Source organism: Syntrophotaleaceae bacterium, assembly GCA_041390365.1.
Lineage (GTDB): Bacteria > Desulfobacterota > Desulfuromonadia > Desulfuromonadales > Syntrophotaleaceae > JAWKQB01.
The window spans coordinates 1,075,860-1,133,530 of the sequence record JAWKQB010000002.1 but is presented as its reverse complement, the minus strand read 5'-3'; the positions used below and the strand labels follow the sequence as shown (position 1 = coordinate 1,133,530).

Sequence of the window (57,671 nt, the reverse complement as noted above, 5' to 3'; positions counted from 1 at the left end):
TTCTTTCTGCAGCTCCTGCCTCTGAGGCGGTTTCTTCGGAATCAGTGATTCTGCAGCAGCCGGGCCAGGGCCGCGAACTCTTCCAGACTCAAGGTTTCCGCCCGTCTGCCCGGATCGATGCCGATGCCCTCCAAAGAATCATGCAAGATATGAGCCATGTCCCCAAAACCTCCCCCCTTGAGGGAATTGGCCAGGGTTTTTCGCCTCTGCGAAAAGGCGCTTTTGACCACTCGGCGGAAAAAGGCTTCATCCCCTATCTGAACCCGGGGCTGAGGCAAAGGATCAAAACGGAGGACCACGCTATTGACCTTGGGCGGCGGATAAAAGGCACCGGGAGCAACCTTCACGACCCGCCGGATATCGAACCGTACCTGGCAGAGCACCGAGAGGATGCCGTAATCCCTCCCTCCGGGCGCGGCACAGATCCTCTCCCCCACCTCCTGCTGAAACATGAGAACCAGACGGCTGAAAAGGGCACTATGGTCCAGAATCTTGAACAGGACCTGGCTGGAGATGTTGTAGGGGAGATTGGCTACCAGCTTGTAGGGCGGTTCCGTCAGCAGCTTGTCCCATTCCAGGCGCAGGGCATCCCCGGCATGGATTATGAGATTGGCGGCACCCCGGGCCAGAAGGGCATCGATCAGATCCCGGTCGATCTCCATGACGTGCAGGACGTCCGCCCGGGGCAGCAGGTGATCGGTGAGGGCGCCCAGGCCGGGGCCGATTTCCAGCACCCGATCGCCCCTGTCAAGCTCGGCGGCCTGCAAAATGCGTTCGATCACCTGGGCATCGCGCAGAAAATTCTGTCCGAAGCGTTTTTTGAATTGATGCTGCATGCGGAGTCAGCGTCTTTGGGGTTTGCGGGGCCACCGGGGAATCCGCCAGGATTTGACCAGGGGAACCACCTGCAGCATGAAGGAATAGGCGAACACAGCGCACAGCGAACCATAAAACAGGCTTCCCACGGTCATCGGCAGAAGCACCTCCCAGCCGAGGCTGGTAATGGCGGCGAAGCTTAATTCCCGGGGAAACCTGGCATGGTCCAGCCCCAGCAGCAACCTGCCCGATTCATATTCGAGAGCATAGATGAAAGGCGCTGTAAGGGGATTGGTGATCCAGACGCCGACGGCCGCGGCGATCTTGTTCTCCTTCAGCAGCATGGCCAGGAACACGGCCAGTATCATTTGAAAACCGAAGGTGGGCGTCATGCCGATGAAAATGCCCAGGGCAAATCCTTTGGCGATGTCCTCGGGTTCCGCACGCAGCCGGATCAACCGCAAAATATTGAGCTTGAGTTGCCTCGCCAGAGACCAGCGTCGATACATTCAAATCAACCTGTTATGAGGAGCAGGGGTTTGGCCCTTCCCCGACCTTGTCCAGGGACCAGTTGGCTAGGGCATTGAGAGACAGGTCTGAAAGAATTCCCCGTTCCAGATAGAAGTTGGCTGGAACAGCCAGCATGGCGGCGTTGTCGGCACACAGCAACGGGGCGGGAAAAAACACCTGGAGCCCTTCCCTTTCGGCAAGACTCCTCATCCCTTGGCGGAGGCCCTTGTTGCAGGCCACCCCACCGGCTACGACCACCCGTTTCAAACCCGTTTCCCGGGAGGCGGCAAGGGTCTTGCCGCACAGGACATCGACCACCGCCTGCTGAAAACTGGCCGCCACATCCTTGAGATGCTGCCCTTCGATTGGTTCGCTGTGTTTGCGGACATAGTAGAGCAATGCCGTCTTGATGCCGCTGAAGCTGAAGTCGAGGTTGTCCTTCTTCAGCAGGGGTCGGGGAAAATCGATCGCCTGCGCATCGCCTTCAGCGGCCAGGCGGTCGATGAGGGCGCCTCCCGGATAGGAAAGACCCAGCAGTTTGGCCACCTTGTCGAAGGCCTCGCCGGCGGCGTCGTCGAGTGTCCGCCCAAGGGTCCGGTAACGGCCGATTCCGTCCACCCGGTACAGATGGGTATGCCCCCCGGAAACGGCCAGGGCCAGATAGGGGAAGTCGATCGGCTGTTCCAGCAGGGGGGCCAGGATATGGCCCTCCATATGGTGCACCCCGGCCAGCGGCAACTTGCGGGCGAAGGCGATGGCCTTGGCCACGGACAGCCCGACCAGGAGGGCGCCGATCAATCCCGGACCGCGGGTGACGGCAATCCCCTCGATGTCGTTCAGCCCGACGCCGGCCTTCTGCAGGGCCTCGTCGATGACAATGCCGATCGCCTCGATATGCTGGCGGGAGGCCAGTTCGGGAACCACTCCGCCATAACGGGCATGCACCTCGACCTGGGACGCGATGATGTTGGACAGAACCTGCCGCCCGTCCCGCACCACCGCCGCCGAAGTCTCGTCACAGGATGTTTCTATTGCGAGTAAAAGCATTCAGAATCTCAAAAAATCGGGGACCAGGGGCTGGTAACACCAACAACCGAGTAGACGTTCTCGAATATCTGGTCTTTCCAAATCGAAATCGCTATCGAAATCGAAATCGGGTGTTAGCCTTTTGGTGTTAAATTCAAAGCCAAAGGCCGATTTCGATCCCGATCCCGATTTGGATAGCCGCCAAACCAGCCACCTTCACAACAGATTCGCCGCCAGTTCGGCCAACGGAGAGCGTTCGCCCTTGGTCAGGGTAACATGTCCGGCAATTTCCTGCCCCTTGAATTTTTCCACCGCATAGGTCAGGCCGTTGCTGGAAGAATCGACGTAGGGGTTGTCGATCTGGTAGGGGTCGCCGGTCAGGACGATCTTCGTGCCCTCCCCGGCCCGGGTGATGATGGTCTTGATTTCATGCGGAGTGAGGTTCTGGGCTTCGTCGATGATCATGAACTGCTTGGGTATGGACCGCCCGCGAATATAGGTCAGGGGCTCGATTTCGAGCAGCCCCATCTCTTCCAGCTCCTTGTAGCCCCGCTTGCGCTTGCCCCGCTCGTCCACCATGCCGAGCAGCAGTTCGACGTTGTCGAAGATCGGTTGCATCCAGGGTGCCAGCTTTTCCTCGACATCCCCCGGAAGAAACCCGAGATCCCGACCGAGGGGAAAGATCGGCCTGGATACGAGCAGCCGACTGTAGTCCCCCTCGTCCGCTGCCTTGTGCAGTCCGGCGGCGATGGCCAGCAAGGTCTTGCCGGTGCCGGCCTTGCCGACCAGGGTCACCAGCTGAATGTCGTCGTTGAGCAGCAGATCGAGGGCGAACTGCTGCTCACGGTTACGGGGGTGAATGCCCCAAAGTCCCTCCTTGGGAGGGCGGATCAGAGGCACGACCCGGCCGAGCGATGCCTGGTAGCGTCCGATCCCGGTATGAGAGGGGTTGGTGTCCTCCACCAGGGTGATCCCTTCGTTGGGCAGATAATCGCCTTCCAGGTCGAGATACCCCTGGCCGTAGAAACGGTCGACTTCATCCTTTTTCACCATTACTTCGGCGGTGCCGGAATAAAGTTCCTCGATGGACACCTTGTCCGATTCGTAATCGGCGGCCACCAGTCCGATGGCATCGGCCTTGATCCGCAGATTGGTGTCCTTGGTAACGAAGACAACCGGGCACCGGCACTCCTTCTTCATCTGCAGGGCGACGGCCAGAATCCGGTTGTCCCCCCGTTCGGTCTGAAGTTCGGGCGGGAGGCTCCGCAGGGTCTCTTCGGTGTACAGCATGACCTTGAGAATCCCTCCCCCTTCAAGAGGCACCCCTTCGGTCAGGTGAGCCTTCTGGCGAAAGGAATCGAGCAAACGGGAAATCTGGCGGGCGTTGCGTCCTATTTCACTGAGATCCTTCTTGAAGGTATCGATCTCCTCGATAACCGTGATCGGCACCACGACGTCGTTGTCCTCAAATTTGAGAAACGCCAGGGGATCGTGGAGAAAAACGTTCGTATCGAGAATGAAGACTTTTTTCATGGGGGACCTTTCGAAGTCAGTAAGTGCTTTCTGTCATCGGGAAGCGGGGGCGCCTGGCAAATCCGAGCCTGTCCGGGGCACAAAACTATCATCGGCAAACCGGTTTTGGCAACAGCTAAATCCCTTTTGCCAACCCGGTGTGGACCGGTACAATGAGCCCAGGGAGTCCCCGCCCTGCCGACCCCGTCCGCCGGGGCCCGATGTCCCGGCCATTTGCATCTTGACAAAACTATATATTGTGGTTTAATGCGAGCCTTACCACAGCATATTGACAAGAATATCAACCCCATTCATCGACGCCAAACCGGAAAAAGGCAGGAAACAGCATGGAAAAAATCCTCGCACCAGAACCCCGCTTATCGAAGAACGCCCAAACGGTCCTGCAGCGCCGCTACCTGAAAAAGGATGACGAAGGGCGCGTGCAGGAAAACCCGGTGGATATGTTCCGCCGCGTGGCCCGAGCTGTCGCCGGAGCGGAGAACCTGTTCGACCATGTCGATGCCGAGAGCATGGAACAGGAGTTCTACCGACTGATGACCACCCTGGAGTTCCTGCCCAACTCGCCGACCCTGATGAATGCCGGCCGGGAACTGGGACAGCTGTCCGCCTGCTTCGTGCTGCCGGTCGAAGATTCCATGGAAAGCATCTTCGAGGCGATCAAGCAGACCGCCCTGATCCACAAGAGCGGGGGCGGCACCGGTTTTTCCTTTTCCAGGATCCGGCCGGCGCAGGATGTGGTTCTGTCCACCAAGGGGATCTCTTCCGGCCCCATCTCCTTCATGAAGGTGTTCGACGCCGCCACCGAAACCATCAAGCAGGGCGGCACGCGGCGGGGCGCCAACATGGGGATTCTGCGGGTCGATCACCCCGACATCATGGACTTCATCATGTCGAAACGGGATCAAAAGGTTTTGACCAACTTCAACATCTCCGTCGGCATGACCGAAGCCTTCATGGAGGCGGTGGAAAAGGGCGTTGAATATGACATCATCAACCCGCGGACCGGCGAGGTGGTGAAAAAGATGGACGCCGCCAAGGTTTTCGACCGGATCGTGGAGATGGCCTGGACCAACGGTGAGCCGGGGATCATCTTCCTTGACCGGCTCAACCGCGACAATCCCACTCCCCAGATCGGGGAATTCGAAGCCACCAATCCCTGCGGCGAGCAGCCGCTGTTGCCCTATGAATCCTGCAATCTCGGCTCCATCAACCTGACCCGGATGGTCGATGAGAAAGGGGCGGTCGATTGGGAAAAACTCAGGAAGACGGTGCATCTGGCGGTCAGGTTTCTGGACAACGTGATCCAGATCAACAAATACCCCCTGCCCCAGATCGCCGATATGACCTATGCCAACCGCAAGATCGGTCTGGGCGTCATGGGCTGGGCCGACATGCTGGTGCTGCTCGGACTGGGATACGACGAGCCCGAGGCTGTCCACCTGGGGGAAAAGGTGATGGCCTTCATCAACCGGGAAGCCAGGACCGCCTCCCGGGCTTTGGCCGAGGAAAGGGGAGGTTTTCCCAACTTCACCGGCAGCCGCTATGATCAGCAGGGGCAGGCTCCGGTGCGTAATGCCACCTGCACCACGATTGCGCCGACGGGAACGATTTCCATCATCGCCAACACATCAAGCGGCATCGAACCGATTTTTGCGGTTTCCTACCTGCGCCAGGTCCTTGACCAGGACGTGCTCGTGGAAGTGCACCCCCTGTTCGAAGAGATCGCCAGGGACAGAGGGTTCTACTCGCCCGAGCTGATGAAGGCGATTGCCGAAAAGGGTACCATCCAGACCTTCGAGGAGATCCCTGCGGAGGTGCGCCGTCTGTTCGTCACGGCCCATGACATCACTCCTGAGGATCACATCCGGATGCAGGCGGCCTTTCAGAAGAATACCGACAATGCCGTTTCGAAAACGGTCAATTTCCCCCACACCGCCACTCAGGAACAGGTGCGGGACGTCTACCTGCTGGCCTACCGCTCGGGTTGCAAGGGGGTGACCATCTACCGGGACCGGTCCCGGGACATGCAGGTGCTGGCCGTCGCCGGAAGCACCGCGGCGGAAACCGAGGCCAAACAACAGGCACTGCCGGTGGAAAGCCAGAAAACCGGCCGCAAGCGGGAGCGTCCCCGGGCGCTGACCGGCGCCACCTATCAGATGGAAACCGGCTGCGGCCCCCTGTATGTCACCATCAACCAGGACCACAGCGGATTGTTCGAGCTCTTCACCACCATGGGCAAGGCCGGCGGCTGCGCGGCCAGCCAGTGCGAAGCCATCGGCCGGCTGGTCTCCCTGGCCTGGCGCAGCGGAGTCCAGGCCCGCCAGACGGTCAAGCAGCTGATCGGCATCACCTGCCACAAGCCGGCCGGATTCGGCCCCAACCGCATCACCTCCTGTGCCGATGCGGTGGCCAAGGCGATCCAGCTGCACATGCTCAGCGAAAGCGACGAACAGGACAAGATCCGGTTCAGCGCCAACGGCGGGGCCTGCCCGGATTGCGGAGGCCCGGTGGAACATGAAGGGGGTTGCTGTGTCTGCCACGCCTGCGGCTATTCGGAGTGCGCCTGAACAGCCTGGGGTTTTCGGGGGATAAAAGCCATGGACGACTGGGAAGCCATCTGCAACCGCTGCGGCCAGTGCTGCTTCGAGAAATGGGTTGAGGGGGACGGAGTGGTCCATGTCACCCCCATCGCCTGCCGGTATCTCGACATCGTTTCCCGCGAGTGCAAGGTCTATCACAAGCGGTTCGAAGTTGGGGAACGCTGTATGAAACTGACCCCTGAGCTGGTCAGATCCGTCAACTGGCTGCCGCCGGACTGCGCCTACGTCCTTTTTGTTACAGGAAAAGACCGTGCCGGCGGAGCTCCCCGGGAGGAATGAAATGGATCACACAGCCGACAGCCGGGAGAACAGGCCCTCCCTTCGCCAGGCCCGGTTCGGCTGGTGCATGTACGACTGGGCCAATTCGGCCTTCGCCACGGTCATTTTGGCCGCGGTGCTGCCGGTCTATTTCGCAGGACTGGTTCCCGAACAGGGGGCCCGCCTGGAACTGTTCGGCCTGTCTCGCACTGTTTCCGCTACCGCCCTCTGGGGTTACGCGGTGTCCTGTTCCATGTTCCTGGTGGCCGTGTCGGCGCCCTGGCTCGGCGCCCTGGCCGATCGACGCGGCCGCCGCCGCCATTGGCTGATCTACTTCTGCCTGAGCGGCGCCATCGCCACATCCCTGCTGTTTTTTGCCAGTGAAGGGCGCTATCTTCTGGCCGCCGGTCTTTTCATCATGGCCAATGTCAGCTTCGCCGCCAGCAACATCTTCTACAACGCCTTCCTGCCCGTGCTCGCGGACGGGCCTGAAATGGACCGTCTTTCCGCGCAGGGCTTCGCCTACGGCTATCTCGGGGGCGGCCTGGCCCTGCTGCTGGTCTTCGCCCTGATCAGCTTTCCCTCCCTTTTCGGCCTGCCCGGCAAGGGATTGGCCGCCCGCATCGGCTTTTTGCTGACGGGCCTGTGGTGGGCTCTGTTTTCCCTGCCCACCTTTCGTTATCTGCGGGACGATCTGCCCCGTCAACGCCCTCCCGCCCTCCCCTCCGGCTGGCGGGGATATCTGAGGGCCTTCGCCCGGATTCGCCAATATCCCGACCTGCTACGGTTTCTGGTGGCCTTTCTCTGCTATAACGACGGCATCCAGACCATTATCGTGGTCGCCGCGATTTTCGCCCGTGAAGAGCTCGGGCTGAGTCAGGTCAGCATACTGGGATGTTTTCTGATGATCCAGTTCGTCGCCATGCCGGGCGCCCTGCTGTTCGGTCATCTTGCCGGCCGGTTCGGCGCCCGCAAGGCGGTCTATATCAGCCTCGTGCTGTTCATTCTGGTCACCCTCTATGCCTCCCGCATGTCCCAGAACTGGCAATTCTGGGTCCTCGGGCTGGTTGTGGCGATCATCCTCGGCGGCAGTCAGTCGGTCAGCCGATCCCTTTATGGAGCTCTCATCCCTCCCGAAAAATCGGCCGAGTTTTTCGGGTTTTATGCCATTACCGGCAAATTTTCCTCGATCATCGGGCCCTTCACCTTCGCCCTCATCGCCGATCTGACCGGTTCCACCCGCCTTGCCATCCTCCTGCTGACCGCCTTTTTCGTGGTCGGCATGATCTTGCTGGCAACGGTCGACGTGGAGCGGGGGCGCCGGGACGGTCGCGCGGAGCAGGTGGACTAACATATAGCAGGGGACTTCATCCGCCACTGGCCAGCACCCCTCACCACTCACCACTCACCCCTCACCCCTCACGCCTTCTCAATCAAGAAAAATTCTTACTAGACATCTCTGACTTTCTAGGTTATATTTTACTCGATTATGAGGCTCGGGCCGGAGGGTCTGGCTCGTATTGAATCGATAACCAGGACGTGACAAGGAGAGAGACGATGCCCAAAGCAACCAGATGGCAGTGTACGATTTGCGGTTTGATCAGCGAAACCCCGGCCCCACCGAAAGTCTGCAACAAGTGCGGCAAGGATTCCTCCAAATTCATTCAAATCAAATAGACGAGGCGAAAGAACCGTAAACAGAAAAACCCCGGGCAGCAGCCTGGGGTTTTTTTGTTCCGGGACAGCAGGTGCAATCAGCTTAAACTTCTTCAGGCAGAAAAGGATCGAACTCCATCGGGATTGGGGCTTTCAGGGTCATCTCCCGTCCCTGATCCGGATGGTGAAAAGTGATCTTTTCGGCATGCAGCAGGCAGCGACCGGGATGAATCATTCCGCCCTTCACCGCCAGAGCGGTTGGTCCGTGATAGAGGCGGTCTCCCAGCAGGGGAAACCCGGCTTCGGCGAGATGCACCCGGATCTGGTGAGTACGGCCGGTGCGTGGCCGGGCTTCGACCAGAGACCATCCCTCTCCCCGGTTCAACAGGCGAAAATCGGTCCTGGCCTGCTGTCCGCCGGTTCCCGTCACCGAAACCATGCGGCCGCGTCTCCCTCTGCCCAGGCGATTGTCGATGCGGAAATTCACCGGGGCATGGCCGGCCGTGACTGCCAGATAAACCTTTTCCACGCGGTGTTCGGTAAACTGGTGTTGAAGAGAGCGGTTCCCTTCCCTGTTCAGGGCGAACAGAAGCACGCCACTGGTTTCCAGATCGAGTCGGTGCAGCAGCACCGGTGCCTCGCAGTGCCCTTCCCGCTGCAAACGGGCGGCAAGACGGCTGAGGATGTCTTCGCCCCCGGTTCCGGTGGGATGGCAGGGGATGCCGGCCGGCTTGTCGACCGCCAGCAGCCAGGAATCGCGATACAATTCCCGGAGATCATCGCCGCCCGGTTCCGAGCGGGGACAGGCAGCCAGGGTCACATGGACCACCTCCCCGCCCTGCAACCGGTAATTGGCCCGCCTTTGCACCCGACCGTCGATGAAGACCATGCCGCCATCGAGAGCGGCCTTGACCGCTTTGCGGGAGCTTCCGGGCAGAGCGCCGACCAGAAACAGATCGAGCCGCTCCCCGGTCAGTTCCTTCCCCACCAAAAGGGTTTGTTTCTGCCTGTGACTGTCGTCTCTCACGGCAGCCTCCCCTCCAGGGCTTCACCATTCCAGTTTTCGATCAGCACCGGCAAAAGCTGCCCTTCGAGATCAGCCGGGCAGGAAAAGTTGACACTCAGATAGTTCCCGGTCAAGCCCCGGCCGCGACCCCCTCTTTTCCTCCCCTCGATGACCACCTCCAACCTCTGGCCGACAAAACCCTTGGCAAAATCAGCCAGTTTTCTGTGGCCGAGATCCCGCAGGAGGGCTGCCCGCTCCCTGGCGACCGGGCCGGGCACCTGTCCGGCCATGGACGCGGCCGGGGTGCCGGGACGGCGGCTGAAGGGGAAGACATGAAGGTGGGTGACAGGCAGTTCCTCGATCAGCTGCAGGGTGTTGGTGAACTCCCGGTCCGTTTCGCCGGGGAAGCCTGTAATGACATCACAGCCGATGGCGGCCTCGGGCAGTCGCAGACGGATATCCTCCACCAGACGGCGAAATCCTTCCCTGCCGTAATTCCGGTTCATCCGCTTCAGGACGGCATCGTCTCCAGATTGCAGCGGGATGTGGACATGGGAACAGATGCGGGCCGAATCGGCCATGGCCCTGATCAGCTCCAGTGACATCTCGAGGGGCTCGATGGAGCCGAGGCGCAGGCGGGAAACCGGTGTCTTCAGGAGGATCTGGTCCACCAGTTCGAGCAGAGAAACGGGAGGCTCCAAATCCCGACCGTAGGCCCCGACATGGATGCCGGTCAAAACCACTTCGGCATATCCCCCCGCAGCCAGTCGATCGACCTGCCGAATCACGTCCTGCACGCTTACCGAGCGGGAGGGGCCTCGCGCATAGGGAATGATGCAGTAGGAGCAGAAGGCGTCACAACCGTTCTGAATCTGCAGAAAAGCCCGGCTGCGGCCGGCAAAGGAGGTCAGGGTCATGGCCGGTCCCGGGTTGGAACGGATATCCGATACCTGAATACCGGTTCGGCCTTCGGCGAGGATTTCCGGGAGACGCCGCTTTTCCTCATTGCCGATGACCACGGCAACGCCGGGCAGGGCCGCCAGAGGCCCGGGATCCACTTGTGCGTAACAGCCGGTCACGACGATTCTGCAGGCAGGATTGAGGCGCCGCGCCCGGCGAATCAGGTTGCGGGACTGGGAATCGGTGGCCGCGGTGACGGTGCAGGTATTGACGATGACCAGATCCGCCCCCTGATCAAAGGCAACCATGGTGAACCCGGCCTCGGCCAGCAGTTCCTCCATGGCCGCCGATTCGAACTGATTGGTCTTGCAGCCGAGGGTGGCTATGGCACAGGTCCTGTTCACTCGATCCACCCTCCCCCCAGAACCTCGTCACCGTCGTAAAACACCCCTGCCTGGCCGGGCGTGACACCATGCTGGGCCTGATCGAATATCACCCGCCAGCGGCCCTCGTGCAGTGGTTCAATGGTCGCCGGTGCCTCCTTGTGACGATAGCGGATGCGGCAGCGGGCACGAAAGGCCTCCTGTGGGGGGGGAGCGATCCAGTTGGTGTCGGCAACGATCATCTCGGTCACGTCAAGGTGCGGTTTTTCGCCGACCACGACCTGCCCGCAAGAGGCATCGATACTGACGACGTAGAGGGGTTCCGTCCAGGCCAGTCCCAGACCCCGCCGCTGCCCGATGGTAAAGCGGTGGGTACCGGCGTGCTCGCCGAGCACCTTGCCGGACACATGGATGATGGGCCCGGGCCCGGGTGCTCCGCCCTCTTCTTCCAGAAAGCGGATATAGTCCCCGTGGGGGATGAAGCAGATATCCTGGCTGTCGCCCTTGTCAGCGACCTGCAGCCCCAGTCGGGCGGCATAGGCCCGGACCTCCTCCTTGCTCCTGTCGCCGACGGGAAAACAGACCCGCCGGAGCTGATCCGGCGTCAGGGTAAACAGGAAATAGCTCTGGTCCTTGTGCCGGTTGGTTCCCTTGACCAGAGCGGGCCTGCCCTCCTTCTCCATCACCCGGACATAGTGTCCCGTAGCCAGCAGCTCGCCGCCGAGGCCGGAGGCTATTTCCAGCAGTCTGCGGAATTTGAAAACCTTGTTGCACAGCACGCAGGGATTGGGCGTACGCCCGCTGAAATATTCCTTCCGGAAGGGTTCCACCACCTCTGAGCGAAACTCTTGCCGAAGATCGATCAAATGATGGGGAATCTTCAGGAATTCGGCCATCTGCCGGGCATCCCGGGCCTCGTCGAACACCGGATCGCCCCGATCCCAGATCCGCATGGTCAAGCCGATCACCCGATGGCCCCGTTCCTTCAGAAGCGCCGCTGTAACGGTGGAATCGACGCCACCACTCATGGCGACGACGACGGTTTTTTTATCCATGATACTCCTGGAAATCGTCCTATAAGACCTATAGGTCTCATAGGACCTATAAAGTTTCCCTTAAACAAAAAGCCACCCGAAATCCAGGTGGCCTTCTGCCATTCTTTAAAGCATATCGGCCCGAATTCAGCCCTGGTTGTCCCGGTAGTTCCTGATGGCCTCGTGCAATGCATCGGCCGCCAGGTTGGAACAGTGCAGCTTGGGCGCGGGCAGGCCGTCCAGAGCCTCTGCCACCTGGTCGTTGGTCAGGGCCAGGGCCTCCTCGAGGGTCTTGCCGATGACCAGTTCGGTCATCATGGAAGAGGAAGCGATGGCGGCACCGCAGCCGTAGGTCTGGAACTTGATGTCGCGGATGATCCCTTCCTCGACCTTGAGAAAAACTTTCATGCGGTCACCACAGGAACTGCTGACCTTTTCGCCCACCCCGTCTGCATTCTCGATTTCCCCGACGTTGCGGGGATTGGTAAAGTGATCGATCACCTTGTCGGTATACATTGCACTGCTCCTTTACATGTTTTTTATGGAAACAACCGCGTCCTGGGAAGCGGATTGCATGGCCTGTTCCTTGCCCTTTTTCCGTTCATGGTAGAAGGGGCTCATATCCCGCAGTTTCTGCACGATTTCGGGAAGAATTTCAAGGACGTAATCGACGTCCTCGGCGGTCGTGTCGGGGCCGAGGCCGAAACGGACATTGGAATTGGCCATCATCGGGTCGATGCCCATCGCCGCGATGACATGGGACTGGCCGAAGGTGTCGGAGGTGCAGGCCGATCCGGTGGAGGCGGCGATCCCCTTCATGTCGAGAAAGAGCAGCACGGCTTCACCCTCGATATAGGCGAAACTGACATTCAGCGTATTGGGCAGGCGCAGCTCGGGGTGACCGTTGACCTGAGTGTCGGGGATTCGCTGCAGGATACCCTGCTCCAGGCGATCCCGCAAGCCGCGAACGCGGGAGGAATATTCCATCAGTTCCGCACCCACAAGTTCGCAGGCTGCGCCGAGTCCCACGATCCCCGGGACATTCAGGGTCCCCGCCCGCCGGTTCCGTTCCTGGTGACCGCCATGAATCAAGGGCAACAGGCGGACTCCCTTGCGAACGTAAAGAGTCCCCGTTCCTTTCGGCCCCCCGAACTTGTGCCCCGAAATCACCAGCAGATCGACACAGGCCGCCTGCACGTCCACCGGAATCCGTCCCACCGCCTGGACGGCGTCGGTGTGGAAGAGAACATTGTGCCGGCGGGCGATAGCCCCGATGTCCTCGATGGGAAACAGGGTTCCGGTCTCATTGTTGGCCCACATGACCGAAATCAGCACGGTCCGTTCGGTTATGGCCGCTTCCACCTGGGCCGGGTCGAGCATGCCCTGACCGTCGACGGGCAGGATGGTGATTTCAAACCCTTTTTTTTCAAGGAACTTGCAGGTCGCCAGAACCGAAGGGTGTTCGACGGCGGTGGTGATGATGTGATTTCCCTTGTCCATCAGCAGTTCGCAGACCCCTGCCAGAGCCAGGGAGTTGCCTTCGCTGCCGCAGGAGGTGAAGACGATGTCCTCAGGCTGGCCGTTAATCAACCGGGCCACCTGCTCCCGGGCCTTCTGCACCGCGGCCTCGACTGCCCGCCCGGCCCAGTGAATGCTGGCCGGGTTGCCGAACTGTTCCCGGTAGAACGGCAGCATGGCTTCGAGCACCGGCTCTCTTACCGCCGTCGTGGCGTTATTGTCCATGTAGATCTGTTTCACGAATTCCCCTCCAGATTTCCCTGTACAGACAGGGAGATATTCTTCCCGGCATCCTTGGCAAGGTCCGCCAGGGTAATCGATGACAAAAAGTTTCGGACCCGCTGGGCAAGGCCCTCCCAGATCGCATGGGTCACGCACTGCTCCCCGCAGTTGCAGCGCCCCTGCTCGTCCATGCACCCGACAGGCACCAGGGTCTGCTCGACACTCTCGATAATTTCATGGATGCGGATCTCCTGCGCCGGACGGCCGAGGACATAGCCGCCGCCGGGCCCGCGAATGCTTTCAACCAGTTGCGCGCGCCGCAGCTTGACGAAAATCTGCTCCAGAAACGCCGGGGAGATATCCTCCTTCTCGGCGATCGATTTGCTGGTTACAGGAGAGCCTGAAGAAGCGATATGCAGTCTGGCCATGGCCCGCACCGCATACTGGGCTTTGGTTGAAATTCTCATGATTCGGCCCTGTCTTTTTGCCCGGATTTGGGCATGCCCGCCTCGGCGGATTCGGACTGCGCTCCTTCCAGCTCCTGCACCCGCTTTTCCAGGGCCCGCAACTGATCGAACAGGCAGTGGATGGCCTGCTCTTCCGGGTCGGGCAGCTGGCCGTGCTCGAGGTCGGGCCGCAGATCGACCTTCCTGCCGTTGGAATAGACGACCCGGCCGGGTACGCCCACCACGGTGGAGTTTGCAGGCACTTCCTTGACCACGACCGAATTGGAACCGATTTTACTGTTGTCGCCAACCTTGAAAGGACCCAATATTTTTGCTCCGGAGCCGACCACGATATTGTTGCCCAGGGTGGGGTGGCGTTTTTCCTTGGCCCAGGAGGTCCCGCCGAGCGTAACGCCATGATAAAGGGTGCAGTCGTCGCCGATTTCAGTGGTTTCGCCGATGACCACCCCCATGCCGTGATCGATGAAGAAGCGGCGCCCGATGACCGCCCCCGGATGGATCTCGATGCCGGTGAAAAAGCGGCCCAGGTGGGAGACCGTACGGGCCAGTAAAAACATTTTGCGCTCCCATAAAAAGTGGCCCACCCGATAAAACTGCAGGGCATGAAACCCGGGATAGCAAAAAATGATTTCGAGGACACTGCGGGCGGCCGGATCCCGCTGAAAAACGGTCTGCAGATCTTCGCGCAAGGTATCAAACACGACGAATTACCTCTCGAAAATAAAAGTCTGCCCAGAAGTGCGCAAAGGGATACCATACCTGATCAAAACTGTCAACTATTTATATGGGTAAGGCGAAAGGCGTGAGGCGTGAGGGGTGAGGACTCAGGACTCAGGACTCAGGACTCGGGACGATTTGATCAGATTTCAATGCGGAATTCGGCTCCGTCCTTGACGTTGCGGGCGGACAGGGTACCGTTGAAGCGTTTTTCAACGATGATCTTGGAAATGTAGAGACCGATGCCGGTCCCGTTCTTTTTCGTGGTGAAATAGGGCTCGAAAAGTTTTTCCCGAACCGTTTCGGGAATACCACCGGCGTTGTCCCGGATGGTGATCGCCTTGCGGACCCCTTCCCGTCTCAGGCCCACCCTAATGCGGCGGTTTTCGGACCGGTTGGCGACAAGGGCGTCTCTGGCATTGTACAGGATGTTGAGCATCACGTGAGAAAATTCGTTGCCGTAACCCAGAGCAGCCATCCCTTCCGGGGCATCAAAAACAACCTCGATCTGATGAAGGCTCATATCGGCGGCACTGAACCTGAGGATTTTGCCGATGGCTTCCTTCAAATCGAAAGGCTCCCTCCTCTTGTCCGTTCGGAAGAAATCCCGAAAGTCATCAAGGGTTACGGCCATGTGCTCGACCAGATCCAGGATCTGCTGCACGGCACGGGACAGGGACTGCTCGTCCACCTTCCCCAGCTGCTGCTCAGTCTCAAGATGCTGCATGAGAAGACTGATGAGCTGCAGGGGCTGGCGCCACTGGTGAGTGATGTAGCTGATCATTTCCCCCATGGCTGCCATGCGGCTCTGCTGGAGGAGCAGCAAGTCCTTTTCCCGCAGGGCCTCGGCCATGCGCACCTGTTCGGTGATATCCTGGATGGTGCCGAAGAATTCGCTCGGCCCTCCCTGCTCATCGCAGGCCATTTCTCTCTGCTCGCGGATAACGATTTCCTGACCCTTTGGGCAGAGCAGACGATATTCGATGGCAATCGCTTTCTTTTCGACACCCAAGCGCCGGAAAGCGGCTTTTACCCGAGGGCGGTCTTCCGGGCAGATGCGGTCGATCAGTTCCGCTTCGGTCTCCGGAAAGGTTTTGGGGCTGGTACCCAGAATTCGCAGGCATTCCTGGGATGCGGAAAGAAGACGTCCGCACAGATCCCAGCTCCAGTTGCCCACTTTTGCGATACGCTGGGCTTCGATCATCCGGTGCTGGCTCTCCTGCAGAGCGGCCTCCATGGCCTTTCGCTCCCTGATGTCGTAAAAGTGGCCGATCGCCAATTCCCTGCCTTCGTACTCGAGGTAGGTGGAGGTCACTTCAACCGGCACCAGTTCTCCGGAGGCGACCCGATGCAGGGTTTCAAAACGAACCATCTCGTTTTCCTTGAGATTTTCCCGCATTTCGGGAATGCGCGCCATATCGAAGACAGGATCCCAGTCGGGAATGCGCATCTTCCGCAGGGTCTCGAGATCCCATCCGTAGTGAGCGCAGGCCGCCGGATTGGCGTAATACATGCGGAAACCTTCGGCAGGATCCAGGACGTAGACAGGGTCCTGAGCGTTCTCGACGATGAAACGGAAAAAGGCGGCTTCCTTTTCCGTTTTTTCCCGCTTCTCCACTTCCTCCATCAGCCGCAGGTTTTTCAGGCCCGTCTCCCCGATCAACCGCACCAAGCCCCGGCAGTAGGTCATGAAATTGCGAATGTATTCTCGGCTGTGCACGGGAACCTGTCGGACCGCCTTCACATACTCGGTTTGATCGAACCCGAACTGTTCTGCCTGGGCTTTGAAAAAATCGATGTCCGGGGGGTCTTCCTCATAGAAGAACTGACCGGTAAAAAAGGTGGCCAGGTGTTTGCCCTCAATGAAGATCGGCATGGCGACATCCCACAGGCCATTCCGGCACCGGTAATCGACATACCCCTCGGGACATTTCCCGAGATGAGTCTTGATATAGGCATCGCTTTTCCGACAGCGTTCGAGGGTCTCGGGATGGTGGCGGTGAAAGCGGGTACAGACCTCCTGCCACCCGATCGCGGTCAGAACATTTTCATCCACATCCAGCACAGCGGAAGCAACACCTGTGAGGTGATACAGATCTTCCAGCAGCTCCTGCAGCCGGTCGACGTCGACCAGTTTTCGAAAATGCACCTTATTCATCCATTCCGATCCTCGATGCGTTTGCCTGGACCAACACCTGAGAAGGATTATCCTATCCAATAGCAATTATTACCGATAATCGGGGAAAAGGCATCGATACCGTACACAATTTTTTCTCATTCAAATTTGATCGCTTGATTTCTAAAGCTCCTCGAAATTCCTGACCGCATGGCAGAAGACTTCGGGCAGTCGCTGTACTTTTCTCTGCCCGTAATCGAAGGCGACCAGTCCGGTCGTACCTTCGGCCGTCACTTCGCCGTTCCGCTCAATCCGGTAGGACATCACAAAGGACGAGCGCCGCAGTTCATCGATACGGACGCCTATGTCCAACTGGTCGCCGAGAAACATCTCCGCCTTGTAACGGACACCCGCTTCGGGAAGAATGATGCCGCATCCGCCGATATCCATCTCGCTGAAAGAGCCGAGTTGTTTCAGGTAGGCGATGCGGGCATCCTGGAAATAACTCAAAACCGCCGCGTTGGAGACATGCCCGCCGTAATTGATGTCGCTGATACGAACGCTATAGGGCAGGGTGAAACGGAAACCATCCATGAAAACCTCCGGTTGAAAGACCGATCGGACGGATCGGTCCGATCCTATTTTTGACAATGGGGACAGAAAAAGGTCGATCGCTGCCCAAGGGTGATCCTTTGGACAGCCCTGCCGCAGGCCGGGCAAGGCTCCCCTTCCCTGCCATAGACCATGAGCTGCAGGGCAAAATATCCGGGCCGGCCGTTCTGATCACTGAAATCCCGCAGGGTGGTGCCGCCCGCGGCAATAGCTTTCTGCAGGACCTGGCGGACGGATTCGGCCAGACGCCGGTAGCGGGCCAGAGAGATGTTCCCGGCCGCCTTTCTTGGATCGATACGGGCCCGGTACAGGGACTCGCTGGCATAGATGTTTCCCACACCCACCACAATCCGGGAATCCATCAGCAAGGCTTTGACCGCCGTGATCCGGTAACGGGAGCGGGCGTGCAGATAATCTCCGGTAAAGGCGTCGGACAGAGGTTCGGGACCCAATCCGGCCAGGAGGGGGTGCTGCAGCGGATCACCTTCGATCCACAAAAGGGCGCCGAAGCGGCGGGTATCGTTGAGACGCAGACAAAGCCCATCAAAGAATTCGATGTCGGCATGATCGTGCTTGCCGGGTTGCCGCCCGCTCTCCAGCACGCGCAGGTAGCCGCTCATGCCGAGGTGGATCAGGAGCGTCCCCGCAGCGGTGCGGAACAAAAGGTATTTCCCCCGCCTGTCCACCTCCTCGATGGTTTCCCCCTCAAGTTTTCCAGGGAGATCGGTGGGGATCGGCCAACGCAGCATCGGGGTGCGGAGGATTACCTTGCGCACAGTGTGCCCCACGACAAACGGGGCGATGCCCCGGCGGATGGTTTCGACTTCCGGAAGCTCTGGCATCAGCGAAAAACCCCCGCCTGATTCAGCAGCACGACAATCACTGCCGCGGGCGAGACGTAGCGCAGCAGAAAATGCCAGGTCTGATAGAGCCAGGACCCATGATGATCGCCGAGCAGGGCCTGTTTTTCGCTCTCGCGGGACCAGAACCAGCCGGCGTACAGGGCGACGAAAAGGCCGCCGAGGGGGAGCAGGTAGGAGGACACCAGGGTATCGAAGATGGTGAAGACATCCTGGCCGAACAGAGGCCGGACCTCAGCCCAGAGGTTGAAAGAGAGAAGTGCTGGAAGACCCATCAGGAAAGCGGAAAGTCCTGTAAAAAGGGTCGCCCTGATGCGGGACCAGGCCCGTTCGTCGATCAGATACGCGACCACCACCTCGAGCATGGAAATGGAGGACGACAGGGCGGCAAAGGCGAGGAGAACGAAAAACAGCAGTGCCAGCAGATTGCCGAAGGGCCACTGCAGCAACAGAATCGGCAGGGTCTGAAACACCAGTCCCGGCCCGGAGTCGACATTGATGCCGGCCGAGAAGGCGACGGAAAAGATAGTCAGGGCGGCCAGCAGCGCCACCAGGGTGTCGAGCAGCACGATGCGCAGGGACAGGGAATAGAGATCCGCGCCGGGATCGAGATAGGAGGCATAGGTGATCATCACCCCCGCTCCCAGGGAAAGAGTGAAGAAGGCATGCCCCAGGGCGTCGAGCAGGGCTTCAGGTGTCAACCGGTTCAGATCTGCATGGAACATGAACTTCAACGCCGGCCACCCGCCGGGAGACGACAATCCCTGCAGAAACAAGAGTATCAGCAGGGCGAACAGCGCCGGCAGCAGAATTCTGCTCCAGCGCTCGATGCCACTGCGGACGCCGCCCAGAACGATGCCGACGGTGGCCAGGACAAAAACCCCCTGCCAGAGGATCATCCGACCGGGGGAGGCCGTCAGGGCCTGGAACAATCCTTTTATGTCGTCGGGACTTCGATCACGCAGAACGCCGGTGGCCGATTTGAAGACGTAGTCAAAGCTCCACCCGGCCACCACGGCATAGTAGCTGAGCAGGATGAAGGAGGCCGCCACAGCAGCCCAGCCGACCAGGCGCCAGGGACTCCTCTTCCCTGACAGGGCGGCAAAGGAGCCGACAACATCGCGCTGCCCCTGCCGACCTATGAGCATTTCGGCCAGCATGATCGGCAGCCCCACCAGAACGATACAGCCCAGATAGACCAGGACGAAGGCTCCGCCGCCGTGAATACCGGCAATGAAGGGAAACTTCCAGATATTGCCCAGACCGATGGCGCTGCCGGCGGCCGCCAGAACGAAACCGAATCGGGTTCCCCAGAAGGAGCGGGCTGTCGGTCTCCGATTCATGACGATCCTCCCCCTAAAAAACCAAATAAATGCAAACCTTAACCACGAAGGCCACGAAGTAGAATTTTTATAGCAAACCGGTTTTCCCCTTCGTGCACCTTCGTGATCTACGAGGTCCAGGCTCTTTCATTTTAAGCATTTGTTAAAAACTGATTCCCTCCGCCAGCCGTTCCACCTCGCCGGGCTCGATCTCCTCCAGGGGTTTGTCAAAGGCGCTGCGGGGGACCTTGTGGCCGGAGTGGTAGAGCCAGACCCCGCCGACTTGCAGGAACCGGGACAATTCGATGGTTTCCAGCCTTTCCGCGCCATGCAGGACGTCGAGATAGAACAGCACCCGCGCCTCTCCTTCGGAGGGGAACTCTTCCCCCAGGACCCGGCACTGCAGGATTTCGAAGGCACCGCGCAATTCCCTGCGGGCGTAGATCAGGTATCCCCGGCGATTGGGGAAATGCCGGCGAAAGGGGGAATCCGGATGATAGCTGTCGTAGATAAAGCCGAAATCCTGTTCGGCAAAGGCGCGGCGGCGCGCCTCTACCAGAGCGGCCGGAAAGACGCCGGCAGGGCAGCTCCCGGCGTCTTCATCACCCAGGCAGCATTTTTTGAATTTTTTCCCGCTGCCGCAGGGGCATGGATCGTTGCGGCCCGTTTTCATGGCGTTTTCCTCGAAAATCGTTATCGCCGATGCTCAATCCCGAATCCGCGGATCGAGGGCGTCCCGAATCCCTTCGCCCAGCAGGTTGTACCCCAGAACGGTCACAAGAATGGCCAGGCCGGGGAAAGCCGACAGCCACCAGGCGGTGCCGAGAGTCTGCTTGCCGGCGATGAGCATATTGCCCCAGGAGGGGGTCGGCGGCTGCACGCCGATGCCGAGAAAAGACAGGGCGCTTTCGGTGAGGATGGCGCCGGCCACCCCCAGGGTCGCCGAGACCAGCACCGGAGACAGGGCATTCGGCAGCAGATGACGGAAAATGATGCGGCCGTCACGGGCCCCGCCTGCTCTGGCTGCAATCACGAATTCCCGTTCCCGCAGGGAGAGGAATTCGGCCCTGACCAGACGGGAGACTCCCATCCACCCGGTCAGACCGATAATGATCATGATGTTCCAGATGGACGGCTCGAGAAAGGCGACCACCGCCAGAATCAGAAAGAAAGTCGGAAAGCAGAGCATGATGTCGACGAAACGCATGATCAAGCCGTCGACCCAGCGTCCGTAATAACCCGCGAGCGCCCCCAACAGCACGCCGATGGTGGTAGCGATGCCCACCGCCACAAATCCGACCATCAGAGAGATCCGGGCCCCGTAGAGGATGCGGGTCAGCACATCCCGGCCGAGGTCGTCGGTGCCCATGAGGTGGTTCAAGTCCGGAGGCTGGAGCCTCCGGGAAATATCGATCTGTCCCGGATCGTCGGCCAGCAGGGGGGCGAAGATCGCCAGCAGAAACATGAGCAGCACGATGGCGGCCCCGGCCATGGCCATGCGGTTTTTTCGCAGGCGGGGCCAGAAGACATCGAACCAGAAGGATTTTTTTTCAGGGTTCATGGGCTAAAGCTCTCATCATAGGACCTATGGGACTCATAGGACTTATGGGTCGAAGGATCCAATCGAAAAGCTACCTCATCGATGCCGGATGCGCGGGTCCGCCAGGGCGTAGCTGAGGTCGGCCAGCAGATTGCCGACCAGGGTCAGGACCGCGCCGATGACCAGAATGCCCATGATTACCGGATAATCCCGCATCATGACGGCATCGTAGAACAGCTTGCCCATCCCCGGAATGGCGAAGATCGTCTCGAAGATGACGCTGCCGCCGATCAGACCGGGGACCGCCAGACCGAGAATGGTGATCACCGGCAGCAGGGCGTTGCGCAGGCCGTGATGCCAGATGACCGCCCTTTCCGACAGACCTTTGGCCCGGGCGGTGAGGATGTAGTCCTGCCGCACCACCTCCAGCATGTTACCCCTCATGTAGCGGGAAAAACCGGCCAGACCACCGAAGGCCGAAACGAAAACCGGCAAAATCAGGTGGTGCAGGATATCCACCACCTGTCTTAAAGGCCCCAGGTATTCATGACCGAGGGACTTGAGACCGGCAATCGGGAAAAGTCCAAAGCGGACGCCGAGCAGGTCCATCAGCAGCAGGGCCAGCCAGAAGGAAGGGGTAGCGAAACCGATGAAGACGAAGATGGTGGTCATCCGGTCGAAATTGGTATTGCGCCGGACGGCGGAAATGATGCCGATAGGGATCGATACGGCCAGGATCAACCCGATGGAGAGGACGTTGATCAGGATCGTGACCGGGAGCCGTTCGGCGATCTTTTCGGTGACCGGCCTCCGGTCCTGGGAAAAGGACCGGCCGAAGTCGAGCTGCGCCAGCCTCCCCAGCCATTTGCCGTACTGCACCAGGAGCGGTTTGTCCAGATCGTACTGGGCCCGGAGCCTCTCCTGGAGCTCGGTGCTGACCTCGGGATTGAGCTGGGTCTGAAGATCCGTCGGCTCCCCCGGAGCCAGATGCACCACGACAAAGGAGATGAGCGTGATGCCCAGCAGCAGGGGCACCATCAACAACAGCCGTTTTCCGATATATAGCAACATCCGGGCTACCTGATTGAGAGTTGTTTAACCGTTTTTTCTCAAAATCGAAATCGGGATCGAAATCGAAATCGGCTGTTGGCCTATGTCTTCAGCGCTGATACTTCTGTTCATCCTCAGGCACGTACCATTGAATGAAATTATGCATGATCCCCGCAGGAGCCGGTTCTATGCCTTGGACTCGACTGGCCACGGCCGGCAACGAGTCGGGCACGTACAGGAAAGTGTAAGGCTGTTCCTCGGCCAGAATCACCTGCAGGCGGTCATAAACTCTCTTCCGTTCAGCCTGGTCGAGGGACCGCCGCCCTGTTTCCAGAAGGCGATCGACCTCCTCGTTCCGGAACTGGATGAAATTCAGCTCCCTCGGACGGATCTTGCTCGAATGCCAGATTTCGTAACTGTCGGGATCGATAGGAATGGTCCAGCCCATGATGACGGCATCGAAATTCCCCGGCTCCAGGAATTCCTTCAGAAAGGAGGCCCATTCGAGAACCCGCAGCTTCACATCGATGCCCACCTCCCGGAACCGTCTCTGGATGATTTCACCGCTCTTGATCCGCTGATCGTTGCCCTGATTGGTCAGGATGGTGAAGGCGAAAGGCTTGCCGTCCTTGTCCAGAATGCCGTCGCCGTCGCTATCGGTCCAGCCGGCCTGAGCCAGCAGGGTCCTGGCCTTTTCAGGATCATAGGGATAACGGGGCACATCCGGGTTGTAGGGCCAGCTGCCGGGCTTGTAGGGTCCCGTTGCGACCTGCCCGAGCCCGAGGAGCACCCCCTCGACAAGCTCCTGTTTGTCGATGGCAAAGGACATGGCCTGGCGCACCCGTTTGTCCTGAAACAGGGGACGACGCAGGTTATAGCCGAGATAGGTGTAGGAAAAATCCGGATACCGATATTTGTTGAAACGGCGGTTGAAGGCCGGCGTGTTTGTCTGCATGGCATATTGCAGGGGGGTCAGGCCCATCAGGTCCAGACCGCCGGACTGCAGTTCCAGGAACATGGTGGAGGTATCCGGAATGACACGGTAGACCACCCGGCGCAGATAGGGCCGACCCTCATAATAATCCGGGTTGGCTTCCAGGACGATCTTCTCCCCACGGCGCCATTCCACGAACCGGTAGGGGCCCGTACCCACGGGTCGGCTGGAAAACGGGCTTTGGGTGATATCCGTTCCTTCCAGCAGATGTTTCGGATGGATGGCGAAAGCCCAGCTGATCAGGGCTGTCGCCAGCGGTTTTTTGTACGTGACGCGGAAGGTGTAGGGGTCGAGCACCTCGGCTTTGTCCACCTGCAGGTAGCGCTCGGCATAGGCGGTGGGGGTCTTCGGATCGACCAGCAGGCGGTAGGTGAAGAGGGCGTCTTCCGCGGTAAAGGGTTTTCCGTCATGCCATCGCACATCCCGCCGCAGGTGAAAGGTGATCGTCAGGTTGTCCTTTGAAATTTCCCAGCTTTCAGCCAGATCCCCCTCGACCTGCAGGTTCTTGTCGTAACGGACCAGACCGTTGTAGACCAGACCGTTGATATCGGAGGAAGCCGAGTCGGAGGCCAGCACGGGCAAAAGGTTGGAGGCATCGCCGATACTCCCCAGGATCAAGGTATCCCCGTAGGCCGGCTCGGCCTCCGCCAGCGGGACCGAATCCGGGTCCCTCTCGCTGCAGGCACCCAGCAAAAGGGCAAAACAAAGAAAAGCGATCCATTTAAGCGACATTCCCTATCCCTTCTCGATTATGGTTTCAGCCGGCGTTGTCAGGCAGCCATCGGACCTCGGTTCCTGCCGGAGGCTCCAGGACAAATCGCTCGGTCGGTATTTCTTGGTTCAGTTCCAGATCGGCATAATCCATGATCAGGCTGGCCTGTTGCAGCGGCATGGCCAGGGAAACCCTGCGGGGAAACGCGCCCGGCTGATCGTCAAACTGATCGTAGCCCACCCGCAGCAGCAGATCTCCCTGCCGATAGTATTCCACTCCGCAGAGCCGAAGCTTTCTATCGAAGGTCAGGATCTGGGCGTCCCCCCGGGCATCGGTCAGATGGAGAACGTACCGGTCCTCCTCAATGGACACCAAGCTGTCGACATAAGGAATCAGCGGGACGTCGTACAGTGCGAGACGGACCAGCTCCTCGACGCCCAGGGGCAGCAGGGTGAAGCGGGCCATGTTGCCCGCTGTGGCCGGTCCCTGCAGAAACAGCTGGTCCTTGGGAACGTGCACCGTCAGCAGGTTCCGGTGGACGGCCACGCGCAGAGCCGGCTGGTTGAAAAGACCCAGAATTTCGGTCCGCAGGTTGGCCGGTTTCTGCAGCAACACCACCTGGCGGGCATTGGTCGTTTTCCCCTCGATATCCGCACGGATGGCCGCCATCCCCCGCAGGGAATGAAAAGCCTTGCCGCTGGCGGCCGCCTGCTGCAGCAGGGTCTCTTCAGCAACCGGGGGCAGCGCCACTCGTGGAACCACCGGGCGGCAGCCGAACAGGGCCGAGCCGAGGCAGACCAGGATCAACAGAGAGATTTGCAGCCTTTTCATCTTGTGGATTCCTGTCCCTTCTTTTCTCCCCGGGAAGGGGATGTTTCATCCAGCCCCCGAAGCTTCTGTCGGGTCGCCTGGTCGTCGGGTGTCAGTTCCAGCACCTTTCGATAGATGGCCCGGGCCCGTTCATGCATCCCCAGACTTCGGTAAAGATCGCCCAGATGCCCGAGCACCACGGAATCTTCCGGCAACAGGGCGGCAGCGGTTTCCAGTTCGGGGCGGGCCTGATCCAGTCGCCCCATTTTGAAATAGACCCACCCGAGGGTATCCAGGATATGCCCTTCGTTGTTCAGGGCGGCGGCACGGCGGGCCAGATCCAGAGCCTCTTCCAGGTTCTCACCCTTTTCAGCATAGGCGTAGGCGATGAAATTGAGGGCCTCGGCATGTTTGGGATCGAGCTGGATCGTCCGTTTCATCTTCTCCAGGGCTGCGTCGCTGCTCCCCTCCCTTTCCAGCAGCAACCCGCTGTGATACAGCAGTTCAGGGTTCTCGGGGAGCGCCTGGAGCCCCTTTTTCAGCACCTCCCGCGCTTTGTCCACCTGATTTTGCTCCTCATACAGGGCGGCCAGGTAGGAATAGTGTTCCCCCCGCGGTTCCAGTCCCGGAAGGCGTTCGTTCAGGAGCCGGATGGCGTCGTCGATTTGGCCCATCCGGTGATACAGAAAAGCCAGGTGGCTGGTGGCGTCGCCAAAAAGCTCGGAATCGGCGGGGATGGCCAGAAAGACCTCGGCGGCCGGCTGCCATTTTTCCAACCGTTCCAGAGCCGTCCCAAGATAGAAACGAACCTCGTGCGATTCCGGAGCCAGCTGCAAAGCGCGGGAAAATGCCTCGGCGGCGGGCTGCCACTGGCGCTGTTCCAACTCTACCAGACCGCGAAGCCGATGGATTTCAGGATCATCCGGGCGACGGGCCAAAATTTTTTCCAATTCATCAAGAGCAGCATCGAAACGGCCGACGCTGGCCAGAAACCGGACAAAGCGAAGATGGAGCCCGTCGTTGGATGGGTTGTTCCGGAGAGCCTCCCGAAACAGGTCGACAGCTTTCTGCAGATCCCCCTGCTCCTGGTAGAGGCTGGCCAGTTCCAGATATGTGGATTCCAGTTCCGGACGCCGGGCAATGATATCCCGGAAAGTATCCTCCGCCAGGGAGGTCAAACCGATCTGGCGATAGATGCGGGCCAGGGTGAGACGGGCCAGCAGGGATTCGGGATCCCGCTCCAGCACCTTCTTCAGCACTGAGACCGCGGACTCGGCGTCTTTCGCCCTGGCGTATGCCACAGCCAGACGCAGCCAGGCGGCCTGATCGTCGGGATTCGACTCGATGATCCAGCGCAGATGAGGGATCGCCTTGTCGTCCTTTTCCAGATCAAAATAGACATTCCCCAGCAGTTCATGAATATAGGGGCTGTCGGGTTGCTGGAGCAGGGCATCTTCCGCGGCCCTGAGGGCCGGTTCGACCTGGTTCATCGAAAGGTGGAGTTCCGCTTTGAAAAGTAGCAGATAACCGGAATCGGGATCGAGCTGCAGGGCCTTTTCAAGAGCGCCAAGGGCCTTGGCGAATTCCCCATCGACAGCCAGGAGTTGGGCCCGACCATAGTGATATAGAGCCTCGCCTTCCGGCTCGACCAGCAGCGACCGGTAACGCTGGGGAGGCGTGTCCGAAGCAGGTGTTTCAGCCGGCGCCGGAGGGATTGAGTTATCTGTCGCCGCCGCCAAGCAGCCGTTCAAACACGTCAAAATCAGCAGATACAGCAGAAACCTTACCATGATTCAGGCTCCCATGGATTTCACAAAACAGTCAAAGGAATAGGCAAAAGGGCTGGGTCGCGCTGACCTGTTGCGGCAGGCACTGGGGGTTATTCGGATTCGAAAAAAAACAGAGTAAGGGTTTTGTACCACAGTCCCATCTTAGCGTCAATTTCAGCAATTGAAACAGAAATATCCATTCCGCGACACTTTACACGGCTTCCGGCTGTGATACCTTTCTCAGAGGAAAGGCTCTGCTACGGATGAACCAGGAAACTCTGCATCATGCCCTCATGAACCCGGAGACCTTCTCGAGTCCTCGAGGCCCCGTACAGTTCAAAGAAACCCACGCGTCCCGCTTGTACTTTCTCAATGGCACTGTTTACAAGGTCAAGAAACCGGTCAATTTCGGGTTTCTCGATTTCACTTCACTGGAGCAGCGCCGCTTCTACTGCCATGAGGAAGTCCGTCTCAATCGCCGGCTATGTCCGGACATCTACCTGGGAGTCGCGGACATCCGGCTGGAGGGGGGAAGAATCGTTTTGAACGGGCCCGGCACCACCATCGATTATGCAGTTGTCATGCGTCAACTGCCGGAAAACCTTCTGCTTTCCAATTTGCTTTCGGAAAATGATCCTGATCTACCCGGCAAAATGCCCCGCCTGGGTTGCAGAATCGCCGAGTTTCATTCCCGTCTCGAACCTGTGCAGGACCCCCGACAGGAAGGATCCCTCGAGACGATCCGCAGGAACTGGCAGGAGAACTTCGACCAGACCGCTCCTTTTGTCGGCCGCACCCTGCCCCCCCGGACCTTCCATCTGATGCGGTGCTGGGTGGAGCATTTTCTGGCGAGAAACCAAGACCTGCTGCGGCGTCGGGAAACGGAGGGGTTTGTCCGGGAAGGCCATGGCGATCTTCACTGCGAGCATATCTGCTTTACGGAACCGATCTGCATCTACGACTGCATCGAATTCAACCGCCGCTTCCGGGTCGCGGACGTGCTGGCCGATCTGGCCTTCCTGCTGATGGATCTTGAATTTCGCGGTCGACCCGATCTTGCCTCAGGCGTTCTCGCCAGCTATACCGAAGGCCGGCAACCGACGGATGAAACAGCCAGACTTCTGGTTTTCTACAAGGTCTATCGGGCCTGGGTCCGGGGAAAGGTGGAGTCCTTTCTTTGTGCAGATGCCGCAGCACCGGCCAGCACCCGCCGGGAAGCCGCGGCTAAAGCAGCACGATACTTCAATCTGGCTCTCGGCACCATCTGTCCCCCAGCGCTCATCGCCACCTGCGGGCTGATGGGCAGTGGAAAAACGACGTTGGCAAAGGCCCTGGCCGGTAGTCTGCGCGGCCGACTGATCCGTTCCGACTTGCTGCGCAAGGAGTTGGCAGGGATCAACAGCCGGGCAAGGCAGACCGAGGATTATTTGCAGGGCATCTACAGCCCGGATTTTTCCGATCGGACTTATGCCCTGCTGCAAACCCTCGCCCTGGATTCCGTGGAAAAGGGGAAAACGGCCCTGGCTGACGCCTCCTTCTCCCGGTATCAGAGAAGGGAGTCCCTGCGCCGGGCGGCAGAAGGACGAGGGGTTCCCTGTCTGATTCTGCATGTTGTCTGCAATCGGGACACGATGCTGCAGCGTCTCGACCGGCGGCAGCACGATTCCGCAGAAGCTTCGGATGGACGACGGGATCTTTTAGACCGCCAGGCGGCAGCTTTCGATACGCCGCAGCCGGAAGAGGATCTGCTCGAGGTCGATGGCCAGGCCCCTGTGGAGTCGACCGTCGCCGAAGTTTTGTATCAGTTGCTGGAAAAATACGGCGACAGGTCCTGACTTTCAGGAATGCCCTGCTGCGGCCTGATCTGCCAAAACCCTTCGTTTGACGGGAAAGACAGTTCTCGAACGATCACCAAACATGCTATCATTTAGCCAATGATCTGGAACCCGGCAAACATGTCCTTTCGTCGAATGGGGAATTACGCCAGGTTCTTCACACTGAAATACCGAAAAACGGCAGGGGAGAAAGTGAATGCAGACCAAAGTTGCTGAAAATAACGCGATCGTCCTGATTGAAGTCAAGGAAGAGAGACTGGATGCCCATAACAGTTCGGATCTGAAAGGCCAGATGCTGAATCTTTTCGAGGAGGGGAAGAAGGACATGGTGGTCGACCTCGGGGAGGTGCGCTTCGTCGATTCTTCCGGACTGGGTGCCCTAGTTTCGGGGTTCAAGAACGCCAGTGCCCGAAACGGCAATCTGAAACTCTGCAATCTTCAGCCGCAGGTGCAATCGATGTTCGAGCTCACCCGGCTGCATCGGGTATTCGAAATCTTTCCGGACCAGGTAAAGGCCTTCGAGAGTTTCGGGGAATAAAAACAACCGCCGGCCGGTGGCAGAATGAATGAAAAAATCGAGTTAGACATCCGGGTGCCCAACGAAACCCGCTACCTCAGCCTGATCGGCAAAATCGGCGAGTCCCTGGCGCAAACCCTGCAAAAATACCGTGGGGATCGGGAAGAGCTGGCCTATCACATCAATCTGGTTTTGACCGAAGCCGTTGCCAACGCCATTAAACATGCCCGAGCGGAATCACCTGCCGATGAAGTTCACATCAGCATCAGCATACAGGACCACCGCCTGCTGATACGGGTTTACGACCAGGGTCAGGGGTTCGATATCTGTTCCCTCCCGACTACCGAGCAGGAACTCGAGGATAAATGCCTGCAGGATCATGGCCGGGGTATCTATATCATGCGGGCATTGATGGACAGGGTCAGCTACCGGCGGATGGCCCAGGGCAATGTCCTGGAAATGGAAAAAACTCTGAAATCCCCTTGATTCCTGCAGAACCTCAAAGGACTCCCGAAGCTGGGGGAAACACCAGGTTCAACAGCTCCTCATGGTCTTCGATCCTGAAGTCCCCATCGAGGGGCTTTTTGTAGGCCGCGAAAGGGATTCCCGCCTGCCGGGCCGCCTGGAGATCCAGTTCTGAATCGCCGACGAACAGCAGCCTCTCCGGCACGATCCCCAGGCGCTGCGAGGCCAGCAGCAGCATATCCGGGCTGGGCTTGGGCTGCTTTACATCCCGGCTGGTGACGACAGTTTGGAAATAGCGGTAGAGGTCGAAATGGCCCAGCAGTTCCGCCATGCTGTTGCCCCGGTTGGTAGCGACCGCAAGAGGAATCTGTTGCGACAGCCGGGCGAGTACCTCCCGGATGCCCGGTTCAGGCACCATCAGTGATATGAACTGACGGAACCCTAGGTCCCTGGCCAGAGCCAGCGCCTCCTCCACCCTGTCGGCACCGAGCAGAACCTCGAAGACCCGGGGAGTGGCGGCGGTATGGCACAGATGGACCCTTTCCGCGTCCTCGAGCGTCACCTCCGGTTCTCCCAGTTGCCGCAGGATCGTGTTGTAATAAGCCAGGTTCGCCTGCAGGCTCTCGAACAGCACCCCGTCGCAATCGAAAATGATACCGTCCGCTGCAGTCACTGCGTCCTCCCGGAAACCCGAAGCCAGACCAGTCCCCCCACACCTGCAAGAATCATTGGAACCGAAAGCATCTGCCCCATGGTCACCCCTGCCCAGAGAAATCCGAGGTGAGGGTCGGGCTGCCGGAACAGTTCAGCCACCAGGCGGAAGACCCCATAGAACAGCAGAAAACTGAAAAAAGGTACCCCGCTGGCCACCTTGCGGCGATGGAGAAAATAGAGGATGGCGAACAGCAGAATCCCTTCGAGAAACGCTTCGTAAAGCTGACTGGGATGACGGGGCAGCGGCCCGGCCCCGGGGAAGACCATCCCCCAGGGAACATCCGTTTCCCGCCCCCACAGTTCGCCGTTGATGAAGTTTCCCAGCCGTCCGAGCCCCAGGCCGATGGTGGCGGCCGTAACCAGGATATCTCCGGTCAGCAGATAGGGCTTTTTCTTTTTCCAGCAGAAGAAACAGGCGGCCGCCACCACTCCCAGCAGCCCGCCGTGAAAACTCATTCCGCCCTGCCAGACGGCAAGAATCTCGAGGGGATGCTGCAGGAAGTAAAGTGCATCGTAGAACAGAACGTAGCCCAGCCGACCGCCCAGGATGACTCCCAGCATGGAGTAGAAAAGCAGGTCGGAAAGTTCGTCGCCGGAGAGAGGCATTTTGCGCAGTCGGGCGAGATGGCGAATAAGAAAGAAGGCGGCAACGAATCCGAGCAGATACATCAGCCCGTACCAGCGAACAGCCAGGGGACCTATCTGAAAGGCGACCGGATCGATATCTGGATAAGCTAACATCATATTTCCCGTATGGTGTTGAAGAAAGTGTTTCTGCTCGGGTTTTTGAAGACCGATTCAAGCCCCCATAAGATCAGCCCGATTCCTTTTGCAGTTCCCTGATGACCTTGAGCATGTCCGCGGGCAGGGGGGCGGTCAGCGCAAGATTCTCTCTGGTGACCGGATGAACCAGTTCCAGGCTGAGGGCATGAAGCATGTGCCTGGGGATGACGGTCTCTGCCACGCGGTCGACACCTCCGTACCTGGTATCCCCGAGCAGAGGGCAGCCTGCTTCGGAAAAATGCACCCGGATCTGATGGGACCTGCCCGTCGGGATTTCAACCTCGACCAGGGATGCACCTTCCAGTTCCTCCCTCACACGGTAGCTGGTAATCCCTTCCTTGCCTCCCCTGTCCACGCTCTTCATCAGATTCGTCCGATGCTGGCGGGCAAGAAGCGAGCGGAAGGTCCCTTCCCGGTCCGGCAGCCGTCCCCCGATCAGAGCCAGATACTTTTTCCGAACCTTGTGTTCACTGAACAGCTTGGTCAGACCTCGATGCGCAGCGGGATGGACGGAAAATAGGGCCACTCCGGAGGTGTCGCGATCGAGGCGTTGCACCATTCCGACCTGAGGTGCCTTCCTGCCCGACCCCGATCCCAGGTACCTGAGAATGGTTTCGTAGACCGTCCCCTTGTAGCGGGCATGGGTGGGTTGAAAATCGATTCCGGCCGTTTTGTTGATAGCAAGCAGATAAGGATCCCGAAAAAGAATGTCACCAGGACCGAGTTCGGCAACAATCAGAGGCATCCCATCCAGATAGACTTCAATCTGCTGCCCGGCCTTGACCGGAAAGGAGCAGCGCCCCACCCGCCTCCCATCGACATGAACCCCTCCGAAATCGATGACTTTCCGGGCCATGGCCCGGGACAGTTCTCCAATCTCATTTGCAATAAACTGATCAAGCCGCAGATCCCCGACAGGATCGACGACTTTCAATCGGTATGTTTTCCGGGACAAGACCGCTCCGATCATTTTGACCCGTCGCCTGGATATCCCATCCGATTGACAAGTCATAAATTTTTGCTAATCTCACTACAAAGGGCTTCGCGCCTGATCTCCCTCTGGGATGTGCGGGCTTTGCTTCCGTTTCATTGACCAACAGTTTGTCGTGCAGCTTATTGACCTGCGCCGTGGTGAGCCAGCCCACCCTGCAGTGGGACGCCTGAAGCGGCTGTCAAGGGCGGAAATAGTTCTGTCCGGTCATGACAAAGGACGGCACCCGGCATCCCGGAGTCGATCCCCTTGAGCCAGGGGCAAGGGAACCTCGATCCCCGCAAATAAAAAGGCCCGGTTCGCCAGAACGGGGCCTTTTTAAATGAAAATCCCTGGCACCAGGAAGGTTCCGACGCAGGATTTCCTTTTCACTGATCCAGAACATGCCCGTCCAGCACATAGCAGACAAAATTTCCTTCGAAGACAAGCCGTTCTTCGACAAAAACCTGACAACGCACAAGGCGCTTGCGCCCTTTTTCCTCTTCCAGTTGAGCCCGGGCCACCATGACCTCACCGCATCTCACCGGAGCGAGAAATCGGGTTTCCGCACCCCCAAGCACGACATTGGGATGGTTGACCGCCAGCATGGCGGCGTAATCCGCAAGCCCGAAGGTAAAACCTCCATGAACGAGCCCCCGGGGGTCGGCGCACATCTCCGCATTCGTCAGCAAACGAGCCGCAGCCATGCCGGGCGCCAGTTCCACTGGCTCACCCACATAAACCGGGGATATGGAAGGATGTGTTTGTTGATGGATCCCCATGGTGCCTTTTCCCCTAAAGGATCAACTCAATCCTGGCCGTTGACCCGTTCCCTGAGTTCCTTGCCGGTTTTGAAAAAAGCGGTTTTTTTGATGGGAATCTTGACGATTTCTCCACTTTTGGGATTCCGTGCTTCCCGGGCTTCCCGGGTACGGATGGTGAAGGACCCGAAGCCGCGAATTTCAACCCTCTCCCCCCCGACCAGTGCATTGCGGATACTGTCGAGCACGGTATTCACCACCAGTTCGGACTCTTTTTTGCTCAAAAGACCGTTTTTGAAAGAAAGCTGCTCAATCAGTTCACTCTTCGTCATATCAACCCTCCCCTTTATTTAGCAGACCAGAGAAACTCCAGGCCGACATTGTCTTCTTTGAGACTCTGCCTGACCAGCCGAGTAGTTTCCTGCACAAAATATTCCAGCAATGCAGCCTTGTCGCGCTGGGGATAGACCACCTTCGGTTCCCCCTCGATACCGGCCAGTTCCGCAGTGACACGAATAGCTTCCTGATATCCCCCCAGTTGGTCAACCAACCCCGATTCCATGGCCTGGCGCCCGGTAAAGATGCGCCCGTCGGCTATTTCACGTACCTGCTGCACTTCAAGTCGGCGGCCTTCGGCCACCGCGGTTACGAACTGCTCATGGACGTCCCCTATCAGATTCTGCAGAAGTTGACGATCCACCTCGGACATGGGCCGGAACGGGGATCCTATATCCTTGTACTGTCCGCTTTTGACCACCTGACTTTTAAGGCCAATTTTTTGAAAAAGCTCCTGCAGATTGGTGAACTCCATGATCACCCCGATGCTGCCGGTGATCGACCCGGGGTTGGCCAGAATCCGATGGGCGGGAACAGCGATATAGTATCCGCCCGATGCGGCTACAGAGGCCATCGAAACAACGACCGGCTTGGCCGCGGCCAGGGCTTTCACTTCCTGATAGATCTCCTGGGATGGACTGACGCCGCCACCAGGGGAATTGATTCTCAGCACGACCCCCTTGATGGAGTCGTCCTCCCGAAACGCGTTCAACTGCTCGACGATATCTTCGGAGGCTAGAATTGCGCCGTTAACCTCCACGAAGCCGATCTTGTCGCCCAGTGTAAAGCTGCCCGAAGGGCTTGAGATACGGCCGAGAACGAGAACCAGCAGGAAAAAGAAAACGAAAATGGCCCCAAAGGTCAGCAGGGCCATTACGAAAGGCTTTTTCTTCATCGCATATCCACAAGAAACAGGTCCCCGCGCATGACGCGGGGACCTGAACTAAATGAGAAAATTATTCGTCTTCGTCTTCGTTTTCGCCACCGGCCTTGTTCAGCGCGCCTTGCAGGATATCGCCGAAATTGGATGTAGCATTCTTCTGGGCACCGATAAAAGCGTCCACTTCGGCTTTTTCCTTCCGCTCCGCCAGGTGTTTGATCGACAGCGCGATCTTCCTCTCCGAGGTGTCGACATTCAGGACCACGGCTTCCAGCTCATCGCCGACCTTGGCGAAGTCCTTGGGAGAGTCGACCTTGTCCTTGCTGATTTCGGATACGTGGATCAGACCTTCAATCCCTTCCTCCACTTCCAGGAAGATGCCGAAATCGGTCACCGAGGTTACCCGGCCCTTGATCATGGTCCCGGGTGCGTAACGGGTGGTGATGGTCTGCCAGGGATCGGAATTGAGCTGTTTGATGCCGAGGGAGAAGCGCTCGTTATCCCGATCGATGTTGAGAACCACGGCCCGGACCAGATCACCTTTCTTGTAAAGCTCGGAAGGATGCTTGATCCGCTTGGTCCAGGAGAGGTCGGAAATGTGAACCAGACCGTCGATACCCTCATCAACTCCGACGAAAATCCCGAAATCGGTGATGTTCTTGACCTGCCCTTCGATGATGGTGCCGATGGGGAATTTCTCCCCGATGATATCCCAGGGATTGCGCTCGACCTGCTTCAGGCCGAGGGAAATCCGCCGGTTGGGAATATCGAGGGCCAGCACCACAGTTTCGATCTCGTCGCCGATATTGAGCAGCTTGTTGGGATGCTTGATCCGCTTGGTCCAGCTCATCTCCGAAACATGGACGAGACCTTCCACGCCTTCGGCGAGTTCGATGAATGCGCCGTAATCGGTCAGGCTGACGACCTTGCCGGTCACCTTGCAGCCGACAGGGTACTTCTCGGAGACATTGAGCCAGGGATCGGGGATCATCTGCTTCAGGCCGAGAGAGACGCGCTCCCGCTCCTGGTCGAACTTGAGGACCTTGACATTGATCTTGTCACCCACCGCCAGTACGTCGGAGGGATGGGCAACGCGACCCCAGGACATGTCAGTGATGTGCAGCAGGCCATCGATGCCGCCGAGGTCGATGAACGCACCGTAGTCGGTGAGGTTCTTGACCACGCCATCAACTTCCTGGCCCTCCTCGAGCGCCCGCAGGGTGTGTTTGCGCTGGCTCTCCCGCTGCTCTTCGAGGAGCACCCGCCGCGACAGCACGATATTCCCGCGACGTTTGTTGAGCTTGATGATCTTGAACTCGAAGGTTTCCCCGAGCAGTTTGTCCAGATTGCGTACGGGCCGCAGATCGACCTGCGATCCGGGCAAAAATGCCGCCACGCCGATATCGACGGAAAGGCCGCCCTTGATGCGGCTGGTAATCCGTCCTTCAACCACCGCATCTTCCTCGAGGCCGTTCCAGATTTTCTGGCGGTCGGCTTTTTCCTTGGACAGACCGATGAGACCGTTTTCGTTTTCCCGTTTCTCGAACAGAACGTCGATCTTGTCGCCAACCTCCACGTTGACCTTGCCGTTCTCATCGGCAAGCTCGCTGATCGGGATGATCCCTTCGGATTTGTAGCCGACATCAACCACGACCGAATCGGGATTGATCTGGACGATGGTCCCCTCGACCACGTCCCCCACGTTCAGTTCCCTGATGCTGTTCTCAAAAAGTTCGCTGAAACTCTGCTCACCCTCGTCGAACTCCTGCTCGTCGCCAAACAGATCTTTTTCAATGTTTTTGTTGATAGTTTCTTTGCTTTCCACCATTTAAGTAAGTTACCCCCTCACAATATTCCTGTCGCAGAACGACAGTATGACGCGAAGTCATAGGGGGCAACCTATCACGGGACGGGCAAAAAAACAAACAATTATTTTTTTTCGCCGGCGATCCCTCTGACCCTTTCGACCACCTCGTCGATGATCCACCTGGGGGTGGAAGCCCCTGCGGTTATACCTGTGATCTCCACACCGGCGAACCATTCGCCCCGGATCTGGTCGGCGGTTTCGACGTGATAGGTGCGGGCCTGAATGTCCTTGCAGATCTGCGCAAGCCGGGTTGTGTTGGCGCTGTTGAAGCCGCCGACCACCAGCATCAACTGGGACTCCCTGGCGATTTTCCGGGCTTCATCCTGGCGCACCGAGGTCGCATCGCATATGGTGTTGAAGACCCGGACCTCCTTGCACTTTTCCAGGCAGACGTCGGTCACCTGTCGAAGATTTTTGAAGGACTGGGTCGTCTGGGCGACGATGCCGATTTTGCTCCGGTTCGGCAGCCTCCCTGCCTCATGCCAGTCAGCGACGACGAAAACCTCACCCCCCCGGGTATAACTGATGATGCCCTGCACCTCCGGGTGATCCCTTTCCCCGACCAGCACCACCGAATAGCCTTCTGCGCACAACTTGGTGGCGTAGTCCTGAGCCTTTTTTACAAAGGGACAGGTCGCGTCGACGATGCTCAGATTGCGGCTGTGGATATGGTCGAGCTCCTCGGCGGTGATGCCATGGGAGCGGATGATGACCTCCCCCTCCCCGATGTCTTCGACCCTGTTCACAACCTTCACCCCCTTGTCTTCGAGGGCCTTGACCACCTGGGGCGAATGGATGATAGGGCCCAGGGAGCAGATGCTCGCATTCTTCTCCGCAGCCTCGAAGGCCAGCTGGGTAGCCCGTTTGACTCCGAAGCAGAACCCGGCACTGGCGGCCAGTATGATTTTCACCGGAAAGCACCTTTCGAATGGAGTGAAAGCTACAATTGGTCGGGCAATTCGGTTTATCGTTGCAAATCCGATTACGATTACGACAACCGTTTCGCTAACGCTTCACGACAACGAACATCAATAGACACCGATACAGGTTGCTATCTGGTCTCCCGCTCCCGAATCACCCGAACCATTTCCTGCAGAACTTCATCAATGTTCATGCGGGTGGTATCGATGGCCAGGGCATCCGTGGCCTGGATTAGGGGAGCGTGTTCCCGAACGGAGTCGGCCTCATCGCGCGCCTGAACTTCGGCCACCGTCTTCTGGAGATCCACCGGAAGCCCTTTTGCCTTCAATTCCTCGTAGCGCCGGCGGCCCCGTTCCTCGGGACTCGCCAGAAGGAAAAATTTGACATCGGCATCAGGGAAAACCACCGTACCGATATCCCGCCCTTCGAGCACCACTCCGCCATCGGCACCCATCTTCCGCTGCAGACCGACCATGGCCCGGCGAACCTCAGGCACCGCCGAATAGCGGGAGGCCAGCATGCTGGCCTCCGGGGTGCGGATCGCCTCGGAGACATCCTCGCCATCCAGAATCACCCGCTCCCCCCCATCCTTCCGCAAAAACTCGATCCGCAAGCGATCGCACATCAGGGCAAGGCCTGCCCCATCCTCGGGAGGAATCCCCGCTCGTGAAGCGGCCAAAGCTACGGACCGGTACATGGCCCCGGTATCGATATTGGTATAATTCAACGCCCTCGCCAGCAGTTTGCTGAGAGTGCTTTTCCCCGAACCGGACGGCCCGTCGATGGCGATGATCAGTTTTTTATTCACGGTAGATCCTTTTAACTGCGTGAGGTGTGAGGGGTGAGGAGTGAGGAGTAAAGCCAACAGCCAAATCATTCACTCCAGCATTCCTATCTTCCAAGACATAACTATAGCCTTCAGCCTTGCCCTGCTCCTCACTCCTCACTCCTCACTCCTCACTCCTCACTCCTTATAGCTTTCATTTCCTCACCGACCGAAGCAACTCCCAGAATCCCGGGAAGGAGGTTTCCGTGCACTCAGTATCATCGATGACTACCGGGCCATCGGCTCGCAGGGCGGCCGCGGCGGCGCTCATGGCGATGCGATGATCGCCGTGGGAACAGACGCTGCCGCCCCGCAGAGCGGGCGCTCCGGTAATGGACATGCCGTCTTCCCGGGCTTCGACCTCGCCGCCCAGCAGGGTCAGGACCTCGGTCATGGCGGCGATCCGGTCGGTCTCCTTGACCCGCAGTTCCCGGGCATCCCGGATCAGGGTGGTCCCCTCGGCGAAGCAGGCGGCAACACTGATTACAGGAAATTCGTCGATGGCGCGGGGAACCAGTTCGCCGCCGATTTCGATGCCCCGCAGGGGACTGCCGCGCACCAGCAGGTCGGCCACCGGCTCACCGGACAGTTCCCGGGCGTCCTGCAATTGGATGTCCCCACCCATTTCACGCAGGATATCGATGACGCCGCTGCGGGTGGGGTTGATGCCGACCTGGCGGATAAGCAGTTCGGAGCCGGCGGTGATCAGGGCCGCCACCAGGAAGAAGGCGGCCGAGGAGATGTCGCCCGGCACAAAGACTTCCCTTCCCTCCAGCACGGGCCCTCCGGCGATGGTCACTCCGCCGGGGAAAGGGCGGACGTCGGCACCGAAATAGGTCAGCATCCGTTCACTGTGGTCGCGGGACAGATGCGGTTCGCGGACCGTGGTTTCGCCTTCGGCATAGAGTCCGGCCAGCAGCAGGGCCGACTTGATCTGGGCGCTGGCGATGGGAGAGTCGTAGCGGGCGGCGGACAGCGGACCGCCCTGAATGGCCAAGGGTGCCAGTTCCCCCTCCTGCCGGCCCCAGATGCGTGCCCCCATGGCGGTCAACGGCCGCACCACCCGCTTCATCGGGCGCCTGCGAAGGTACTGGTCGCCGCTCAGCACGCTGAAAAAGGACTGTCCCGAAAGCAGGCCGAGCATCAAGCGCATGGTGGTGCCCGAGTTGCCGCAGTCGATAACATCGGCCGGTTCCCGCAGGCCCCGAAGCCCCCGCCCCTCGATCCGCAGCCGGCCGTCGGCCAGCTCTTCGATGGCTACCCCCATGGCGCGGAAGGCGTTCAGGGTGGCCCGGTTGTCTTCCCCCTGAAGAAAACCGTGCACGACAGTGGTCCCCTCTGCCAGGGAGCCGAGCATGATCGAGCGGTGGGAGATCGATTTGTCGCCGGGGACGGTGATTTCGCCCCTGAGGGGCGAGCCCGGTTCAATGGTTTGCCTTGTCATAGAATGCATCCGTAAATGATTGCGGAATGTTGAGAACTGCCGCGCGGCGTTCAGAGTATGGCGTCGCGGCTCTCTTTGGAACGCAGAAAGAAATTGAAAAGACTTTCCCCGTCGCCGGCGGCGATATCGCTTTTCAGTTCCTGCAGCACGGTTTCGAAATAGCTGATCACCTCCAACAACGCCTCCCGATTGGTCTGAGCGATATCGCGCCACATGGTAGGATCGGAGGAGGCGATGCGGGTAAAGTCCCTGAAGCCGCCGGCGGAATAGTGCAGGATGTTTTCACCGAAACGGTTTTCGCAGGCGACCGTGTTGACCAGGGCATAGGCCACCATGTGAGGGAGGTGGCTGACGGCGGCAAGGACCCGGTCATGACGATCCGCATCCATGATCACCACTTCGCTGCCGGCCCCCTGCCAGGCCTTTGTGACCAGGTCGAGGGCGCCGGGGTCGGTTTTTTCGGTGGGGGTCAGGATGCAGCGCCGCCCCTGATAGAGGGTGGCGAAGGCCGCCGCCGAACCGGTCCGTTCGGTACCGGCGATGGGATGCCCCGGCACGAAGTGAACCCCCGCGGGCAGAAGCGGTTCGATCTGTTCGATGACATACTGCTTGACGCTGCCCCCATCGGTCAGCACCGCGCCCCGTTTCATTCTTGGCAGGGCTTCGGCTGCCACCCGGGCCAGGGTCTGCACCGGGGTGGACAGGAAAACCAGATCGGCCCCCTCCACGCCTTCGCCCACATCATGGGTGAAGCGGTCGATGACCCCCCGCTCCACGGCCGTCTCCAGATTGGCCCGCCCGCGCCCGACGCCGACCACCTCGCCCACCAGCCCGGCCGCCTTGAGCGCCAGGGCCAGAGAACCACCGATCAGGCCTACGCCCACCACTGTAAGTTTGGGAATCAAGATCTTATCCTGCATATTTGACAACAGATCAGCGGGAACGCGGATAGGAGCCGAGCACCCTCAGCTCCTGGCAGCAAAGGCTCAGTTCGTCAACAGCCTCCCGCACCCGGGGTTCGCCGATGTGCCCTTCCATGTCGAGGAAAAAGACATATTCCCAGGCTTTGCGCTTCATCGGCCGGCTTTCGATCTTGGACAGGTTGATATTCCGTTCGCTGAAGGGCGCCAGCATCCGGTAGAGGACGCCCGGCTGATCCTTGACGCTGAACATGATGGAGGTCTTGTCCCGGCCGCTCGGCGCGGGAAGGTTGCGGCCGATGACCAGGAACCGGGTGTAATTGTTAGGATTGTCCTCGATCTTCTTCTTGATCGTTTTCAGTCCATACATAGAGGAGGCGATCTCCCCTGCAACGGCGGCCGTGGAAGGGTCCTCGGCGGCCATCTGGGCCGCCAGGGCGGTGCTGGCCACGTCGAACTGGGGAATGTCCGGCAGGTTCTCCTCCAGCCATTGCCGGCACTGGGCCAGGGCCTGGGGATGGGAGACGACCTTGCGGACATCCTCCATCCGGCCGCTCACCGACAGCAGATCGTGCTGGATCTCGAGCATGATCTCCGCGTTGATCTGCAGTTCCGAGCGCATGAACATGTCGAGGGTATGGGAAACGACCCCCTCGTTGGAGTTTTCCACCGGAACCACGCCGTAGGGGGCCCTGCCCCGCAGCACCTCGTCGAAGACTGCGGGAATGCTCTTCTGTGCCACCAGCTGCGCGGAAAATCCGAACTGCTGCAGGGCGGCCTGGTGGGTGAAAGTGGCCGGAGGTCCGAGAAACGCCACCTTCAGGGGGTGCTCCAGGGACAAGGAGGCGGAAATGATTTCCCGAAACACCCGTCGCACGCCCTCGTTGGGGAACGGACCGGGGTTGCCCTCCGTCAGACGTTCGTAGATGGCCCGCTCTCGGGCGGGGACATAGTACTCCCTTTTTTCGCCCGCCTTCAGGCGCCCGACCTCGAGCACGACTTCCGCCCGGCGATTGAGCAGACTGAGAATCTCGTCGTCGATCCCGTCGATCAGGTTTCGCAGTTCGGTCAGTTTGTTGTCCACCATTTGTTTCTTCCTCGCACCTTGTCCGGCATTAAGAATCGCCGGCTCAATCTAACGAATCCGTCCCCAAAATGCAATGACCTTGGCGCCGGAGCAGACGAAAACCTTTCTCCTTGACCGGTTTTGCTCCACCGGATACACTTCGGTCCACCCTCATGAATTCCTGGTTCAGGGCTATAAAGGAGAAACCATGACCATAGCCAACAAAATCGCCGGCTTCATCAACCGCGCCTCCTGGATCCGCAAGATGTTCGAGGAAGGCGCCCGGCTGCGGGCCATCCACGGCGAGGAAAACGTCTTCGACTTCACCATCGGCAATCCTTCCGTCGAGCCTCCCGAAATCCTCCATCGCCAGCTTCTGCAACTGGCCAGCCATCCCGTCCCCGGCATGCACCGCTACATGAGCAACGCCGGCTACGAGGAGACCCGCAAGGCGGTGGCAGAGGTCCTTTCGGAAAAATCCCCCGTCCCTGTCGCCGCCCGCCACGTTGTCATGACCTGCGGCGCCGGCGGAGCCCTGAACGTGGTGCTGAAAACCGTTCTCAATCCCGGTGAAGAGGTGATTATCCTGGCCCCGTACTTCGTCGAGTACATGTTCTATATCGACAACCACGGCGGAGCTCCAAGGACGGTCGGCACCGTGCCGCACACCTTCGAGCTGGATATCGACGCCATCGAGCGGGCCATCAACCCCAACACCCGCGCGATCATCATCAACTCGCCCAACAATCCGACCGGGGTGATCTATTCTGCGGAAAGCCTGCAGGCTCTGGGCAAGATGCTTGACCGCAAGGAGCGGGAACTGCAGCGGACCATCGTGGTGATTTCCGACGAGCCCTATGCCCGCATCTCCTACGACGGAGTCGAGGTCCCTTGCATTTTCGCCCATATTCGTAACGCGGTCATCGTCACCTCCCATTCCAAGGATCTGGCCCTGCCGGGAGAGCGGATCGGCTACCTGGCCGCCAATCCGCAGATGGAAGGGGTCGAGCAGTTCATGGAGGGCGCGATCTTCTGCAACCGGGTCCTCGGCTTCGTCAACGCTCCCGCACTGATGCAGCGTCTGGTGGCCGGTCTGCAGCACGAAAGCGTCGACATCGAGGCCTATCACGCCAAGCGCGACCTCCTCGTCGATCGCCTGACCGGGCTCGGTTTCCGCATGGTTCAGCCGAAGGGCGGGTTTTACCTCTTCCCCGAATCGCCCATCGCGGACGATATCGCCTTCACCCAACTCGCTCAAAAGCACAACATCCTGGTGGTTCCGGGGCAGGGCTTCGGAGCCCCCGGCTACTTCCGCATTGCCTACTGCATTGACATGGAGCAGATCCAGCGCAGCCTGCCCGCCTGGGAACGGCTCGCCAGGGACGCCGGGCTGGGCTAATTCCCTGCCGGCAGATTTCCGCAAAAAAGCCTCCCGATCGAAAGGAACGGGAGGCTTTTTTATGCTCCGGATGCGGCTGCCAAGACGGCTATAAATGACGAACCTCATCGGGTGACGAGGCAAAATTGTCGTTGCGACCGTCAACATAGGTGACGGGCGCATTGACCAATTCCTTGACGTCCAGGTCGTCCAGACAGGTGACATTGACCGCGTAGACCTTGCCGCCGAGATCGGGGATGATCCCCCATCCGAAGGGATGCACCCCGCAATTCCGGCAGAACAGGTGGTGGATGTTTTTGGCGCCGAACTGGTAGTCGGCGAGATCGCCCTCGCCTTCAAGCAGCCGGAAGTCTTCCGGTTTGGCCATCGACAGCCAGTTCCTCGTCTTGGTGCAGATCGAGCAGTTGCATTTGAAAGTCCCTTTGTCCAGATCGATATCGGCCTCGAAGCGGACATTGCCGCAGTGGCAGCTGCCTTTGTAGGTTTTCTTCATGTCGAATCTCCTTATTCAACCGCTTTGAATAACGGCAAATCAATCCATTTCCGAAAATCCAAATCGAAATCGAAATCGGGATCGAAATCGGCTTTTGACTTTTGGTTACCCGATTCCATTTTAAAACACCGGCCGCTCCAGCACCAGATCGGCCCGAGCCCAGGCCCGCCGGAACCGTTTTTCCGCCTCTTCGGCCTGCAACTTTTTCCCCTGAGCCTCCAGAGAACGGGCCAGGCCGAACAGCGACCAGGGGTTCTCGGCGTTCTCCAGCAGATCCCTGCGGAAAACCGCCTCCGCTTCCTGATATCGGCCGAGATCCATCAGCAAAGCCCCAAGTGATTGACGCACCGGATAATACCAGTCGGGCGGTTCGGTATAGGACAGCCCATCTTCCAGGGTCACCCCGCGTGCGTAGTGGGCGAGCGCTGCATCCGAATCTCCCCGGGCGGCAGCGATGTCCCCGGCCAGCACCTCCGTCGCAATCTGCAGTAGCTGAGCGCCGTTGTTCAGCCCCAGGATTTTGACCCGGCCCACTTCAGGATCGGAGGCCAGGAGGCGTACCGTGGCCAGTTCCCGCTCGGCCGAAGAGGTCTTCCCCGAGTGCACAAGGGCCATGCCTCGGGCATAATGCCACATGCCCCGCGGATACTTGAGGTCCCTGTCCGGGGCGGGCTCCGCCAGGATCTCGTCCCAGCGACCGAAGCGTACCAGGGCGTAGTAGGGGGCCAGATAGAACTGCTGCAGCCCCTCGAGGCCGGGCTGCCGCATGGCGTCCTTGTCGACCTCCCCGGCCAGGGCCCGGGCGGCTTCGATCGACTCCCGGGAACGTCCCTGCATCATGTATGCGGCCAGGAGAAAATGCCGGTTATGCGGCATGTACCCCAATCGGTATAATCCTCTGCTATCGAAGGAAGCCCGCAGGACCTTGTCCGCCTTGATCGCCTCCTCGTTGGCGGTGCTGCAGTCGTGATAGAAACCGGCGGCATAGTAGCCGTGACCGGCCATGTGCACCAGGTGTCCTGCGGCGGGTGCGAGATGGCGAATAAGGTCCGCACTCCTGATGGTCGCCTCCGGGGTCGGCGAATTTTCCATCAGATGAATGTAGAGGTGATGGCCATGGGGATGAGAGGGATGCGTCTCGATGACATCCTCCAGAATGGCCCTGATGGCGGGAGTCCAGGGCTGTGCCCGACCTTCTTCAGTCCAGTAATTCCAGGGGTGCAGGTTCATCAAAGATTCGGCATAGAGTACGGCCACATGCGGGTCGTCGGGGAATTTTTCATAAACCTCCCCCATGGCTGCGGCGAAAGCCTGGTCGAGGGGGGAACGGTCGGCCACCAGCTTCGGTTCGTAGCGAACCGACAGGGCTTCTATCAGAGCGCGCTCCTTGTCCGTCACCCGGTTCGACAGGGCCAGGGCACTCTGCAGTCTGGCATAGGCCTGAGGAACATCGGCATCGTTCATGGGAGCGTTGATGTTCGGCCCTAGAACAAAAGAGGCGCCCCAGTATGCCATGGCACAATCGGGATCGATTCTGGCCGCTTCGAGATAGGAAGCCTCGGCATCACTGTGATCGAATCCGAAAGTCAGAACCAGTCCCTGCTGAAAGTAGTCCCGGGCCTCCTGGCTGTCGGTAGTAATGGAAAAAGGCGGCGCATAAAGCCCATCAAGCAAGGGGACTCGAGCTGAGGATTCGGCGGAGGGATCCGTTTTTTCCTCAGCCAAAGAAGATGCAGCACCGGGTAAAAGGACCGGAGTCAAGACCAGAATCAGCAGAAGGGAAAAAATTGTGACAAACCCGCTATAGGTCGATGCTTTCATAGGGTTTCCCCCTTCCAACGGTTTGCAACTGAAGAGAGCCGATCACCGGAGGCGAATGGCGCATTGAAAGCCGCCCGTGAGGTTGCCATCGATTTTGGTCCAGCCCTACCTGGGCTTGGCAGGCTGTTCAACAACGGTTATTTCAAGAATATTGCGATTGGGAAGGTTTTCAAGACGAAGGCAGGTCTTTGACTAAAAACACAAAAATTGTCAGAATTTTGGCTGAAGCGCAGATTGATTATTGACAAGCCCGATAGAAGTAGGGTTCGAACCTTTCTGACTTGGGAGCCTTCAGAAAATCGAGGGCAGATTTTCGATAATGTGCAGCCTCCTAGTAGGGTTCGACAGGCTCCTAGAAGTCCTTGCGACACACGTCAGTAATACAATCGCTGATGGTATCGCAAAGAAGCTGAGTGCTGACCGGTTTTCTCAGGTAGGAATTGAAGAGGGTATCGACGTCGCCATTCAGGCAGTCGTAGCTGTTGTGGGCAGAGAGGGCTATTATACAAGCCTCCGGGTTGAAGCTGCGGATTTCGCGAGCCATGCTGATGCCGTCCATGACCGGCATGCTGATGTCGGTCAGCACGATTGGCGCACCGATTTTCATAAAAAGCTCGAGGCCTTCCCTGCCGTTGTCGGCCGTGTATACCTTCTGCTCCGGAAATTTCATCGAGATGATCGCGCTGAGGAATTGTCGGGTGATCGGCTCATCCTCCACGCACAGGATCGAAATGTGATCACAACCTTCTATTTTATCCTTCATGTTTGGCGACATTCTATTAAACCTCTATTCTGAATTCTGCGCCCTCGGCGGCGTTCCGGGCGTAAATCCTGCCGCCCATGTTTTTTTCGATAATCGTTTTGGACATGAACAGACCTATTCCGGTGCCGTGCTCCGGCCCCTTGGTGGTAAAGTAGGGATCGAACACCTTCTCCAGAATGTCCTCTGCAATGCCCCCGGCGTTATCGGCGATGATAATCACGGTTCTATCATTTTCCGTGCCGAGGCAAACCCTAATTTTCGGATTTTTCACTTTTCTTTCCCGGAAAGCGTCCCGGGCGTTGATCAGAACATTGAGAAGCACCTGACCGAATTCGTTGGGGTAACCGAAGATCATCGGATCTCCGGTTTCCTCTACATCAACAATGATATTCAGATTCCGGAAGGCTTCCTCGATCAGTCTGATGGTCTTATGGACCGCCATGCTGGCCGGGAACCACATTTTCTCCTTCTCCGGCTTGAAATAGTTGCGGAAATCGTCGATGGTCTGGGACATGTGATGAATGATCTGCATCGCCTTGTCCCCCAGGTCTTCCAGGGCCTTCCGGTCCAGACCGCCCGATTCAAGCATCATGGGCAGAGCCTGAACGATCAGCCCCAGGCCGTTGAGAGGCTGGCGCCACTGATGGGCAATATTGTTGATCATCTCCCCCATGGCCGCCTGACGGTTTTGCTGCAGGAGCAACTGATCCTTTTCCCGCAGCTGCGCGGTTCGCTCCCTCACCTTGGTCTCCAGGTCGGCATGGGCGGCCTGCAGCTCTTCCCGGGCCCGCTTGCGTTCCATGGCGATGGCGACCTGGTCGGCCACTGCCTTCATCAAGGCAAGTTCCTCCTCTGTGAATCGGCTTCGGGTGCGGGTGCCGAAGGACAGCGTACCCAGCACCCGCCCCTGCGCCATCAGCGGGTGACAGGCGTAGGCCTGAATGCCAAAGGAGTGAACCAGATCGGTGCGGGGATCGGGCGTATTGGGAATATCCTCGGCGACGATCCGGCAGGCATCCCGGGCGGCACAGCCGCACACGGCAACGCCATAATCCAGAAACTCGATTTTTTTTGCCTCTTCCGCCGGAATGCCGGCATAGGCATTGAGATACATACGGTCGCTGACCTCATCGACAAGGAAATTGAAGAAAGTCTGGCAGTCCAGAAACGTCATGACCTTCCGGCACAGGGCTTCGACGATCTCCTGAGGCTCATCGGTCGTGAGAAGCCTGCTGGCAGTGGTTTCCAGCAGGTCGAGCAGCTGATAATTCCTCTGAAGCGACTCTTCCGCCTGTTTACGATCGGTGATGTCGTGCACAATGGAATAGAGCAATTCCCGCCCTTCCAGGGGGATGGGTCCGCTGAACACCTCCACGTCCCGGATCTGTCCATCCGCCAGCCGGTGTTTGAAGATAAAGTGACGGCGCAGGGCGGTTTTTGCCATCTGCATTTTTCCTTGGACCTGGTCTTTGGCTTCAGCGTTGATCTCGGCGATATTCATGCAGATGATCTTCTTCAGAGAATGGCCGTAGAAGTCGCATGCGGCGGGATTAGCACTGACGATCGCCCCGCTTTCGGGATCGATGAGCAGCATGACCGCATGGTTGTTCTGGAAAAAACTTCGATAGCGCTGTTCGCTCTCCTTCAACGCCTCCTCTGCCTGCCTGCGCTCGGTGATGTCCTGGGCGAAGCCGTAGACCTTGACCACCTTGCCCGAGCTGTCCTGAACGAACCGTCCACTGGCATGGACGGTACGGACAAACCCGTCATTCTGGCGCACGATCCGATGAACCAGGTCGTAAGGAGCGAGCCCCTTCAAAGTCTCTTCAAAGGCCCGGGCCACGGCGGCTCTGTCCTCAGGATGAGCGATGGCCAGCAATGCTTCGACGGCAATAAGGGGATTCAGGCACCCGTGGATGGTCAGCCACTCGTCGGAAAAGGTCCAGCGGTCGTCGATGACGTTCCATTCCCAGGCCCCGGTGTGGGACAGCGACTCGGCCTCGGCAAGAAGCCTCTGGCTGTGGCGAAGGTCCTCTTCGGCCTTTCTGCGGGCATCGATATCCTGTATGACGGCGAGTGCGCAGAGGGGATTGCCCTGGGAATCGTTCACCAGATTCACCGTCAGATGACCCCAGACTGTGGTGCCATCACGACGCAGATAGAGCTTTTCGGTCTGGAAGCTGTCGATCTCCCCGCGCACCAGGGCCCTGTGCTTGGTGGATGATTCTTCACAGTGTCCAGCATGCGTCACATCGCCGAAGGTCTTCTGCAGCAACTCCTCTTCCGAATATCCCAGGAAACGGCAGAATGCCTCGTTGACTTTCAGGTATCGGCCGCTAGAGGGGTCGACCTGCACCATTGCCACACTCGACTGTTCGAAGGCGACCCGGAACTGCTCCTCCCTCTCCCGCAGAGCGTCCTCAGCCTGCTTTCGCTGTGTGATATCGCTGCCGATGGCGAGTATTTCCTGAACCTCTCCGTCCTCTGCGCGGATGGCCCGGTTGGTCCAGCTCATCCAGACACGCCTTCCGTCCCGACAGACATTCTGGTTGATGTTTTCCCGGTACCGCTCGGGATGGGCCACGATATCCTGCACCAGTCCCTTCAGATCGGCTCCCGTGGTTTCCTCATCGGGAACAATGATGCCGACCGGCCGCCCGAGCGCCTCTTCTGCACTCCAGCCAAACAACTGCTGGGCATACTCATTGAAGAAGGTAAGGGTTCCGTCTGACCGCCAGCGGAGGATGGCGCTATTGGCGTTCTGCACCAGTTCCCGGTAACGGGCCTCGCTCTCCGCAAGGGCCTTTTCGGCCTGGCGGCGCTCCGTAATGTCCTCGGTGAAAATGACGATGCCGCCGATCGCACCGTTGGTATCGGTCCAAGGTCGAACCTCCCACCGGATCCACTGGCAGGAACCTTCGACGGTGCGGAACAGATCCGCCTTGCACTGAACCACCTCGCCGGCCAGCCCTCTCCGGTGGGCTTCCTTCCAGTCCTCACCGATATCCGGAAACACCTCGTAATGGGAAACCCCGACAAGGTTCAGGGTTCCCAGATTGTAGTCCTGTCGCCAACGGCGGCTGGCGGCAAGATATCGCATCTCCCGATCGAACATGGCCAGGGCGACAGGTGCATGTCGAATGAACAGGCGCAGCCGCTCCTCGCTGGAACGCAACTCCGCCTCGGCCCGCTTGCGTTTGGTGACATCGCTGGCATAGAGGTTGACATAGCCTTTCTCCTGAATCGGCACCAGCGAAAAAGAAAAGATTTTCGTTCCGGATTCGATTTCGATTTCTCGTCGACTGTTGTTTTCAATAGCCGCCACCAGTTCAACCTGCACGAAGTCGGGAACGGGATCCCCCGGCCCACACCGCCACCATGTCAGCAGTTCGGAAGCGGATCGATTGGCGTAGCGCAGAATCCCGTTTTTAGACACCCTCATGACGGGAAAGGGGTTTTCCTCCGGGAACAGGGCGACGCTACGGACCTTCTCCTCAACGCATTTCCGATCCGTGATATCCACCAGGGTGAAGACGATGCCGTCCAGGGCTCCCTCGGAGGTTCGGTAGGGCAGTACCCTCATCAGGAAATGGCGCAGGTTTCCCCGCGTCGTCACCTCCCTTTCCGTCGGAACGAGAGTCTCCAGTACTTTCCGGGCGTCATCCTGCAGAAGGCTCCAGTCGATATCCCCGCCCATATGCCGGAAGGGGCGGCCGATGTCGGCGGGAATCAGATTGAGCAGCCCTGCCATGGCAGGAGAAAACCTTTTTATGAGCAGATCACGGTCGAGGAAGATGGTCGCGATTCCGGAGCTGGTGAAAAGATTTTCCATGTCGCTGTTCATCTGATCGAGCTCTTCCACTTTTGCATGGAGCTCGGCATTGACCGTGACCATCTCCTCGTTCAGGGCCTGAAGCTCCTCCTTGGAAGCCTCCAGCTCCTCGTTGGTCGATTGCAGTTCCTCGTTGGCCGACTGAAATTCCTCATTGATCGAAAGCAACTCGTTGTTGGTCTCCAGAAAGCCGTCGTTGGAAGACTCGAGCTGCACCCTGGTAACCTGAAGCTGCTCATCGGTGATTCGCAACTGCTCTTCCAGCTGAAGAATGAGCGATTCCCGGGAAAAGTCGGCATCGGCGGCAGGAGAAGGGGCAGCCACCGGGCCGGGTGCGGGTTCCAGGACGACCAGCGCCAGTTTCCCTTCGACCGGGTGCGGGGGCAGCGGCTCGACGATGATATTCACCCCGGCCTCCCCCCCTTCTTCGGCGAGTCTCACTCCACGAAAATCGACTTTGGTCCCTTCCGCAAACGCCTTGTAGATGCCTGCCCGCAAAGCAGGCCTGAGTTCCTCCCGGGCCATCTTCAAAATATCCCGGGTCGGCTTTCCCACCGGGACCTCGAGATAGCGACGGCTCGGGGAGGTGATGTGCAGCACCTCGTACTTCCCGTTGATGACCACGCAGGGGGGGGAATACCGGTCCAGAAGAATCTTTTCGGCAAGGGCTGCAGGGGAGGGAGCGGGGACCTCGGCAGGTTGCCGGCGCCCGGTGCCGAGCGGGGATTTCAGTCCCGGCGCCCAGAAGGGGAAGAGGCCTGCATTCTGCCTTGGGGCGATCTCTTTCCGCTGATAAATTTTCCATTTCTTGTTCAGCGGCGTGAAAAATTCCGAGTTGGGTCCCACAGATTCCGAAGCTCCCAGAAAAAGAAATCCGCCCGGTTTCAGCGCGAGATGAAACAAAGCGATCAGATCCTTCTGCATGTCGGCATTCAGGTAGATGAGGAAGTTTCGACAGACCAGCAGATCAAGTCTGGAAAAGGGCGGGTCCTTGATGAGACTTTGGGGGGCGAACAGAATGTTGTCACGCAGGTCTTTGACAACCTTGAGGCGGCCGCCCTGATTGATGAAGAATGTCTCGAGCCGCCCGGGACCCACATCAGGCCCGATATTTTCGTGATAAAGTCCGCTCCGCCCCTGGGCTACGGCCTCCTCGTCGATGTCGGTGGCGAAGATCTGGACCCGGTTGGCGAGACCTTTTTGCTGCAGATGCTCCCGCATCAGGATGGCGACGGAATAGGCTTCTTCACCCGTGGAACAGCAGGGGTGCCAGACCCTCACCGGATCAGCAGGGTCCCGGTCCGCGAAAAGGAGAGGAATCACATCCTTTTCCAATACTTCGAAAGCATCAGGGTCCCGGAAAAACCGGGTGACCCCGATGAGCATTTCCCTGGCCAGGGCACGGGCCTCTTCAGCGTCCTGCTTGAGCAGATCACAATATTTTTCGAGCTCCTGGCACCCATGCACCCTCATGCGCCGATCCAGCCTGCGCAGGACGGTACTCCGCTTGTAGGGAGCGAAATCGTGTCCGGTCTGCAGCCTGACCGACGTAAAGACTTCCCGAAGGTCCTGTTCCTGGGCCTCCGCTCGGCACGGCAAGGTGAAGTCGGCCTGATTGTCGGCAATCTCCCCGATTTTGCGCGCAATCTCCTCCACCGGCAGAACCTTGTCGACAAAACGGGTGGCGATTACGTTTTGCGGCATGACGGGGTTGACGGCGGTTTCAGGGTCCTGAACCAGGACGATCCCCCCCCTCTCCCTGATCGATTTCACCCCCTTGACACCGTCATTGCCGAAACCGGACAGAACAACTCCTATTGTCCTGCTGCCGAATTCTTCGGCCAGAATGGAAAAGAGATGGTCGATGGGAAGGTGTCCGGCGGCCGAAATTTTGGAAGGTCGGTTTACCCGAAGCCTGCCTTCTTTAAGTTTCAGGTGAAGGTCGGGCGGTATAATGTGGACGGTGTTCGGAAGAAGGGGCGCCAGATCCTCTGCGGTAAACACGTCCATGGAGGTGTAATGGCGGACAATGTCAGCGAGCAGGGGAGGGCCTTCTGGGGGAAGAGGCATGGCCACCACCAAAGCCAGGCGAATGTCCTGCGGCAGGGCGGAAAAGAATTTTTCCAGGGGATCGAGACCTCCGGCGGAAGCACCGATGCCGACAACAAAGCAGGGCTCATCCTGCTTTTCGTCCCCATCCTGTGCGCTGTCCGCTTCTTTTTTCTTTTGATCGGATACTGATCCTGCAGCCCCTTGGATGATGCTTTTCTTTTCAATTAGCGCCATGCCCCCTCCTTCACGGTCTACATTAACTTATTTCCAGCCCTGAAACCAACCCCATTCCAAACTAAATTAGTCGAAATAGTGCCCTGCCTTTTTCAACTTATTCGATCTACGAATTCCGCCACTTGATTGAACACCCCATGGATGGTTTCTGGTTCTGCATGAACGAACCTCCCTCTGCCAAAGCCCCCATGGCTTCCCGCAGTTCCTGCCGTGTGACCGCACTCTCGTCCTGCCAGTTGTCATCGAGGCGGCCGTGATAGGCCAGATTTCCTTCGGCATCGAAAAGATAGGGGTCGGGCGTGCATTGGGCCTTGAAGGCCGTTGCCACCTGCTGGGTTTCATCCACTAGGTAGGGAAAAGAGATGGCCAGTTCTGCAACCTTGTCCTTCATCCTGAACGGAGCATCATCCGGGTAATCGGGATGGATGTTGGCGTTAATGGCCACCGTGTTGATTCCCCGAGGGGCAAACTCCTCGGCCAGGCGAACGAATCTCGGCCATTGGGCATTGGCGTAAGGACAGTGGTTGCAGGTGAAAAGAACCAGCAGCCCTTTTGACCCGAACAGATCGCGACTGCGGTAGATTTTGCCATCGGGATCCTGCAGGGTGAATTCGGGCATGGTGCTGCCGAGAGGCAGATCGACGGAGTGAACCAGGGCCATGGCAAGCCTCCTTTTGCGGAATGGTTGGATTCGGTATCCAAATAACCATAACGCAAAACAGCCCGGGCGGAAGGATTAAAATTTTTCGTTCTCGTTCTCGAAATTGGGGTCGGGGTTGGGATCGAGGTCGATAAGGATTTTCTCGTTGTCAGTAAAGCGAAGCGAAACGGTTGTCGTAATCGTTGTCGTAATCGGATTCCAGTCAGAAATTACGATTACGACTACGATTACGACAACGACAACGACCGCCCACCGCCACCGATTTTGGTGGGATCTGAATTCTGTTTTTCATTCGGCCGAGCGAAAATCCTTGACCAGCAACTGGACCGTGCGTCTCCCCTGCCATTCGTTGATCTGAGGGGCAAAGAGCAGGTCAAGGCGCCCGTTCAGAGCCGACACCCGCTCGCCCAAGCCAAAGCCGATACAGGGGCAGCTGTAGCCCCCCTGCAGGGCGATGAATCGGATATGGCCATTGCCGACGACCTGCGGCCGTTGCACGAGAACGCCGCGGGCCACGAAGACAGGCTGAGGATTGCCTGCACCGAAGGGTGCCAGGCGGCGCAATTCGTCGACCGGCTCGAAATTCAGCTCCTCCAGCTGGACTTCTCCGTCGAAAAAGAGCCTGGGTTCCAGCTGTTCCTCGTTCAGCGTCTCCCGACCCAGGGCTTCAAAAGCCGCACGAAAATCCTCAATGCTGCTGTCGCGTATGGTCAGGCCGGCGGCGAATTCGTGACCGCCAAAACCTTCGAGAAGCGAGCGGCAGGATTCCATCGCACGATAAAGATGAAACCCCTTTATGGATCGGGCGGATCCCTTGCCCAGGCCGTTTTCCAGCGCGACCAGAACCGCGGGGCGGTGGTACCGCTCCACCAGGCGGCTGGCAACGATACCGATCACTCCGGGATGCCAGCCATCACTGGCCAGCACAATGGTTCGCCGGTCGGAAAGACAGGTTTCATCGACCATGTCGATGGCTTCCTGCAGTGTCTGCTGTTCGATGGCCTGTCGCTCACCGTTGACCCGATCCAGTTGCCGGGCCATTTCAAGGGCGCGCTCAGGAGAAGTTTCCAGCAGCAAAGCCACCCCCTGGGCAGCATCCTCAAGCCGGCCGGCGGCGTTGAGTCGGGGAGCGAGGCGGAACCCCACGTCGCCGCAGGATACCCGGTCGAGAGCTGTGACAGTTTTCAGTGCTTCTATGCCGGGCCGGCCGCCCTGGCAGAGCAGATCCAGCCCGTATCGGACCAGAAGGCGGTTCAGTCCGACGAGGGGCACGATGTCGGCAATGGTACCCAGGGCCACCAGATCGAGGGACCGGCGCAGATCCGGCTCCCTGCGTCCCGCAAAAAAGCCCTGCTCGCGCAGCCTCGCCCGCAGGGCGATCAGAAGCATGAAGGCGACACCCACTCCGGAGAGTATTTTTTCCGGAAATGGACAGTCGGGCCGCCCGGGATTGACAACGGCCAGTGCCCTCGGCAGTTCGGCAGGAACCTGGTGGTGATCGGTGATGATGAGGTCGAGTCCCAGCTCTTCCGCCAGCTTCGCCTCCTGCTGAGCAGACACCCCGCAGTCTACGGAAACCGCCACCCTGGCGCCTGCTTCGGCGGCCCGCTGCAGGGCCTCCCCGGAAAGGCCGTAACCGTCCTTGAGGCGCAGGGGGATGAAAAACTCAACCGTGGCGCCGAAGCGGCGCAGGGTCTCCACCAGCAGGGCGGTGCCGGTTATGCCATCGACATCGTAGTCGCCGTGGACGGCGATCGGCTCTCCCTTGTGAATGGCCTTGGCCAGCCGATCCACCGCCGCGGTCATGTCCTTCATCTGAAAAGGATCGGGTATGGCATCCAGCCGCCCCTCAAGAAACAGCCGCCCCTCCTCCTCATGACGAACCCCACGCTGGCCGAGCACGGTCGCTGTCAGCGGCGACAGGCCGAGGGATTTCGCCAGAGCTCCGACCAGGGCGACAGCCGGCTCACCACGGGGTTCCCAGCGGAAGCCTGTCACCTTTTTCAGGTTCATCTTTTTTTCCCTCCTTCCTGCACCCATGGCTGCCCGCCGGCACAAGGTTGCCCCAATGAAAAAGCGGGCCGGAACGACAGGATTCCGGCCCGCTGATATGAAGGATCGATTTGCCGGACCGTCCAGATCAGGCGGTACGGGTCTTCCTTTGGGCCCTGTAATTTTCCCAGAAGAGCAGCAGGGGGCTGGCCACGAAAATTGAGGAGTAGGTTCCGACGATGATCCCGACCAGCAGGGCGAAGGCGAAGTTGTGAATGACGCCACCGCCGAACAGGAAGAGTGCCAGCACCACCAGCAGGGTCGTACCCGAGGTCAGGAAGGTGCGGCTGAGGGTCTCATTTATACTGCGGTTGATAATGTCGGCAAATCCGTCTTTGGCATGTTTCCCCATGTTTTCCCTGATGCGATCATAGACGATGATGGTGTCGTTCAGAGAATAACCGATGATGGCGAGAAATGCCGCAATGATGGGGAGGTCGATCTCCTTGTTGAACAGGGAAAAAGCCCCGAGGGTGATCATAACGTCGTGCACCAGGGCAAGAATGGCACCGACCGCAAAGCGGAATTCGAATCGCCAGGTGACGTAGATCAGGATGCCGACCATGGCGTAGACAATGGCCATGAGCCCCTTCTTGCGCAGATCCTTGCCGACCTGCGGCCCGACCATTTCGACCCGGCGGATCTCCACCTTCCCTTCGCCGTAGGCCTGGGTCAGGAGACTGTTGATCTGCCGTGCCATACCCTCCAGTTGGTCACTGGTACTCTGCGCCCGCAGCAGAAATTCGTTGGCCTCGTCGCCGAATCTCTGCACCGTCAGGCCGCGCAGGTCCACCCCTTCCAGAGCCTTGCGGATATCCGCTGCCTTGGTCTCCTCGAGAAACATCACCTGAACGACCGTACCTCCGGCGAAATCGATGCCGTAGTTGGGTCCGCCCTTGCTCACCAGCGAGACGAGACCGACCAGGATCAGTATCAGGGAAAAGATGACGGCAATGCGGCGTTTGCCGACGAAATCGAGATTGATGTCAGGATTGATAATTTGCATTCCGTCCTCCCTAGACGCTGAGCCGTTTGACCTCAAATCGGGTCAGGAAGAAATCGAAGACAACCCGCGAGACGAAAATCGCGGTAAACAGCGAAGCAACGATGCCAATGGAGAGCGTGACGGCAAAGCCCTTGACCGGACCGGTACCGAACTGGAACAGCACCAGGGCAGCGATCAGAGTCGTGACGTTGGCGTCGATGATGGTCCAGAAAGCCTTGGCGAACCCGGCATCGAGAGCTGCCCGGGCGGTCTTGCCGATACGCAGCTCTTCCCGGATCCTTTCAAAAATGAGCACGTTGGCATCCACCGCCATCCCCAGGGTCAGAACGATGCCGCCGATCCCGGGCAGGGTCAGAGTCGCCTTGAACAGACTCAGCAGGGCCAGGATGAACAGCAGGTTCAGCACCAGGGCGAAGTTGGCGACGATTCCGGACCAGCGATAATAGATGCCCATGGCCAACACCAGCGCGATACCGCCGATGACCACCGAAACAATCCCCTTCCTGATCGAATCGAAACCCAGGGAGGGACCGACCGTACGGTCTTCCATGATCTTCACCGGCGCCGGCAGGGAGCCGGCCCGCAGGACGATGGCCAGGTCGGTTGCCTCCTGTTCGGTGAAGGACCCGCTGATCTGGGCGCTGCCGCCGGAGATCCGTTCCCGAATAACGGGAGCGGAATAGACCGTGTCGTCCAGAACGATGGCCAGTCGCCGACCGGTATTGCCGCCCGTGATCTGGTCGAAGCGCCGGGCACCGACGGCGTTGAAATCGAGGGCCACGTAGGGTTCGTTGAACTGGGGATTGATGCTCATGCGGGCGTCGGAAAGCAGATCGCCGGTCAGGACGGTCTTGTCCCTGACAACGATCGGGGTTTCCGTAGCCCTGCCGGTCCGCGGATCGACATGCCGCTCATAGAGCAGTTTGGTCCCGGGCGGCAGTTGGCCGCGAAGGGCCTGCTGCGGATCGACGTCATCCGCCACCAGCATGAATTCAAGGCGGGCGGTTTTGCCGAGCAGGGCGATGGCGCGCTCGGGATCCTTGACCCCCGGCAGCTGAATGAGGATACGATTGCCGGCCTGCCGTTGCAGGGTCGGTTCACTGACCCCGAACTGGTCGACCCGGTTGCGCATCGTTTCCAGTGCCTGGCGAACGGCGTACTCCTTGATCCGATGGACTTCGTTGTCGCTCAAACGATAATTTTTTTCGATGTAGCCACCCTGTGTCGACAGGGTCAACGGCTCGAGACTGGGAAAATTCTCGTCCATCAGGGCATCCACCCTGGTCCCGCTCTGCTCGTCGTAAACGGTAATGGCCAGGGAAGCCGCCGATTTCTGCTCAACCCTCCTGAAGACGATATCCTTCTCTCTCAGCAACGCTTCGATTTCATCCGCGATGGTGTCCAGCTGGCTCTCCACCGCCTTGTCGACGTCGACCCCGAGAACCAGATGCATTCCGCCCTGAAGGTCGAGGCCGAGCTGTATTGGATCAAATGCCTTTTGCCACCATTGGGGCAATCGATCCTTAAAAAAGGTGGGTGCCAGCGATATCAGCGAGAGCAGAATACAGAAAAGGACCAGCCCCCCTCGAACCTTGATGCTCTTGGACATGGCAGTCGTAAACTCCTTTCAGGCACACTCCCGCCCCGTGGGGCGAGGACTGACAGCGATTGATCGGATCGGCGGAAACTACTGCTCCTTGGCCAGTCCGGCGATGGAACTGCGCGAAACCTTGATCTTCACTCCGGTGGCCACCTCCAGCGTGAGGACATCCTCCTGGACGGCCGTCACCTTGCCGTGAATGCCACCCGCGGTGACAACGTTGTCACCGGTTTTCAGGGACTCGATCAGCTCCCGGTGTTGCTTGGCCTTTTTCTGCTGGGGTCGAATAAGCAGAAAATAAAAGATGGCGAACATGAGCACCAGCATGATGATCGGCTGGTAGGGGTTGGCTCCGTCCGCCCCGGTGGGAGAACCTGCAAAAGCAAAAACTTCAGAAATCATGGCATTAGCCTCCTGGTCGGGTTAAAAGTCTTTTTTCTGTCAGTAAAACCGTTTCAGTCTTCCGATCCTGCCTGGCGACGGCGATAGAATTCGTCTTTGTACTGACTGAACCGGCCCTGTTCCAGTGCTTGACGTGCACCGGCCATCAGTCCGAGATAGTAGTGTAAATTATGCCGGGTGTTGAGCATCGACGCCAGTATTTCATTGCTTAAATACAGATGGCGCAGATAGGCCCGGCTGTAATTGCGGCAGACGTAACAGCTGCAAGCGGGGTCGACAGGCCCTGCATCCTCCGCATATCGGGCCTGTTTGATGACGATCTTGCCGAAGGTGGTGAAAAGCACTCCGTTGCGGGCGTTGCGGGTCGGCATGACGCAGTCGAACATGTCGACCCCGCGGCTGACCCCCTCGATGAGATTTTCCGGGGTTCCGACACCCATGACATAGCGGGGCCTGTCCTGCGGCAGAAGCGGCAGCGTGGTCTCCATCACCTCATACATCTTTTCTGCCTCTTCTCCGACGGAAAGCCCCCCGAGGGCATAACCGTCAAAACCGATTTCAAGCAGCTCCTCGGCGCTTTTGGCGCGCAGGTCGGGGAACATCCCCCCCTGTACGATACC

Annotated in this window: 51 protein-coding genes and 1 other RNA gene (2 of these 52 cut by a window edge); 9 read left to right on the top strand and 43 right to left on the bottom strand. The window is 58.9% G+C overall.

Annotated elements, in window-relative coordinates:
* Positions 1–48 carry the final stretch of a hypothetical protein gene (locus R2940_12305; protein MEZ4600561.1) on the top strand. The gene continues 855 nt to the left of window position 1, outside the view, so only the last 48 of its 903 coding nucleotides appear in the window; the start codon falls outside the window, past its left edge; its stop codon occupies positions 46–48.
* Here R2940_12305 and rsmA read toward each other — a convergent pair.
* From rsmA to R2940_12285, 4 genes are all read right to left on the bottom strand, one after another.
* Positions 42–836: a 16S rRNA (adenine(1518)-N(6)/adenine(1519)-N(6))-dimethyltransferase RsmA gene (gene rsmA / locus R2940_12300; protein MEZ4600560.1), complete on the bottom strand. Its 795-nt coding sequence runs from the start codon at positions 834–836 to the stop codon at positions 42–44. The two genes, R2940_12305 and rsmA, sit on opposite strands and share 7 nt — an antisense overlap.
* A 6-nt stretch (positions 837–842) precedes the next feature.
* Positions 843–1,325, bottom strand: a complete 483-nt coding sequence (locus tag R2940_12295; GenBank protein MEZ4600559.1) for a DUF2062 domain-containing protein — start codon at positions 1,323–1,325, stop codon at positions 843–845.
* A 13-nt stretch (positions 1,326–1,338) separates the two neighbouring features.
* Entirely contained in the window at positions 1,339–2,373 is a 1,035-nt protein-coding gene (gene tsaD, locus R2940_12290; protein ID MEZ4600558.1) for a tRNA (adenosine(37)-N6)-threonylcarbamoyltransferase complex transferase subunit TsaD, read from the bottom strand.
* A 195-nt stretch (positions 2,374–2,568) separates the two neighbouring features.
* The gene (locus R2940_12285) at positions 2,569–3,885 is read right to left on the bottom strand and encodes a PhoH family protein (GenBank protein ID MEZ4600557.1); all 1,317 of its coding nucleotides are present in this window, start codon (positions 3,883–3,885) and stop codon (positions 2,569–2,571) included.
* Positions 3,886–4,211: 326 nt separating this feature from the next.
* On the opposite strand from R2940_12285, the gene R2940_12280 reads away from it, so the two are divergent.
* The 3 genes from R2940_12280 to R2940_12270 are packed head-to-tail and all read left to right on the top strand — an operon-like array spanning position 4,212 to position 8,094.
* A complete protein-coding gene (locus R2940_12280) occupies positions 4,212–6,452 on the top strand; it encodes a vitamin B12-dependent ribonucleotide reductase (GenBank protein MEZ4600556.1) in 2,241 nt (746 codons plus the stop codon).
* 30 nt (positions 6,453–6,482) lie between these two features.
* Entirely contained in the window at positions 6,483–6,764 is a 282-nt protein-coding gene (locus R2940_12275) for a hypothetical protein (GenBank protein ID MEZ4600555.1), read from the top strand.
* Between the two features lies 1 nt (position 6,765).
* On the top strand, positions 6,766–8,094 hold the full coding sequence (locus tag R2940_12270; protein MEZ4600554.1) for an MFS transporter: 1,329 nt from the start codon (positions 6,766–6,768) through the stop codon (positions 8,092–8,094).
* A 408-nt stretch (positions 8,095–8,502) separates the two neighbouring features.
* On the opposite strand, the gene R2940_12265 is transcribed toward R2940_12270, so the two are convergent.
* The 17 genes from R2940_12265 to R2940_12185 all read right to left on the bottom strand — a co-directional run bounded on the left by R2940_12265 (position 8,503) and on the right by R2940_12185 (position 26,452).
* A complete protein-coding gene (locus tag R2940_12265; GenBank protein MEZ4600553.1) occupies positions 8,503–9,426 on the bottom strand; it encodes an RluA family pseudouridine synthase in 924 nt (307 codons plus the stop codon).
* The gene (gene mtaB, locus R2940_12260) at positions 9,423–10,709 is read right to left on the bottom strand and encodes a tRNA (N(6)-L-threonylcarbamoyladenosine(37)-C(2))-methylthiotransferase MtaB (GenBank protein ID MEZ4600552.1); all 1,287 of its coding nucleotides are present in this window, start codon (positions 10,707–10,709) and stop codon (positions 9,423–9,425) included. Before mtaB ends, R2940_12265 begins: the two co-directional genes overlap by 4 nt.
* The gene (gene mnmA, locus R2940_12255; protein MEZ4600551.1) at positions 10,706–11,758 is read right to left on the bottom strand and encodes a tRNA 2-thiouridine(34) synthase MnmA; all 1,053 of its coding nucleotides are present in this window, start codon (positions 11,756–11,758) and stop codon (positions 10,706–10,708) included. Before mnmA ends, mtaB begins: the two co-directional genes overlap by 4 nt.
* Positions 11,759–11,869: 111 nt before the next feature.
* Positions 11,870–12,238, bottom strand: a complete 369-nt coding sequence (nifU, locus tag R2940_12250) for a Fe-S cluster assembly scaffold protein NifU (GenBank protein MEZ4600550.1) — start codon at positions 12,236–12,238, stop codon at positions 11,870–11,872.
* Positions 12,239–12,250: 12 nt separating this feature from the next.
* Positions 12,251–13,480 carry a cysteine desulfurase NifS gene (nifS, locus tag R2940_12245; GenBank protein ID MEZ4600549.1) on the bottom strand — a complete coding sequence of 410 codons (1,230 nt, stop codon included), beginning with the start codon at positions 13,478–13,480 and terminating at the stop codon, positions 12,251–12,253.
* The gene (locus R2940_12240; protein ID MEZ4600548.1) at positions 13,477–13,929 is read right to left on the bottom strand and encodes an RrF2 family transcriptional regulator; all 453 of its coding nucleotides are present in this window, start codon (positions 13,927–13,929) and stop codon (positions 13,477–13,479) included. Before R2940_12240 ends, nifS begins: the two co-directional genes overlap by 4 nt.
* On the bottom strand, positions 13,926–14,630 hold the full coding sequence (gene cysE, locus R2940_12235; protein ID MEZ4600547.1) for a serine O-acetyltransferase: 705 nt from the start codon (positions 14,628–14,630) through the stop codon (positions 13,926–13,928). Before cysE ends, R2940_12240 begins: the two co-directional genes overlap by 4 nt.
* 158 nt (positions 14,631–14,788) lie before the next feature.
* Positions 14,789–16,804, bottom strand: coding sequence for a PocR ligand-binding domain-containing protein (locus tag R2940_12230; protein ID MEZ4600546.1), 2,016 nt, complete (start codon positions 16,802–16,804; stop codon positions 14,789–14,791).
* Positions 16,805–16,945: 141 nt separating this feature from the next.
* Complete coding sequence (locus tag R2940_12225; protein MEZ4600545.1) at positions 16,946–17,356, bottom strand: thioesterase family protein; 411 nt, start codon at positions 17,354–17,356, stop codon at positions 16,946–16,948.
* 44 nt (positions 17,357–17,400) lie between these two features.
* Complete coding sequence (mutM, locus tag R2940_12220) at positions 17,401–18,216, bottom strand: bifunctional DNA-formamidopyrimidine glycosylase/DNA-(apurinic or apyrimidinic site) lyase (protein MEZ4600544.1); 816 nt, start codon at positions 18,214–18,216, stop codon at positions 17,401–17,403.
* Complete coding sequence (locus tag R2940_12215; protein MEZ4600543.1) at positions 18,216–19,577, bottom strand: sodium-dependent transporter; 1,362 nt, start codon at positions 19,575–19,577, stop codon at positions 18,216–18,218. Before R2940_12215 ends, mutM begins: the two co-directional genes overlap by 1 nt.
* Positions 19,578–19,719: 142 nt before the next feature.
* Positions 19,720–20,229 (bottom strand): YchJ family metal-binding protein, encoded by a 510-nt coding sequence (locus tag R2940_12210; GenBank protein MEZ4600542.1) that lies wholly within the window; start codon positions 20,227–20,229, stop codon positions 19,720–19,722.
* A 33-nt stretch (positions 20,230–20,262) separates the two neighbouring features.
* Positions 20,263–21,117, bottom strand: coding sequence for an ABC transporter permease (locus tag R2940_12205; protein ID MEZ4600541.1), 855 nt, complete (start codon positions 21,115–21,117; stop codon positions 20,263–20,265).
* A gap of 75 nt (positions 21,118–21,192) precedes the next feature.
* Positions 21,193–22,167, bottom strand: a complete 975-nt coding sequence (locus R2940_12200; GenBank protein ID MEZ4600540.1) for an ABC transporter permease — start codon at positions 22,165–22,167, stop codon at positions 21,193–21,195.
* Between the two features lie 88 nt (positions 22,168–22,255).
* A complete protein-coding gene (locus R2940_12195; protein ID MEZ4600539.1) occupies positions 22,256–23,872 on the bottom strand; it encodes a peptide-binding protein in 1,617 nt (538 codons plus the stop codon).
* 25 nt (positions 23,873–23,897) lie between these two features.
* Positions 23,898–24,683, bottom strand: coding sequence for a hypothetical protein (locus R2940_12190; protein MEZ4600538.1), 786 nt, complete (start codon positions 24,681–24,683; stop codon positions 23,898–23,900).
* Positions 24,680–26,452: a tetratricopeptide repeat protein gene (locus R2940_12185; GenBank protein ID MEZ4600537.1), complete on the bottom strand. Its 1,773-nt coding sequence runs from the start codon at positions 26,450–26,452 to the stop codon at positions 24,680–24,682. Before R2940_12185 ends, R2940_12190 begins: the two co-directional genes overlap by 4 nt.
* Before the next feature lie 242 nt (positions 26,453–26,694).
* On the opposite strand from R2940_12185, the gene R2940_12180 reads away from it, so the two are divergent.
* The 3 genes from R2940_12180 (at position 26,695) to R2940_12170 (ending at position 29,269) form a co-directional block, all read left to right on the top strand.
* Positions 26,695–28,266, top strand: coding sequence for an AAA family ATPase (locus R2940_12180; protein ID MEZ4600536.1), 1,572 nt, complete (start codon positions 26,695–26,697; stop codon positions 28,264–28,266).
* Between the two features lie 196 nt (positions 28,267–28,462).
* Positions 28,463–28,804, top strand: a complete 342-nt coding sequence (locus R2940_12175; GenBank protein ID MEZ4600535.1) for an STAS domain-containing protein — start codon at positions 28,463–28,465, stop codon at positions 28,802–28,804.
* A gap of 24 nt (positions 28,805–28,828) precedes the next feature.
* Positions 28,829–29,269: an ATP-binding protein gene (locus R2940_12170; protein ID MEZ4600534.1), complete on the top strand. Its 441-nt coding sequence runs from the start codon at positions 28,829–28,831 to the stop codon at positions 29,267–29,269.
* A gap of 13 nt (positions 29,270–29,282) precedes the next feature.
* Here the strand turns inward: R2940_12170 and R2940_12165 are convergent, their stop codons facing one another.
* The 3 genes from R2940_12165 to R2940_12155 all read right to left on the bottom strand — a co-directional run bounded on the left by R2940_12165 (position 29,283) and on the right by R2940_12155 (position 31,700).
* Entirely contained in the window at positions 29,283–29,921 is a 639-nt protein-coding gene (locus tag R2940_12165; protein ID MEZ4600533.1) for an HAD-IA family hydrolase, read from the bottom strand.
* The gene (lgt, locus tag R2940_12160; protein ID MEZ4600532.1) at positions 29,918–30,703 is read right to left on the bottom strand and encodes a prolipoprotein diacylglyceryl transferase; all 786 of its coding nucleotides are present in this window, start codon (positions 30,701–30,703) and stop codon (positions 29,918–29,920) included. The genes R2940_12165 and lgt overlap by 4 nt, the downstream gene beginning before the upstream one ends.
* Before the next feature lie 73 nt (positions 30,704–30,776).
* Positions 30,777–31,700, bottom strand: a complete 924-nt coding sequence (locus tag R2940_12155; protein MEZ4600531.1) for an RluA family pseudouridine synthase — start codon at positions 31,698–31,700, stop codon at positions 30,777–30,779.
* A 98-nt stretch (positions 31,701–31,798) separates the two neighbouring features.
* Here R2940_12155 and ssrS point away from each other — a divergent pair.
* A non-coding RNA gene (gene ssrS, locus R2940_12150) (6S RNA) lies at positions 31,799–31,981 on the top strand.
* A gap of 123 nt (positions 31,982–32,104) precedes the next feature.
* Here the strand turns inward: ssrS and R2940_12145 are convergent.
* The 9 genes from R2940_12145 to pheA all read right to left on the bottom strand — a co-directional run bounded on the left by R2940_12145 (position 32,105) and on the right by pheA (position 40,757).
* Complete coding sequence (locus tag R2940_12145) at positions 32,105–32,497, bottom strand: PaaI family thioesterase (protein MEZ4600530.1); 393 nt, start codon at positions 32,495–32,497, stop codon at positions 32,105–32,107.
* Positions 32,498–32,523: 26 nt separating this feature from the next.
* Positions 32,524–32,808: an integration host factor subunit beta gene (locus tag R2940_12140; GenBank protein MEZ4600529.1), complete on the bottom strand. Its 285-nt coding sequence runs from the start codon at positions 32,806–32,808 to the stop codon at positions 32,524–32,526.
* 14 nt (positions 32,809–32,822) lie between these two features.
* Positions 32,823–33,707 carry a signal peptide peptidase SppA gene (gene sppA / locus R2940_12135; protein ID MEZ4600528.1) on the bottom strand — a complete coding sequence of 295 codons (885 nt, stop codon included), beginning with the start codon at positions 33,705–33,707 and terminating at the stop codon, positions 32,823–32,825.
* A gap of 61 nt (positions 33,708–33,768) precedes the next feature.
* Positions 33,769–35,520 (bottom strand): 30S ribosomal protein S1, encoded by a 1,752-nt coding sequence (locus tag R2940_12130; GenBank protein MEZ4600527.1) that lies wholly within the window; start codon positions 35,518–35,520, stop codon positions 33,769–33,771.
* 101 nt (positions 35,521–35,621) lie between these two features.
* Positions 35,622–36,470, bottom strand: a complete 849-nt coding sequence (locus R2940_12125) for a 4-hydroxy-3-methylbut-2-enyl diphosphate reductase (GenBank protein ID MEZ4600526.1) — start codon at positions 36,468–36,470, stop codon at positions 35,622–35,624.
* Positions 36,471–36,610: 140 nt separating this feature from the next.
* On the bottom strand, positions 36,611–37,288 hold the full coding sequence (gene cmk / locus R2940_12120; GenBank protein MEZ4600525.1) for a (d)CMP kinase: 678 nt from the start codon (positions 37,286–37,288) through the stop codon (positions 36,611–36,613).
* A gap of 172 nt (positions 37,289–37,460) precedes the next feature.
* Entirely contained in the window at positions 37,461–38,750 is a 1,290-nt protein-coding gene (aroA, locus tag R2940_12115; GenBank protein MEZ4600524.1) for a 3-phosphoshikimate 1-carboxyvinyltransferase, read from the bottom strand.
* A 50-nt stretch (positions 38,751–38,800) separates the two neighbouring features.
* Positions 38,801–39,655 (bottom strand): prephenate dehydrogenase/arogenate dehydrogenase family protein, encoded by an 855-nt coding sequence (locus R2940_12110; GenBank protein MEZ4600523.1) that lies wholly within the window; start codon positions 39,653–39,655, stop codon positions 38,801–38,803.
* A 28-nt stretch (positions 39,656–39,683) separates the two neighbouring features.
* On the bottom strand, positions 39,684–40,757 hold the full coding sequence (pheA, locus tag R2940_12105) for a prephenate dehydratase (protein MEZ4600522.1): 1,074 nt from the start codon (positions 40,755–40,757) through the stop codon (positions 39,684–39,686).
* Positions 40,758–40,944: 187 nt separating this feature from the next.
* Here pheA and R2940_12100 point away from each other — a divergent pair, with 187 nt between their 5' ends.
* Complete coding sequence (locus R2940_12100; protein MEZ4600521.1) at positions 40,945–42,135, top strand: pyridoxal phosphate-dependent aminotransferase; 1,191 nt, start codon at positions 40,945–40,947, stop codon at positions 42,133–42,135.
* 88 nt (positions 42,136–42,223) lie between these two features.
* Here R2940_12100 and R2940_12095 read toward each other — a convergent pair whose 3' ends face one another.
* The 10 genes from R2940_12095 to tgt all read right to left on the bottom strand — a co-directional run.
* A complete protein-coding gene (locus R2940_12095) occupies positions 42,224–42,628 on the bottom strand; it encodes a GFA family protein (GenBank protein ID MEZ4600520.1) in 405 nt (134 codons plus the stop codon).
* Between the two features lie 120 nt (positions 42,629–42,748).
* Positions 42,749–44,449: a hypothetical protein gene (locus R2940_12090; GenBank protein MEZ4600519.1), complete on the bottom strand. Its 1,701-nt coding sequence runs from the start codon at positions 44,447–44,449 to the stop codon at positions 42,749–42,751.
* Positions 44,450–44,801: 352 nt separating this feature from the next.
* A complete protein-coding gene (locus R2940_12085) occupies positions 44,802–45,212 on the bottom strand; it encodes a response regulator (protein ID MEZ4600518.1) in 411 nt (136 codons plus the stop codon).
* Between the two features lie 16 nt (positions 45,213–45,228).
* Positions 45,229–51,330, bottom strand: coding sequence for a PAS domain S-box protein (locus tag R2940_12080; GenBank protein ID MEZ4600517.1), 6,102 nt, complete (start codon positions 51,328–51,330; stop codon positions 45,229–45,231).
* A gap of 106 nt (positions 51,331–51,436) precedes the next feature.
* A complete protein-coding gene (locus R2940_12075) occupies positions 51,437–51,991 on the bottom strand; it encodes a thioredoxin family protein (GenBank protein ID MEZ4600516.1) in 555 nt (184 codons plus the stop codon).
* Between the two features lie 288 nt (positions 51,992–52,279).
* On the bottom strand, positions 52,280–54,004 hold the full coding sequence (recJ, locus tag R2940_12070) for a single-stranded-DNA-specific exonuclease RecJ (GenBank protein ID MEZ4600515.1): 1,725 nt from the start codon (positions 54,002–54,004) through the stop codon (positions 52,280–52,282).
* Between the two features lie 127 nt (positions 54,005–54,131).
* Positions 54,132–55,049, bottom strand: coding sequence for a protein translocase subunit SecF (gene secF / locus R2940_12065; GenBank protein ID MEZ4600514.1), 918 nt, complete (start codon positions 55,047–55,049; stop codon positions 54,132–54,134).
* Between the two features lie 10 nt (positions 55,050–55,059).
* Positions 55,060–56,658, bottom strand: coding sequence for a protein translocase subunit SecD (gene secD / locus R2940_12060; protein MEZ4600513.1), 1,599 nt, complete (start codon positions 56,656–56,658; stop codon positions 55,060–55,062).
* A 78-nt stretch (positions 56,659–56,736) separates the two neighbouring features.
* The gene (gene yajC, locus R2940_12055; GenBank protein MEZ4600512.1) at positions 56,737–57,051 is read right to left on the bottom strand and encodes a preprotein translocase subunit YajC; all 315 of its coding nucleotides are present in this window, start codon (positions 57,049–57,051) and stop codon (positions 56,737–56,739) included.
* Positions 57,052–57,104: 53 nt separating this feature from the next.
* Positions 57,105–57,671 carry the 3' portion of a tRNA guanosine(34) transglycosylase Tgt gene (tgt, locus tag R2940_12050; protein MEZ4600511.1) on the bottom strand. Its footprint extends 561 nt past the window's final position, so the window shows 567 of its 1,128 coding nt (coding positions 562–1,128); the start codon falls outside the window, past its right edge — the gene reads right to left on this strand; the stop codon is at positions 57,105–57,107.

Excerpts from the sequence above, each read along its gene's own strand:
- rsmA (MEZ4600560.1), bottom strand. The coding sequence starts at position 836 with ATGCAGCATCAATTCAAAAAACGCTTCGGACAGAATTTTCTGCGCGAT.
- R2940_12295 (MEZ4600559.1), bottom strand. The coding sequence starts at position 1,325 with ATGTATCGACGCTGGTCTCTGGCGAGGCAACTCAAGCTCAATATTTTG.
- tsaD (MEZ4600558.1), bottom strand. The coding sequence starts at position 2,373 with ATGCTTTTACTCGCAATAGAAACATCCTGTGACGAGACTTCGGCGGCG.
- R2940_12285 (MEZ4600557.1), bottom strand. The coding sequence starts at position 3,885 with ATGAAAAAAGTCTTCATTCTCGATACGAACGTTTTTCTCCACGATCCC.
- R2940_12280 (MEZ4600556.1), top strand. The coding sequence starts at position 4,212 with ATGGAAAAAATCCTCGCACCAGAACCCCGCTTATCGAAGAACGCCCAA.
- R2940_12275 (MEZ4600555.1), top strand. The coding sequence starts at position 6,483 with ATGGACGACTGGGAAGCCATCTGCAACCGCTGCGGCCAGTGCTGCTTC.
- R2940_12270 (MEZ4600554.1), top strand. The coding sequence starts at position 6,766 with ATGGATCACACAGCCGACAGCCGGGAGAACAGGCCCTCCCTTCGCCAG.
- nifU (MEZ4600550.1), bottom strand. The coding sequence starts at position 12,238 with ATGTATACCGACAAGGTGATCGATCACTTTACCAATCCCCGCAACGTC.
- R2940_12240 (MEZ4600548.1), bottom strand. The coding sequence starts at position 13,929 with ATGAGAATTTCAACCAAAGCCCAGTATGCGGTGCGGGCCATGGCCAGA.
- R2940_12230 (MEZ4600546.1), bottom strand. The coding sequence starts at position 16,804 with ATGAATAAGGTGCATTTTCGAAAACTGGTCGACGTCGACCGGCTGCAG.
- R2940_12225 (MEZ4600545.1), bottom strand. The coding sequence starts at position 17,356 with ATGGATGGTTTCCGTTTCACCCTGCCCTATAGCGTTCGTATCAGCGAC.
- mutM (MEZ4600544.1), bottom strand. The coding sequence starts at position 18,216 with ATGCCAGAGCTTCCGGAAGTCGAAACCATCCGCCGGGGCATCGCCCCG.
- R2940_12215 (MEZ4600543.1), bottom strand. The coding sequence starts at position 19,577 with ATGAATCGGAGACCGACAGCCCGCTCCTTCTGGGGAACCCGATTCGGT.
- R2940_12210 (MEZ4600542.1), bottom strand. The coding sequence starts at position 20,229 with ATGAAAACGGGCCGCAACGATCCATGCCCCTGCGGCAGCGGGAAAAAA.
- R2940_12205 (MEZ4600541.1), bottom strand. The coding sequence starts at position 21,117 with ATGAACCCTGAAAAAAAATCCTTCTGGTTCGATGTCTTCTGGCCCCGC.
- R2940_12200 (MEZ4600540.1), bottom strand. The coding sequence starts at position 22,167 with ATGTTGCTATATATCGGAAAACGGCTGTTGTTGATGGTGCCCCTGCTG.
- R2940_12195 (MEZ4600539.1), bottom strand. The coding sequence starts at position 23,872 with ATGTCGCTTAAATGGATCGCTTTTCTTTGTTTTGCCCTTTTGCTGGGT.
- R2940_12190 (MEZ4600538.1), bottom strand. The coding sequence starts at position 24,683 with ATGAAAAGGCTGCAAATCTCTCTGTTGATCCTGGTCTGCCTCGGCTCG.
- R2940_12185 (MEZ4600537.1), bottom strand. The coding sequence starts at position 26,452 with ATGGTAAGGTTTCTGCTGTATCTGCTGATTTTGACGTGTTTGAACGGC.
- R2940_12180 (MEZ4600536.1), top strand. The coding sequence starts at position 26,695 with ATGAACCAGGAAACTCTGCATCATGCCCTCATGAACCCGGAGACCTTC.
- R2940_12175 (MEZ4600535.1), top strand. The coding sequence starts at position 28,463 with ATGCAGACCAAAGTTGCTGAAAATAACGCGATCGTCCTGATTGAAGTC.
- R2940_12170 (MEZ4600534.1), top strand. The coding sequence starts at position 28,829 with ATGAATGAAAAAATCGAGTTAGACATCCGGGTGCCCAACGAAACCCGC.
- lgt (MEZ4600532.1), bottom strand. The coding sequence starts at position 30,703 with ATGTTAGCTTATCCAGATATCGATCCGGTCGCCTTTCAGATAGGTCCC.
- R2940_12145 (MEZ4600530.1), bottom strand. The coding sequence starts at position 32,497 with ATGGGGATCCATCAACAAACACATCCTTCCATATCCCCGGTTTATGTG.
- R2940_12140 (MEZ4600529.1), bottom strand. The coding sequence starts at position 32,808 with ATGACGAAGAGTGAACTGATTGAGCAGCTTTCTTTCAAAAACGGTCTT.
- sppA (MEZ4600528.1), bottom strand. The coding sequence starts at position 33,707 with ATGAAGAAAAAGCCTTTCGTAATGGCCCTGCTGACCTTTGGGGCCATT.
- R2940_12130 (MEZ4600527.1), bottom strand. The coding sequence starts at position 35,520 with ATGGTGGAAAGCAAAGAAACTATCAACAAAAACATTGAAAAAGATCTG.
- aroA (MEZ4600524.1), bottom strand. The coding sequence starts at position 38,750 with ATGACAAGGCAAACCATTGAACCGGGCTCGCCCCTCAGGGGCGAAATC.
- pheA (MEZ4600522.1), bottom strand. The coding sequence starts at position 40,757 with ATGGTGGACAACAAACTGACCGAACTGCGAAACCTGATCGACGGGATC.
- R2940_12100 (MEZ4600521.1), top strand. The coding sequence starts at position 40,945 with ATGACCATAGCCAACAAAATCGCCGGCTTCATCAACCGCGCCTCCTGG.
- R2940_12095 (MEZ4600520.1), bottom strand. The coding sequence starts at position 42,628 with ATGAAGAAAACCTACAAAGGCAGCTGCCACTGCGGCAATGTCCGCTTC.
- R2940_12090 (MEZ4600519.1), bottom strand. The coding sequence starts at position 44,449 with ATGAAAGCATCGACCTATAGCGGGTTTGTCACAATTTTTTCCCTTCTG.
- R2940_12085 (MEZ4600518.1), bottom strand. The coding sequence starts at position 45,212 with ATGAAGGATAAAATAGAAGGTTGTGATCACATTTCGATCCTGTGCGTG.
- R2940_12080 (MEZ4600517.1), bottom strand. The coding sequence starts at position 51,330 with ATGGCGCTAATTGAAAAGAAAAGCATCATCCAAGGGGCTGCAGGATCA.
- R2940_12075 (MEZ4600516.1), bottom strand. The coding sequence starts at position 51,991 with ATGGCCCTGGTTCACTCCGTCGATCTGCCTCTCGGCAGCACCATGCCC.
- recJ (MEZ4600515.1), bottom strand. The coding sequence starts at position 54,004 with ATGAACCTGAAAAAGGTGACAGGCTTCCGCTGGGAACCCCGTGGTGAG.
- secF (MEZ4600514.1), bottom strand. The coding sequence starts at position 55,049 with ATGCAAATTATCAATCCTGACATCAATCTCGATTTCGTCGGCAAACGC.
- secD (MEZ4600513.1), bottom strand. The coding sequence starts at position 56,658 with ATGTCCAAGAGCATCAAGGTTCGAGGGGGGCTGGTCCTTTTCTGTATT.
- yajC (MEZ4600512.1), bottom strand. The coding sequence starts at position 57,051 with ATGATTTCTGAAGTTTTTGCTTTTGCAGGTTCTCCCACCGGGGCGGAC.